Annotated in this window: 42 protein-coding genes and 1 riboswitch (1 of these 43 cut by a window edge); of the genes, 25 read left to right on the forward strand and 17 right to left on the reverse strand. The window is 47.1% G+C overall.

The features are described 5' to 3' along the window. The 3 genes from TBC1_RS00400 to TBC1_RS00410 form a co-directional block, all read right to left on the reverse strand. Nucleotides 1-830, reverse strand: partial view of a M2 family metallopeptidase gene (locus tag TBC1_RS00400; RefSeq protein WP_062036907.1) — the 5' end (the start) only. 859 nt of this gene lie to the left of the window's left edge; only the first 830 of its 1,689 coding nucleotides appear in the window; its start codon is at nt 828-830; its stop codon lies beyond the left edge, outside the window. A 55-nt stretch (nt 831-885) separates the two neighbouring features. Next, entirely contained in the window at nt 886-2,355 is a 1,470-nt protein-coding gene (gene cysS / locus TBC1_RS00405) for a cysteine--tRNA ligase (RefSeq protein ID WP_062036910.1), read from the reverse strand. An 83-nt stretch (nt 2,356-2,438) separates the two neighbouring features. Further along, nucleotides 2,439-3,362, reverse strand: a complete 924-nt coding sequence (locus TBC1_RS00410; RefSeq protein ID WP_172668785.1) for a CPBP family intramembrane glutamic endopeptidase — start codon at nt 3,360-3,362, stop codon at nt 2,439-2,441. 172 nt (nt 3,363-3,534) lie between these two features. Here TBC1_RS00410 and dusB point away from each other — a divergent pair, with 172 nt between their 5' ends. Together dusB and TBC1_RS00420 are read left to right on the forward strand one after the other, a co-directional pair. Beyond that, entirely contained in the window at nt 3,535-4,512 is a 978-nt protein-coding gene (dusB, locus tag TBC1_RS00415) for a tRNA dihydrouridine synthase DusB (RefSeq protein ID WP_062036916.1), read from the forward strand. Between the two features lie 68 nt (nt 4,513-4,580). Next, nucleotides 4,581-5,930, forward strand: a complete 1,350-nt coding sequence (locus TBC1_RS00420) for a sigma-54-dependent transcriptional regulator (RefSeq protein WP_062036920.1) — start codon at nt 4,581-4,583, stop codon at nt 5,928-5,930. Nucleotides 5,931-5,963: 33 nt separating this feature from the next. Here the strand turns inward: TBC1_RS00420 and TBC1_RS00425 are convergent, their stop codons facing one another. The 7 genes from TBC1_RS00425 to TBC1_RS00455 all read right to left on the reverse strand — a co-directional run bounded on the left by TBC1_RS00425 (nt 5,964) and on the right by TBC1_RS00455 (nt 14,529). Then, entirely contained in the window at nt 5,964-6,599 is a 636-nt protein-coding gene (locus tag TBC1_RS00425) for an HAD family hydrolase (protein ID WP_062036923.1), read from the reverse strand. 1,504 nt (nt 6,600-8,103) lie between these two features. Next, nucleotides 8,104-8,826 (reverse strand): LytR/AlgR family response regulator transcription factor, encoded by a 723-nt coding sequence (locus TBC1_RS00430; protein WP_062036926.1) that lies wholly within the window; start codon nt 8,824-8,826, stop codon nt 8,104-8,106. 3 nt (nt 8,827-8,829) lie between these two features. Further along, complete coding sequence (locus TBC1_RS00435; RefSeq protein ID WP_082189418.1) at nt 8,830-9,906, reverse strand: sensor histidine kinase; 1,077 nt, start codon at nt 9,904-9,906, stop codon at nt 8,830-8,832. Between the two features lie 41 nt (nt 9,907-9,947). Further along, on the reverse strand, nt 9,948-11,168 hold the full coding sequence (locus tag TBC1_RS00440; protein WP_062036932.1) for an ABC transporter permease: 1,221 nt from the start codon (nt 11,166-11,168) through the stop codon (nt 9,948-9,950). 104 nt (nt 11,169-11,272) lie between these two features. Next, on the reverse strand, nt 11,273-12,025 hold the full coding sequence (locus TBC1_RS00445) for an ABC transporter ATP-binding protein (RefSeq protein WP_062036935.1): 753 nt from the start codon (nt 12,023-12,025) through the stop codon (nt 11,273-11,275). 9 nt (nt 12,026-12,034) lie between these two features. After that, nucleotides 12,035-13,234 carry an efflux RND transporter periplasmic adaptor subunit gene (locus tag TBC1_RS00450; protein WP_062036938.1) on the reverse strand — a complete coding sequence of 400 codons (1,200 nt, stop codon included), beginning with the start codon at nt 13,232-13,234 and terminating at the stop codon, nt 12,035-12,037. A gap of 53 nt (nt 13,235-13,287) precedes the next feature. After that, nucleotides 13,288-14,529: a TolC family protein gene (locus tag TBC1_RS00455; protein ID WP_172668786.1), complete on the reverse strand. Its 1,242-nt coding sequence runs from the start codon at nt 14,527-14,529 to the stop codon at nt 13,288-13,290. Between the two features lie 787 nt (nt 14,530-15,316). Here TBC1_RS00455 and TBC1_RS00460 point away from each other — a divergent pair. From TBC1_RS00460 to TBC1_RS00485, 5 genes are all read left to right on the forward strand, one after another. Beyond that, complete coding sequence (locus TBC1_RS00460; protein WP_062036944.1) at nt 15,317-15,976, forward strand: porin family protein; 660 nt, start codon at nt 15,317-15,319, stop codon at nt 15,974-15,976. A 171-nt stretch (nt 15,977-16,147) separates the two neighbouring features. After that, nucleotides 16,148-16,549: an iron chaperone gene (locus TBC1_RS00465; RefSeq protein ID WP_062036948.1), complete on the forward strand. Its 402-nt coding sequence runs from the start codon at nt 16,148-16,150 to the stop codon at nt 16,547-16,549. 2,272 nt (nt 16,550-18,821) lie between these two features. Beyond that, the gene (locus TBC1_RS00470; RefSeq protein ID WP_062036951.1) at nt 18,822-19,619 is read left to right on the forward strand and encodes a hypothetical protein; all 798 of its coding nucleotides are present in this window, start codon (nt 18,822-18,824) and stop codon (nt 19,617-19,619) included. A 635-nt stretch (nt 19,620-20,254) separates the two neighbouring features. After that, on the forward strand, nt 20,255-22,147 hold the full coding sequence (locus TBC1_RS00475; RefSeq protein ID WP_172668787.1) for a T9SS type A sorting domain-containing protein: 1,893 nt from the start codon (nt 20,255-20,257) through the stop codon (nt 22,145-22,147). Between the two features lie 783 nt (nt 22,148-22,930). Beyond that, on the forward strand, nt 22,931-23,203 hold the full coding sequence (locus TBC1_RS00485) for a hypothetical protein (RefSeq protein WP_062036959.1): 273 nt from the start codon (nt 22,931-22,933) through the stop codon (nt 23,201-23,203). On the opposite strand, the gene TBC1_RS18115 is transcribed toward TBC1_RS00485, so the two are convergent. Beyond that, nucleotides 23,200-23,352, reverse strand: coding sequence for a hypothetical protein (locus tag TBC1_RS18115; protein ID WP_154669504.1), 153 nt, complete (start codon nt 23,350-23,352; stop codon nt 23,200-23,202). The genes TBC1_RS00485 and TBC1_RS18115 overlap by 4 nt on opposite strands. 1,090 nt (nt 23,353-24,442) lie before the next feature. On the opposite strand from TBC1_RS18115, the gene TBC1_RS00490 reads away from it, so the two are divergent. The 12 genes from TBC1_RS00490 to TBC1_RS17905 all read left to right on the forward strand — a co-directional run bounded on the left by TBC1_RS00490 (nt 24,443) and on the right by TBC1_RS17905 (nt 37,339). Further along, nucleotides 24,443-25,099: a porin family protein gene (locus TBC1_RS00490; RefSeq protein ID WP_062036962.1), complete on the forward strand. Its 657-nt coding sequence runs from the start codon at nt 24,443-24,445 to the stop codon at nt 25,097-25,099. A gap of 824 nt (nt 25,100-25,923) precedes the next feature. Continuing rightward, nucleotides 25,924-27,102, forward strand: a complete 1,179-nt coding sequence (locus TBC1_RS00495; protein ID WP_062036967.1) for an IS4 family transposase — start codon at nt 25,924-25,926, stop codon at nt 27,100-27,102. Nucleotides 27,103-27,274: 172 nt separating this feature from the next. Then, nucleotides 27,275-28,102, forward strand: coding sequence for a hypothetical protein (locus tag TBC1_RS00500; RefSeq protein WP_137305324.1), 828 nt, complete (start codon nt 27,275-27,277; stop codon nt 28,100-28,102). Between the two features lie 607 nt (nt 28,103-28,709). Further along, nucleotides 28,710-29,693, forward strand: a complete 984-nt coding sequence (locus tag TBC1_RS00505) for a virulence RhuM family protein (protein WP_062036973.1) — start codon at nt 28,710-28,712, stop codon at nt 29,691-29,693. 174 nt (nt 29,694-29,867) lie between these two features. Continuing rightward, nucleotides 29,868-30,356 (forward strand): hypothetical protein, encoded by a 489-nt coding sequence (locus TBC1_RS00510; protein ID WP_062036976.1) that lies wholly within the window; start codon nt 29,868-29,870, stop codon nt 30,354-30,356. Nucleotides 30,357-30,516: 160 nt separating this feature from the next. After that, nucleotides 30,517-31,137 (forward strand): NYN domain-containing protein, encoded by a 621-nt coding sequence (locus tag TBC1_RS00515; protein ID WP_062036979.1) that lies wholly within the window; start codon nt 30,517-30,519, stop codon nt 31,135-31,137. Between the two features lie 689 nt (nt 31,138-31,826). After that, complete coding sequence (locus TBC1_RS00520) at nt 31,827-32,375, forward strand: hypothetical protein (RefSeq protein WP_137305326.1); 549 nt, start codon at nt 31,827-31,829, stop codon at nt 32,373-32,375. A gap of 186 nt (nt 32,376-32,561) precedes the next feature. Then, entirely contained in the window at nt 32,562-34,271 is a 1,710-nt protein-coding gene (locus tag TBC1_RS00525) for an SWIM zinc finger family protein (protein WP_062036984.1), read from the forward strand. Between the two features lie 531 nt (nt 34,272-34,802). Further along, on the forward strand, nt 34,803-35,192 hold the full coding sequence (locus TBC1_RS00530; RefSeq protein ID WP_062036987.1) for a hypothetical protein: 390 nt from the start codon (nt 34,803-34,805) through the stop codon (nt 35,190-35,192). Further along, entirely contained in the window at nt 35,192-35,428 is a 237-nt protein-coding gene (locus TBC1_RS00535; RefSeq protein ID WP_236695621.1) for a type II toxin-antitoxin system HicA family toxin, read from the forward strand. Before TBC1_RS00530 ends, TBC1_RS00535 begins: the two co-directional genes overlap by 1 nt. 434 nt (nt 35,429-35,862) lie before the next feature. Continuing rightward, a riboswitch (SAM-I-IV-variant riboswitch) is annotated at nt 35,863-35,957 on the forward strand. 66 nt (nt 35,958-36,023) lie between these two features. After that, complete coding sequence (gene metK / locus TBC1_RS00540; protein ID WP_062036993.1) at nt 36,024-37,163, forward strand: methionine adenosyltransferase; 1,140 nt, start codon at nt 36,024-36,026, stop codon at nt 37,161-37,163. 20 nt (nt 37,164-37,183) lie between these two features. Further along, nucleotides 37,184-37,339, forward strand: coding sequence for a hypothetical protein (locus TBC1_RS17905; protein ID WP_154669505.1), 156 nt, complete (start codon nt 37,184-37,186; stop codon nt 37,337-37,339). A gap of 29 nt (nt 37,340-37,368) precedes the next feature. Here TBC1_RS17905 and TBC1_RS00545 read toward each other — a convergent pair whose 3' ends face one another. The 3 genes from TBC1_RS00545 to TBC1_RS17365 all read right to left on the reverse strand — a co-directional run bounded on the left by TBC1_RS00545 (nt 37,369) and on the right by TBC1_RS17365 (nt 43,050). After that, on the reverse strand, nt 37,369-39,915 hold the full coding sequence (locus TBC1_RS00545) for a phosphoenolpyruvate carboxylase (RefSeq protein WP_062036996.1): 2,547 nt from the start codon (nt 39,913-39,915) through the stop codon (nt 37,369-37,371). Between the two features lie 222 nt (nt 39,916-40,137). Next, the gene (locus tag TBC1_RS00550) at nt 40,138-42,252 is read right to left on the reverse strand and encodes a hypothetical protein (protein ID WP_062036998.1); all 2,115 of its coding nucleotides are present in this window, start codon (nt 42,250-42,252) and stop codon (nt 40,138-40,140) included. A gap of 12 nt (nt 42,253-42,264) precedes the next feature. Beyond that, nucleotides 42,265-43,050: a zinc ribbon domain-containing protein gene (locus TBC1_RS17365; RefSeq protein ID WP_082189421.1), complete on the reverse strand. Its 786-nt coding sequence runs from the start codon at nt 43,048-43,050 to the stop codon at nt 42,265-42,267. 970 nt (nt 43,051-44,020) lie between these two features. Here TBC1_RS17365 and TBC1_RS00570 point away from each other — a divergent pair. The 4 genes from TBC1_RS00570 (at nt 44,021) to TBC1_RS00585 (ending at nt 48,707) form a co-directional block, all read left to right on the forward strand. Next, the gene (locus tag TBC1_RS00570; RefSeq protein ID WP_062037016.1) at nt 44,021-44,413 is read left to right on the forward strand and encodes a hypothetical protein; all 393 of its coding nucleotides are present in this window, start codon (nt 44,021-44,023) and stop codon (nt 44,411-44,413) included. A gap of 395 nt (nt 44,414-44,808) precedes the next feature. Further along, complete coding sequence (locus tag TBC1_RS18060; RefSeq protein WP_062037019.1) at nt 44,809-46,365, forward strand: DUF1186 domain-containing protein; 1,557 nt, start codon at nt 44,809-44,811, stop codon at nt 46,363-46,365. Next, entirely contained in the window at nt 46,310-47,086 is a 777-nt protein-coding gene (locus TBC1_RS00580) for a uracil-DNA glycosylase family protein (RefSeq protein WP_236695622.1), read from the forward strand. The genes TBC1_RS18060 and TBC1_RS00580 overlap by 56 nt, the downstream gene beginning before the upstream one ends. A gap of 589 nt (nt 47,087-47,675) precedes the next feature. Continuing rightward, complete coding sequence (locus TBC1_RS00585) at nt 47,676-48,707, forward strand: cytochrome-c peroxidase (protein WP_062042604.1); 1,032 nt, start codon at nt 47,676-47,678, stop codon at nt 48,705-48,707. Between the two features lie 164 nt (nt 48,708-48,871). Here TBC1_RS00585 and TBC1_RS00590 read toward each other — a convergent pair whose 3' ends face one another. Beyond that, nucleotides 48,872-49,645 carry an acyl-[acyl-carrier-protein] thioesterase gene (locus TBC1_RS00590; RefSeq protein WP_062037022.1) on the reverse strand — a complete coding sequence of 258 codons (774 nt, stop codon included), beginning with the start codon at nt 49,643-49,645 and terminating at the stop codon, nt 48,872-48,874. 95 nt (nt 49,646-49,740) lie between these two features. Continuing rightward, a complete protein-coding gene (locus TBC1_RS00595) occupies nt 49,741-53,094 on the reverse strand; it encodes a VPS10 domain-containing protein (RefSeq protein ID WP_201781614.1) in 3,354 nt (1,117 codons plus the stop codon). 113 nt (nt 53,095-53,207) lie between these two features. On the opposite strand from TBC1_RS00595, the gene TBC1_RS00600 reads away from it, so the two are divergent. Both TBC1_RS00600 and TBC1_RS00610 read left to right on the forward strand, forming a co-directional pair. Then, nucleotides 53,208-54,173 (forward strand): T9SS type A sorting domain-containing protein, encoded by a 966-nt coding sequence (locus tag TBC1_RS00600; RefSeq protein ID WP_062037025.1) that lies wholly within the window; start codon nt 53,208-53,210, stop codon nt 54,171-54,173. Between the two features lie 905 nt (nt 54,174-55,078). Further along, a complete protein-coding gene (locus tag TBC1_RS00610; protein ID WP_062037031.1) occupies nt 55,079-55,513 on the forward strand; it encodes a universal stress protein in 435 nt (144 codons plus the stop codon). Here TBC1_RS00610 and TBC1_RS00615 read toward each other — a convergent pair. Continuing rightward, on the reverse strand, nt 55,504-57,354 hold the full coding sequence (locus TBC1_RS00615; protein WP_062037033.1) for a YgiQ family radical SAM protein: 1,851 nt from the start codon (nt 57,352-57,354) through the stop codon (nt 55,504-55,506). The genes TBC1_RS00610 and TBC1_RS00615 overlap by 10 nt on opposite strands. Between the last annotated feature and the right edge of the window lie 317 nt (nt 57,355-57,671).

Consider the following 57,671-nt stretch of genomic DNA (forward strand, 5'->3'; position numbering starts at 1 on the left):
TCCACGCTGTAGATGGCCGGCGCTTCCTGGAAAAAGCGGTTCTGGTAATGCCAGGGCATCAGCTCTTCTTTGGTAATTTTCAGCCTTGCGGCGAGAAAGGTGTCGATCTCATCCTTCAATCCCGCAAAGGCATCGCGGGTCAGCTCGTCGAGTTCGTCGAACAACTTGCTGATTTCTTCCGGATCCTGTTCGCCCAGTTCCAGGCTCATGGCATGATAGTTCTTAAAGCCCAGGCTTTGCGCGATCTCGTTGCGCAGCTTAACCAGCTCAATCACATCGGCGGCCACAACGTTGCCGATTTTTTTATGGCCTTCCCAGGCGGCCTTCAGCTCATCGCTGTTGAGCGAGGTTTTCAGGATGTCTTCCACATCGTTATCGCTCAACTGTCTGCCATTTACTTCGGCCCTGAAGTTGGAATATTTTTTTTCAATTTCAACCTCCATTTTAATTCTTTTTGCCAGTAGCGCGGTGTCGATCTGATTGCTCAGGTAAGCGGTATACAGCACTTCCAGCTGCCTTTTGAGCAGGGTGTCCTGAACGGCGCCCGATTCTTTGATTTTTTTGAGCAGGGCAAAGTCGTCCTTGCTGGTGTAGATGCTGCTCAGCTGCAGCTGAAGCTGTTCGGAGCGGGCATAGTCTTCGTCGCGGCCCGAAAGGGAGGCATTCCAGTAGGCGGTGTAAGCTTCCTTCTGAAGCGGTTCCACTTGCTGTTCCCAGGTGGTGATAAATGCTTTCAGTTCCTGTTCCATTTTTTCGGTTTTGTTGCTGCAGCCCGCCAGGATCAGGCTAGCTGTGATTGCTGTTAGCAGCAGGTTTGCAATTGATTTCATGCGAGGGTTGATTTATGTAATGGATGTAAGATAAAGGCTTTCTGATGACAGATAATTACTCCCGGCTCCACACCGCCCCGTCTTTGGTGTCTTTCACCACCACCCCGGCACGGGTAAGTTCATCGCGGATTTTATCGGCGGTGGCGAAGTCTTTGGCCGATCTGGCATTTTTCCTGAGTTCCAGGATCAGCTGCATCAGGTTTTCCACCAGTTCATTTTCGCCCGAAACGGTCGCTTCGGTTTTAAGTCCCAGTATATCGCCCGTAAAGGTGTTGAAAGTCTCTTTCAGCAGCGCCAGGTCAGCTTCCGTAAGCTTCTCCCTGCCGTCGTTCACCAGGTTGATGATCCTCGCGGCGTCGAAGAGGGCGGCGATCACCACCGGACTGTTGAAGTCATCGTTCATGGCGTCGTAGCATGACTGTCGGATAGCGGACACATCCACGGTACTTGCATCGGAGGGACGAAGTTTACCGAGGGTCTGCCATGCGCCCATCAGGCGGCCCAGCCCTTTTTCGGCTCCCTGCAGCGCTTCGTTGCTGAAGTCGAGCGTACTGCGGTATTGCGCCTGCAGGATAAAGAAGCGTATGGTCATGGGGCTGTATGCCTGGGTAAGGGCTGCGTGGCTTCCGCTGAAGAACTCGTTGAGGGTGATAAAATTGCCCAGCGATTTCCCCATTTTCTGCCCGTTGATGGTGATCATGTTGTTGTGCATCCAGTATTTAACCGGTTCGGTGCGGTTGGCGGCCACGCTTTGCGCGATTTCCGACTCGTGGTGGGGGAAGAGCAGGTCCATGCCTCCGCCGTGTATGTCGAAGCGTTCGCCCAGGTACCTGGTACTCATGGCCGAGCACTCCAGGTGCCAGCCCGGGAAGCCGTCGCTCCAGCGCGAAGGCCAGCGCATGATGTGCTCGGGCTGGGCTTTTTTCCAGAGGGCAAAGTCGAAAGGGTTGTGTTTTTCGTCCTGTCCGTCCAGCTCGCGGGTGTTCGTCATCAGGTCTTCGATTACCCGGCCCGAAAGCTTGCCATAATGATACTGTTTGTTGTATTTCTCCACGTCGAAATAGACCGAGCCTCCGCTTTCATAGGCCAGTCCGGCGGCCAGGATATCCTCGGCCATCTTCATCTGCTCCATGATGTGGCCCGAAGCCCGCGGCTCAATGCTGGGACTGAGCACGTTCAGCTGTTCCATATTTTTATGGTAGCGGTCGGTGAAATACTGTACCACTTCCATTGGCTCAAGCGCCTCGAGGCGTGCTTTTTTGGCAATCTTATCCTCTCCTTCGTCGGCATCGTTTTCGAGGTGGCCCACATCAGTGATGTTGCGCACATACCTTACCTTGTAGCCCAGGTGCTTCAGGTAGCGGAATACCAGGTCGAAGGTAACTGCCGGGCGTGCATGGCCCAGGTGACCGTCGCCGTATACCGTGGGCCCGCACACATACATCCCCACATTCGGGGGATTGATGGGTTCAAAAACTTCCTTTTTCCGGCTCAGGGTATTGTAAATGAACAGCTTGTTTTCCATGGGGATGCAATTTCCGGCAAAATTATTAAAATATTATAAGTGTCCCCGGAGAAAGTGTTTCTGAATTTCCGCGAAAGATCCGCTCACCCCTGTGCTGATCCCTTGTTTGTGGTTTTTCCTGAGCGTTTAATCAGCAATAAAGCCAGTACCGGCAAAATGACTGAAGCTGTCAACACGAAGGGGGAACTGGTTTGACCAAACGTTTCAACGTCATTGGAGATAAGGTTATGCTGATAAAGGTAAGATATCAGTACTACCATTATATTATTGACGAAATGCGCCAGTACAGGTACCCAAACAGAGCCGGACCACACAAAGAGGTAACCCAGCCCCAGCCCCAGGACAAAGCGGGGGAGAAAGCCGAAGAATTGTAAGTGAAAGGCGCTGAAAATCAAGGCGGAAAGGATTACCGGCCAGTGTACCTGTTTAAAGAATTTCCTGAGTATGCCTATCAGGGCCGAGCGGAAAAGCAGTTCTTCGCCTATGGCCGGCAGCAGTCCGATCATCACCACATTGACAATAAGGTCAAAAGTGCCGGTTACGGCCAGAAAGCGGTTGGTCAGCCGTGCCGCCGATTCCTCGGCATCACGCATCCAGTGTTCCAGCCCTGCCAGAAACTCCGGAAGCCGCATGGCTTCATTCCATGAAATCAGCTGGTTGATAAAAGGGCCGGCGGTAAGGATCATCAGCATGGTCAGGAGCAGGTGCAGGGGCCTGGGACGGGTATTTTTCAGGAATACAGAAGGATGTGCCTCCGTAAGCATGGCCAGCAGAACGGGGGGCAGCAGGAAGATCCCCACCTGGTTGGCCATCTGGAAAAAGCGGACAAAATTCAGGTTGGAGGCTTCATCGGCCGCCGGAATAAGAATGGTGGCGGACCCCCAGATAATCAGCGAGATAAAATAGGCAAGGGAAACGGAAAAGATGCCGCAGACCAATAGCAGCAGCAACAGCAGAAACAACTGTCCGCCCGGGCCAATTTCCCTTAAAACAACCGGCCACCGCATACCTGATTTTAATTTTGTTATTTTGCGTGAAATTATGGAAAAAAGCATTTGCCGCAGGGAATTGCAGTTAATCTCAGCATAATTGCTTTTTAATCACCATTTTCTTTAAAAATATTTGGTGTTATTTTGTGTTTTGGTGGCAAAGGAAAGACACATCTTTTAACGAACACGCATGAAGATCGGATCACTGGAGATAATAGGATTGCCGCTTTTTCTGGCACCCATGGAAGACGTCACCGACCCGCCGTTCCGGAAGATTTGCCGGGAGCTGGGTGCAGATGTGGTGGTAACGGAGTTTATTTCTTCCGAGGGACTGATCCGTGATGTAGCCGGAAGCCTGAAGAAGCTGGAATTTTCGGCTGATGAACGCCCTGTGGGGATTCAGATTTTCGGGAATAACGTGGAGGCTATGATCAACGCTGCCAGGGTGGCCGCATCGGCCGCGCCCGATTTTATCGACCTGAACTTCGGCTGCCCGGTGCGGAAAATTGTGAACAAGGGAGGCGGGGCGGCCCTGCTGCAGGACCTTCCCCTGCTGCTGCAGATCACCGGGGCGGTGGTTAAGTCGGTGGAAGTGCCGGTAACCGTGAAAACCCGCCTGGGCTGGGATGAGCGCTCCAAACCCATCGTTGACCTTGCCCTGAAACTGCAGGATGCCGGCATCGCCGCCCTGACCATTCACGGCCGTACCCGCGCGCAGTTGTACGGGGGCAAAGCCGACTGGACGCTGATAGGGGAGGTAAAGAACCACCCGTCCATCCATATCCCCATCATCGGCAACGGCGATGTGACCGATGGCCCATCGGCCAAAGCCATGCTTGATCAGACCGGGGTCGACGGCATTATGATCGGTCGCGCATCGGTGGGGAACCCATGGATATTCAGGGAGGTGCATCACTACCTTGCCACCGGAAACACGTTACCGTCCCCGGGTATGGACGAGCGCCTGCGGGTGTGCCGTCAGCATCTGGAGACATCTGTGGCCTGGAAAGGCGAAATCACCGCGCTGCTCGAAATGCGCAGGCATTACAGCCACTATTTCAGCGGACTGCCCAACTTCAAACCCTTCAGGATGCGGCTGATGACCACCGTCAGCCTGGGGGAGGTAAACGGCATACTTGATGATATTGCGCGGCAGTATTGTCCCTGATCGTAAAAATGTACGGAATCGGGACATGTTTCCAAAAAAGTTCGTATCTTAGCCTAAATTAAAATCCAATGGCATCAGACCCCTTCAGGATATTTATCGTTGAGGACGATATTATTTTCGCGAAGATTATTTCTCATCATCTTTCGCTGAATCCGGACAATGAGGTAGAGATTTTCCCCGACGGCAAAAGCCTGCTGAAAAACCTCTACAAAAATCCCGCGCTGATTTCGCTTGACTATAACCTGCCCGATATGACCGGGCTGGAGGTACTCAAGCAGATCAAGGAGTTCAATCCCGATACTCCGGTGGTGATCGTTTCGGGGCAGCAGGATGTGGCAACCGCCATCGAGCTACTGAAAAAGGGCGCCTACGATTACATCCTGAAGGACCAGGATACCAAGGAGCGTATGTGGAACATCATCAAGAACATACGCGAGAATGTCGAGCTGCGTCAGAAGATCGCCATCCTGGAAGAGGAGATCGGCCGCAAGTACGAGGTCAACAACCTGATCAAGGGCAACAGTCCGGCCATCAACAAGGTGTTTATCCTGATAGAAAAGGCGGCGCGCACCAACATCACGGTTTCCATATACGGAGAAACCGGTACCGGTAAAGAGTTGGTTGCCAAATCGATACATCATGCGTCGGGACGCCGGAAGAAGCCTTTTGTGGCGGTAAACGTAACGGCCATCCCCAAGGAACTGATCGAAAGCGAGATGTTCGGCCACGAAAAGGGTGCGTTTACCGGTGCCAACAACCGCCGCATCGGCCGCTTCGAAGAGGCCAATCACGGCACCATTTTTCTCGACGAAATCGGCGATATGGACCTGAATATGCAGTCGAAGCTGCTCAGGGTGCTGCAGGAAGAGGAAGTGGTAAGGGTTGGGGGCAACGAGAATGTGAAACTGGATGTCAGGGTCATCGTGGCAACGCACAAAAACCTGCAGGAGCTTGTGCGCAAGGGCGAGTTCCGCGAGGACCTTTATTACCGCCTGCTGGGTCTGCCGATTCACCTTCCGCCCCTGCGCGAGCGGGGCAGCGACATCGCCCTGCTGGCCCGGTTTTTTGTGGATGAGTTCTGCCAGAAAAACAAACTCGGCAAGCTATCCATCTCGTCAAAAGCCATCGAGAAAATTCAGAAATATCCCTTCCCGGGCAATGTAAGGGAGCTGAAAGCAATTATGGAACTGGCATCTGTAATGACCAATACCGATGTGATTGAGGAATCGGACATTTCCTTCAGTACGGCCAGCGCCAGCCAGGACTTCCTTTACGAGGAAACCACCCTGGAAGAGTACAACAAAAAGATCATCAACCACTTCCTTCAGAAATACGACAATAAGGTAAGGCTGGTGGCCCGGAAGCTGGATATCGGCAAAACCACCATTTACCGGCTGATGAACGAAGGGAAATTATAAGTCCCGGGTTTTTAACGACCGGAAACCGGCATTTCAGAACAAATCGCACACATCGGTGCCGGGCAGCAGGTGCCATGCCCGGATGCCTGTTTTGCGGGCAGCTTCCACATGTACCAGGGTGTCGTCGATAAAGAGGGTTTCTTCAGGATGCAGCCAGCCTTCGTTCAGCACATACCTGAAAATTTCCGGATCGGGCTTGGAGAGACCGATCTGTTGCGAAAACCACATTTTGTCGAAGAGTTCAGCCAGCGGGAAGCCATAGTTGCGCAGAAAACCGGCGGTGTACGACACATAGTGGATATGGTTGGAATTGGAAAGCAGATAAAGGCGGTAGTCATTCCGCAGCCGTTTGAGCAGTTCCACGCGGCGGGGAGGAAAGTCAAGCAGCAGGGCATTCCACGCGGTGTCTACCTGTTCGGGGGTAACCCCCGGCTGCAGGCTCCGGAGAACGGTATTTCTGAACTCTTCTGGCGATACCTGTCCGCGTTCGAATTTCACCATCAGCTCAAGGCTGGAACGGCTTCCAAAGAAGTCGGTTTCATCTTTCACGCCCAGCCGACGGAAAGCCTCGCTGCTGCGTTTCGGATCGATATTCAGCAGCACATTCCCGAAATCGAAAATCAGGTTCCGGATGCTGCCCAGGTCTGGTTTATCATTTATCTCTGACATATTAGGCTGTCTGTAATCAGGCTTCAAAGCTAGTGAAATTTCGGATTGCGGCCCTTCGACTGCGCTCAGGGTAAAATTGCGGATTTCGGATTTTGGATTACCTTCGGTGAGCTCACTTCGTTCGGTTGCGGATTGAAGAATTCTTACAGGGCTTCGCTGCGTTCATAACCTGAATACACCGGCTGACGGGCGTCTCCCGACAGGCTCCGGCGCTTGTCAGGAATATCAACAGCATTAAACCTGCATGATGTGCCCCCCGCAAAGACCCCGCCACAGCGGGTTTCGGATTTCGGATTTTAGATTGCGAATTTTAGAATTGCTGTCCCCGAAATTCCTGACTTCTCCACAGGGCCTGGCCGCAACAATCAATAACCTGACCTAACAAGTTTTCTTCCAACTTGTTGGGTCTTCTTTTTCAACTTGATAATCCAATTATTGGGGAGGCATGTCAGTGTAAACAGTTAACATTCAACTTTTTTTCCGCTCAGGCCGCGGGGCCTCGCATTCGCAACACGGCTGCCTAAACTTGACCATTGTTTCATTTTTTAAGCTGGCCATTCATTCCTTTAAGTCTATGCCTTTGAAGGTCAACTTTAGAAGGCCGCTTTTGCGAATGCTGAAAATTTTTGGCACTGCCTTGCGTTGCTGGGATTTCAAAGAAAATAGAAATTGAATTTCATTACGTGTTAAATGCTTTTGTCCGATTTGTGATACAGGTGGGATGAAGTGTTTTACTGAATCATTGAATAATTGTTGTTAAAGGTTCGGCCTTCCAAAAATGGCGTTAAGAAAACAGGCAGCAAATAAACAGAGAAGAAACGCCTGCGATAATGGCTGGGGATACACGGTAGATTTTTGTACATCGGTATTCAGCAGCGGGAGGAAGTAACAACCTTCGTTTCTTCATGCCAAAACGCTCGCCTGTTTTCAGCCATTTTTGGGAAGCCTTGACTTTTTGCTACTTTTTGGTCAAGCAAAAAGTAGAAGAAGTAAAAAATGATAATCCGTTGGGAATAAGTGATTATTCGTGCGGATACGCTTCAACTTGTCAGGTCTTCTTTTTTTAACATGCACGAGTCTACTTGAAGCGTGCCACAGGCCTTGCAATTGTGAATCCATCCCGGTGGCCGAGCGGTTCCGATCGTTATCGGAACGAGACCAGCCGGGAGGTTCTGAAGCACGGACGAAACATCCGCGCCAACGGTATCTTTGAATAGTTGAATCCTTGAATCTTTGAATCCTTAAAGCAAACAGAGTGCGATTGAGCCACAATAGCCACAACTTGTCCCGGCTACTTTACAGGAATAGTTGAACTGCATTTCCACGACTTGTCCCGCAACCGGCGGGATTTTCATATTTGCACATCTTCACAGTACGAAGCAACCTGAGCACCTGAGCACTTGCGCACCAGAACACCTGAACACTTGCGCACCTGAACGGAATCGCAGGGAACAACAGAGGGACACGAACTCAAATTTTATTAATGAATCATTTAAGGCTATTCTCAGATAAAATTCTTATCCACAAAAGACTGGAAGGCTTCTTTGTACTGATCGCTGATGGGAATATAGGTTTTACCGAATACGATGCGGCTTCTTTCTATGACCTCGATACGCTTCAGGTTCACAATAAAGGAACGGTGCACCCGCATAAACCGGCCGGCTGGTAGTTTCAGTTCCAGTTGCTTCATGGTCACCAGTGTGAGCAAGGGGTGATCTTCCCGGTGAAGGTATATCTTGACATAATCTTTCAGCCCTTCAATGTAAAGGATATCATCAAGGTTGACCCGTCTTAATTTATAATCTGATTTGATGAAGAGGAAATCGCTGTCGGTATCAATCTGAGGTTCTTTGTCTGCACCGGCAGGCATTATCCTGCTTCTGGCCCGGTTTGCCGACTCAAGAAATTCCTCATACGAAAAGGGTTTCATCAGGTAATCAAGCGCATCCAGGCGGAAACCCTCCACCGCGTAAGAAGCATAGGCCGTGGTAAATATAAAACGGCAGTTTCCTTTGCTGATGCGGGCAAATTCCGTTCCCAGAAGGTCCGGCATCTGAATATCAAGAAATGCCAGTTCAACAGGGTGCGTTTCAAGATATTCAAGCGCTGTAAGGGGACTTTCAAAGCTTCCTGTAAGCTCAAGGAACGGTGTTTTGCTGATATAGTCCGTGATCAGCTTCAGGGCCAGCGGCTCATCGTCGATGGCAATGGTTTTTAACCTGTTCATGACTTATTTCAGATTGATGATAAGTTGAACATTGTATGATTCATTGTCTTCTGAGATTTTCAGCGTGTGCCGGCCGGGATAGAGCAGGTTCAAACGTTTCCGGATATTTTCCAGTCCGATGCCCGGACCTGAAACGCTGTTGGTGCCTTTTTCGGGTGAGCGGCTGTTGGTGCACGAAAATTCAATCCGGGTTTCCGTCGATTTCAGGCTGATGTCAATAAATGAAGGAGATTTATAACTGATTCCATGTTTGAAGGCATTCTCGATAAAAGCGATAAAGATCATGGGCGGAATGGTGAGCTGTTCCGAATGTGGCCTGAAATCTACCGAAACTTTCACTTTATCGCTCAGCCGCAGGCGCATCAGGTCGATATAGTTGTTCATAAAGGCCAGTTCCTGCTCCAGTGTAATATTGCCGGTTTCCGATTCATACAGCACATACCGCATCATTTTAGAGAGCTTCAGGACGGCGTTGGAAGCGTCCCTGCTGCCCGATTCGGTAAGGGAATAGATGTTGTTCAGGGTATTGAAAAAAAAATGCGGGCTAATCTGGTTTTTCAGCATACTCAGTTCCGAGGAAAGTTTTTCCTTTTCCAGGTCCCGGTGTTCCTTCTCCTTTAAGTTATAGGCTTCCGTAAGTCTCAATCCCATGGCCAGGCCTGTGATAAGCATGGAAATAAATGCTGTGTTCATCATGTGCATAGCCGGCGGTGGCCCGTGGAAGTCAAATCCTTCAATGGCCAGGCGGTCGCGCAGCATATCCATGCGTTGCCGGAGGAGGTCATCGGGGAAGAGCCAGTGCCCAAGGTTGTCGGTAAGCATAACCGAAAGGACAATTGCCAGCGCTGCATAGAGAAAGAATTCAAGTTTTCTCCCTTTCAGATAATAAGAAGGTACCAGCCAGAGATAAGAGATGTAGAACAGCACTCCGCCAATGGCCACACGCACATAATACCTGCCTTCGAAAAATCCGGGTTGCTCCAGATTGCCCGATATCATAAACCAGGGAAGCAGCAATACCACTGCCCAGAAGGCGAGATGAATAAAAAAGGTCAGTTTATCGCCTTTCATAGTTTGCATTTGACTTCAAATTTAAGGTTTTTTACATACTGTCAGTTCGTTTATTCAAACCTGAGCGCATCGATGGGATTCAGGTTTGATGCCTTTCTGGCAGGGTACCAGCCAAAGAATATGCCGATGGCGGTGCATACCAGAAACGACATGATCACGGCAACAGGCATTACCGAAACAGGCCATCCCATGATATTCCCGATCACCGAGGATGCGGTAATACCCAGCACAATACCGAAAATACCTCCGATTACACTCAGGAAGGTGCTTTCGATCAGGAACTGCATCAATATGTCGAGGCCCCTGCCGCCGATACTCATTCTCAGCCCGATTTCACGGGTTCTTTCGGTGACGGAAACGTACATGATATTCATGATGCCGATACCGCCGACAAGCAACGAAATGGCTGCTATGGCCCCGAGCAGGGTAGTAAGGATGTCGCTGATGGAGGTGAAGGTACTTACCAGTTCGGCCTGGGTCCTGATCTGAAAGTCATCGTCATCGCCATCCTGCAGTTTATGTGAATTCCGCAGTGCGGCCGTAATTTCGCTGACGGCCTGCGTGGTAGCTTCCTCACTGATGGCCGAGGTTTGTATGGAATTGATGTGGGTGATGGCCAGGATGCGCTTCTGCACGGTGGTATAGGGTGCGATCAGCAGGTCGTCCTGATCCATTCCGAAAGTGTTTTCGCCTTTCTCCGATAACAGTCCGATGATGGTAAACGGGATTCCCCGGAAACGTATGGATTGTCCGACCGGGTCAACATCTTCTCCAAACAGGTTATCAACCACGGTTTGGCCGATCAGGCAGACTTTTGCCGAGCTATGGACCTCCTGCTCCGTAAAATTCCTCCCGGATGCCAACGAAAGTTTTTTTATGTCTATATAACCAACTCCTCCGCCATAAACGGAAGTGGGCCAGTTTTTCCCCACCGCCACCGCTTGTCCTGAGCCCCTTACCTCAGGAGAGACCACGAGTACCGAAGGACAGTTGGCTTCGATGGCCCGGACATCCTTAATACTAAGGGCTTTGGAAGCTGAATTGCCTTGTTGTACCCCACCCATCGATTGTGTGGCCGGCATGATCATCACCAGGTTTGATCCCATGCTGCTGATCTGCTGCTGAATACTTTGCTTGGAGCCTTCACCGATGGCGAGCATGGCGATTACCGAAGCAACGCCGATGATGATGCCAAGCATGGTGAGAAAGGCCCTGAATTTATTGCGCATCAGGGCGTTGAGGGCTATTTTTGACAGGTTTGTAATGTTCATCGTATTCAATAATAATCAAAAAATAGTGGTTTAATTCCCGAACCGTTAAAGGAACCGGTGGTCTGGTGCGGGTTCAGGATCAAAATCCGGCGGCAGCGATCAGCTCAGTCATTTTCCGGCGGCAATGCTTTCAGCATTTCCATGGCTGAATTGCGTTTGAGTAACGGGTTCTGTTTCACGATGTTTCCATCCCTGAACACCACGTTTCTTCCCATAAATTCCGCAATTTCAGGTTCATGGGTTACGAAAACGATGGTTTTACCTTTTTCATTCAATTCCTGAAAGAGGGCCATGATTTCATAGGAAGTGCGCGTATCAAGGTTTCCGGTGGCTTCATCGGCAAGGATGAGCACCGGGTCGTTCACCAGGGAGCGTGCAATGGCAACCCTTTGCTGCTGACCTCCGCTGAGTTGATTGGGCATATGATGCATCCTGTCAGCCAGCCCGACGGCCCCGAGTGCGGCCTCGGCTCTTTCGCGGCGCTCGCGCGCCCTGATAGCGTGGTTATAGAAAAGTGGCAGTTCCACATTCTCGAGGGCTGAAGTTCTGGGTAACAGGTTATAGGATTGAAATACAAATCCGAGTTTAAGATTGCGCAGCCTGGCAAGTTCATTTTTGCTCAGACCGCTTACATCGGTGCCATCAAGAAGATAAGTCCCTTCCGAGGGCTGGTCGAGGCAGCCAAGAATATTGAGCATGGTTGACTTTCCGCTTCCGCTGGCCCCCATAATGGCGACAAATTCTCCCTCCTCAATGGAGAGATCTATGCCCCGCAGGGCTTGTACAATTACTTCACCAACCCGGAAGTATTTTTTAAGCCCTGTAACGGAAATAATTGTTTTTTTGTGCGCTTTCATGACTCCTGCTTATTGTGGTGGTGGTTGCGGCGGGTTGTTCTTGTTCGCGGATCCAGGTCGTTTGGGAACAAAGGGGCTGGATGCGGTTTTTTCGTTTTTCTGTGACTTCTCCGCGGTTTTGGCGGAAAGAATCACTTCTTCTCCCTCCTTCAGGCCGGAGATGATTTCCGTAATGCTGCCGTCGCTCAGGCCCGTTTTTACACTTCGCGGCAGCATTCTGCCCCCTTCGTAAACCCATACCATTTCACCCCTCTCGGGCCTTCTGGTCATCATGGTTTTGCCGGATGTATTCTCAGATTCCGGTTTAAATTTCAATGCTTTCGAAGGTATTATGAGCACAGTGTCCGCTTCGGAAAGAAAAATATTTACGCTTGCAGTCATGCCCGGCATCAGTTTTTTTTCCGGATTGGGCGCATTGATGATTACGGTGTAGGTAACCACATTGGAGGTAACTACCGGTTTCAGACGGATTTCGGTCACCGTTCCTTCGAATTCCTCACTTGGGAAGGCATCCACCGTAAATTCAACCCTTTGTCCTTCGCGTACCTGGCCAATATCGGCTTCATCAACACTTGCCTGCACTTCCATACGGGTGAGGTCGTTGGCTATCGTAAACAGCGTTGGGGTATTGAAACTTGCTGCCACTGTTTGTCCTTCGTCCACTGCGCGGTTCAGCACTACTCCGTCGATGGGAGAATAGATGGAAGCATAGGCAAGGTTCACCTGGTTGCGTTGCAGCGAGGCTTTGGCACTTGCCACACCGGCCAGAGATCTTTTATAGCTGTATTCCGCCTGGTCAAAATCAGCCTGAGCAATCAGGTTTTTATCGTAAAGACTCTTCATCCGCTGGTAGTTGCCGTTCTGGTAGCTCAGGTCGGCTTCGGCATCCATCAGGGTCGCTTCGCTCTGGTCGAGGGTGGCACGCAGCATGGTTTCATCGAGCTTCGCCAGTAACTGACCTTTCTTTACCACTGAATTGAAATCAGCATAAAGGCGCTCTATCACGCCTGAAACCTGGGTGCCTACTTCAACGGTGGTGATGGCCTCGAGGGTGCCGGTAGCAGTGACGGTAATGCTGACATTGCCTTTTTCTACCCCGGCCGTATCAATAGATAAGGCCGCTTTCCCGCCTTTGCAGGAGTGGACGATGCCTGCACCGGCAGCCAGTGCCAGCAGGGATATCAGGATCAATCTTGTTTTACGTTTCATTGAACTTATTATTAACTTTTTATTATTTCAAATCATTGGATTACGGTTGTTTTTTACAAAGTCAGCGGTTTCCCCTGGTAAAACTCCAGCTCCTTGTAGCTGAAAATCAGGTTATACCTTGACTGCAGCAGTTTGCTTTCTGCATTGATCAGGTTGGTCTTTTCGAAGAGGTAATCCACAGGGCTGATAATCCCCTGATTGAATCTTTCCGTGGCTACTTCATAAGAGGCTGTCATTGCCCTGTGCTGTTCCTCTGAAGCCTGAAATTCCTTTTCGGCGGCAACCACTGTAGCCCAGGCGGTTTCGATGTTCTTGCGCAATTGGTTCAGGGTAGACTGTTCGTTGATCTCCGCAGACCGGGCGCTGATCCGGGCCAGGGAAATCTGCGATTTTACCTGTTTCTGCTGAAAAATGGGCATGGAAAGCGTAAGGCCGGCCACAGGGGAGAAGTTATGGTCAAGCTGTGAGGCGAACTTCAGCCCTTCAGCCAAACTGCTGTAACTGGTACTCAGGCCTGCACTCAGACTGAGGGTGGGCAGCATGGCGCCTCTGGCTAAATCCGTTTCGTAGCCGGCCATCTTTTTCTGCAGGGAAGCGCTTTTAACCTCAGGTCTGATTTCCAGGGCTTTTTCGTAAATCAACCCAGCATCGTCCGTGATCGGTCGCAATCCGGCACCTGACAGATCGGGCGTTGCAATGGCAAATGTATCATGAACAGGGATTTCAAGCAGTTGCATCAGGCTGATCCTGCTCAGCAGCAACTGCTTTTCTGCATTGGCCAGGGTAAGTTTCTCTGCCGATTCCTGTGCCTTTACCTGCAGGTAGTCCGCCATGGATATAATACGCAGGTTAAGCCGTTCACCGGCCAGCTCCAGTTGCCTGCCCGTGGAAGTGAGCTGATTTCTGCTGTTGTTTACCAGTTCTCCGGCATATAACACCTGTAGGTAATTGTCGAGCACCTGAAGCGCAATGTCTTGTCGAATGCTTTCAGCGTCAAGTAAGGCGCGCTGATAGTCAAGAGAAGCCTGTTTGACGGAATTTTGCTTCCTGAAACCGCTAAACAGTGTCAGGCCCGAATTCAGGGAAGCCGTACTTCCGTTACTCCCTTCAAATTCATAGCCGCCCGTTACATTTTGTTTGTCGGACCACGCGAAATTTTGCCTTACGGATGCATCCAGCGTGGGAAAGCGCGAAGCCGCTGCCTGCTCCCGGTTCACCTGACTGATTTCCAAAGAAAGGCCGGCCTGACGCACCTGCAGGTTGTATTCCAGCGCCCTTGAGATGCATTCGTCCAAGGTCCATACTTTATTCTGGGCAGGCAGGTCAGAACCCGTTAATATCAAGAAAAATGCAGGGATTAATAATCTAATTTTCATTGGTTTATTCATTGATGTTGCAAAACTATAGTCACAAGCCGGAGCCGGAAAATCCTTTAGACCAAAGACGGTTTTTTGCCGACCAATCCGGAGGAGAAGCGGTTTTGGAGAGGAAAAGTGTGGTTAAAAAATTTCTAAAATTTAATTTTTAATTTCTAAACAGTTTGATCTTTAGGTATATAAACGATATTTCACATAGGAATCATTTGGTTTTTCATTTACCCATTACCACATTTGCATATCGGCACTTTGCGAAGCACCTGAACATCAGAATACCTGAACACCTGGCCTTCCGGAATTTCTAAAATTTAATTTTTAATTTCTAAACAGTTTGATCTTTAGGAATATAAGTGATAATTCGTATTGAAATTCCCGGATACCATTTCCACGACATGTCCCGCAACAGTCGGGATTCTCACATTTCCACATTGCCAAGCACCTGAGCACCTGTACACTAAACAACATCAGTTATTAATTTTCATTTATTCCTCATATAATTGCAATAAGAATATAATAGTAGTATATTTGCATCAAAGAGCTTTGACAGAGAGTTATTTTCATTTGAAAACAGCCGGGAGAAACCATGCATTCCTCTCAGGGCCCGGCGCTGAATTATCGTGGAGAACCACATATCCTCTAACGCGTTGATCATGGATTCCGGGAAACCGGATCAGATATACCGTTATTCATTTTAAGCACAAACATTATGAAAAAGTGTATCATCATCGTGTTAATTATTATAGCCGGATTTTGCACCATTCAGTCACAGGCGCAGTCTTTTATCCTGAAAGCAGGGATGAGCCTTCCGGATTTCTATGTTAACGAAGGTGAAGATGTGGAGATGACCGCAGATTATATGATGCGGACCGGATTTCATGCCGGCCTGTCCGCGGACTTTACACTGAATAAAGTGCTGTCTTTTGAACCGGGAATTATGTTCAGTTCAAAAGGGGCAAAGTCGTCAGACAACGATGCGGGCTATCGCCGCGATGTTGTCGTTGCGCTCTACTACCTGGACATTCCCCTCTTATTGAGAGCAGGCAAAGCAATAAGCGATGGTATTCATATTTATGCTGCTGCCGGGCCTTATGCCGGTGTGGGGCTTTCCGGCAAATCCAAAATTACCTCTGAGTTCAGCGGCGTTGAGGAGTACAATGAAGTGGATGTTGAATGGGGCGATGCGGAAGAAGAAATTAAAAGGCTTGAATTTGGTGCCACTTTTGGCGCCGGTCTTGAAATCGGATCTTTCTTTATAGGAGCAGGTTATGATCTGGGGATTACAGATATCTCCAATATCCCCGGGGATCATGATGATTTTGATTTTAAAAACAGGGTGCTGCGGATCACGGCTGGTTACCGTTTCTGAAAAAACTGTCTGCTTTCCCTGCTGAAACAGGATTTCCGTTATCCAGAAAATAGTAGTGTCAAATGCCTGATCCGGGTTAACTTTGCTGCGTAACCCGGCGCATGAAGGATTCAGATCAGTATGTTCTTTCACAGGGGTTCCCTGATATTTTGGTTGAAAAGAGAAAAAAAGATGAAGGTTATTTTCAACACGATTGATGATTATATCCTGGGTTTTAAGGGGGATATTCAACTGATCCTGCACAGGGTAAGGGAGACTATCCGTGCGGCGGCGCCTGAGGCTACCGAAAAGATCAGTTATGGGATGCCCGCTTTTTACCTGAAGGGAAATCTGGTACATTTTGCCGCGCACACCCACCATCTGGGATTTTATCCGGCACCATCGGGACTGGAGGCTTTCCGGAAAGAGATATCACGGTACAAAAATTCAAAAGGCGCGGTACAATTCCCCTTTGATCAACCGGTCCCTTATGAGCTGATTGCGGAGATTGTAAGGTTCAGGGTTGCGGAAAATCTGGAACTGGCTGCCATCAAAAAGCAACAGCGGCGCAGGCCGGGGAATGAACCAACCTGACAAGTTTTCTTCCAAGGGATTACAGGCATAACGTATCCCACGCAAAGACCCCGCCACAGCGGATTTCGGATTTCGGATTTTGGATTTTAGATTACCTTCGGTGAGCTCACTTCGTTCGGTTGCGAATTGCGAATTTAGAATTGCTGTCCCCGAAATTCCTGACTTCTCCACAGGACCTAACCACAACAATCAACGACCTGACCTAACAAGTCTTCTTTTCGACTTGTTAAATCTTCTTTCTACTTTGATACAAACATCTGTTGGCCGGGTAGTGGTGGTCTCGGCTTCGCTCGACCACCGGTTGAACCTTTAGTAAGTCGCGCTCCTCCGCAAAGAGGTGGGACTGGCTCCGGCGCGTACCATGGAGTTTACCAGGTGAATCATTGAACCACAATAGGCACATTAGGACACAACTTGTCCCGGCTACTTTGCCGGGAATAGTTGAACTGCATTTCCACGACTTGTCCCGCAACAGGCGGGATTTCCATATTTTCACATTTTTACATCATTATATTCCAAAGCAAACATGAACACATGAGCACCTTAACACCCGAACACATCAAGAGCAAGTCGGCGTTCAAAGATTCCTTTCCTCATTGATCCGCTCAGGCCGCGGGGCCGCGCATATTATTTTGGCCTGGACAAGAATGTCCGCGTAAGCGGGATCAACAATTAAATAGGACCGGCCTTCCAAAAATGGCGTTAAGAAAACAGGCAGCAAATTAAACGGTAGTTATCAATCAGGAGCCAGAGGCGAACTGGTTGGTTACTAACGTTAATCCCGCTACTGCGGGAAAAATAGAGAAGAAACGCCTGCGATGATGGCTGGCGATGCACAGGAGATTTTTGTACATCGGTCTGAAGCAGAGGGAAGATGTAACAACCTTCGTTTCTTCCAGCCAAAACGCTCGCCTGTTTTCAGCCATTTTTGGGAAGCCTTGACTTTTTGCTACTTTTTGGTCAAGCAAAAAGTAGAAGAAGTAAAAAATGATAATCCGTTGGGAATAAGTGATTATCCGTGCGGATACGCTTCAACTTGTTAAGTATTCTTTCTACTGATGTTCCAATCAATGTTTAATGATGTCAGCACAAACTGTAGACTTTCAACTTTTTTATCCGCTCAGGCCGCGGGGCCTCGCTTTCGCAACACGGCTGCCTGTTTTTCTGTAGTACCGAGGTTAGATGTTTTAGTTTCTTTCAGATGCTATAGTGAACGAAAACCAGAAGGCCGCTTATCCTGTAATAAGCATAAAGAATGCTTATTCGTCTAAGAAAATGTAACTCAGTGATAGAAGAATCACTGAAACATTTTCTAAGACGGGATCAGCCCAACTAAATCAGGTAGTACGCACCTGTTCCCAGTTGCTCCTACTGATTAAGTTGGGATGTTGCGAAAGCTGAAAATTTTTTCTCACTGCTTAGCGGTACTGGGATTACAAAGAAAATGAAATTGAGTTTTATTAAGAGTTAATTGCTTCCATTCCGATTTAAGCCTGACCTAACCAACTTGTTAAGTTTTCTTTTTTTTAGTTAGCGCGCGTCTTCCGATGCGTGCCACGGACCTCAACAGAATAAAACCTGCATAATGTGCCCCGCGCAAAGCCGCAACGACGCAATGATTATTTTACGGACCCGCAATTCCTGACTTCTCCACAGGGCCTGGCCGCAACTATCAATAACCTGACCTAACAAGTCTTCTTTTCGACTTGTTAGGTCTTCTTATCACCATACAACTTTCCCCGCGCAATGACGCAACGACGCAATGATTATTTTGCGGACCCGCAATTCCTGACTTCTCCACAGGGCCTGGCCACAACAATCAATTACCTGACCTAACAAGTTTTCTTCCAACTTGTCAGGTCTTCTGATTATGTTTTGATTTTATAAGGTGCGTCACCGGATGCAGGGGCGGGACGTCCGCGCTAACCGGTAATCCTTTCGGTAACGGCACCCTGTTAAGCCATTGACGGGAGCGCCATCGACACCTGACCATGAACCCGGCGAATTGGCCGGACAGGAGGCTTTACTGATAAGTTATGAAGAATCAGGCTTAACATTTTGCAATGACTACAAGAATTCTGTAATAAATTTCATGCAGAGTAAATAAAAATATATATGTTTTGAAGGTGACTTTATAGGGGTTCCGGCTATAAACACTTACCGGTCTGAAAATAATAGACCTGAAATCAGTTATCGGAATAATTTTTTTGTACCGGGAATTTGATGGCCGGCCTTGAAAAAAGATGAACAATCAAATTAAGGAGGAAAGAAAATGAAATCAAAATTATTATTGATTATGATCACCGGCCTGATGTTTCTGGCGGTTTCCTGCGGTAAGGATAACGAGGGAAATGACAATGACAAATCAGGCGTTTTACGTTTCAAAACCTACAATCCCCTTGCCGGCAATCTTAAAATGCATCCTTTAAAGACTGTGGCAACGACAAATCCACCACTCACCGGGCCAACCACCGTTACCGAAACCACCAGCTTTATGCTCTGCGTGGGTGATGTGTGGGTTTCGCAAGGTGAAGTAAAAGCCGGACAGCCCGATAACCTGGTCTGGGAAAGGCTGACCACCGTGACCAACAAAGAACATATGCTCTTTGAGGATTACGCATTTTCGGATATTGAATTGCCGGCCGGCAGTTATAAAAGCATTAAACTGACATTCAGGAATGTTTTTTACCGGTATGCCAGGCTCGTGGCTGATCCTGCTGTGGCCTATGAGCTTCTTGAAACCATGGGCAGCTGGACATCTCCCTGCGACGAGAACGATACAACCTGGGCCATGACGAATTATTTCGGGCCGGACGGGAATCATATCCTGGGCAATGGGGGGACATTTGAACTGGTTTCGGAAGGAGAAAAACTCGGTGGGTTTACTATTGAAGAAGGCCGGGTGGCAAATGTTACCTGGCGGCTGGGCGCCGGAGTTACTGAGCCCTGCACCACCTACCTGATAGATGAAAACAACAACCTTCAGTGGGACTGCGGCGTTGACCGCATGGAATTTGAGTGCCCGCCGGATGCGGAGTATATGTGGGATTTTGTGATAGAATATCAATAAAACCGACACATTCAGTTATTATCAGACTGATACCGTTACAGACTGATAACCGATGATTTCTTACAGGCTTTCCGGTTTTTAAAGTATCCGGAAGGCCTTTTTTATGATTCTGGGGCGATTTGCCGGGAGATGTGTGTTTTTTCACACCAAACCACAAGCTGTTCCGGTTTACCGGGAAATACTCCGGACTTTGCCGGTTACCTTATAATTAAACCGATAGTTAAAGCTCAGATCCCCGCATCTTTAAGGCTTTTTTGTGTTTTTTAACTTCATTGGATTTTTTATCAGCCGAAAGTCAGAAATCAAATCCCGGCATTTCAGATAACGAAACAGGCAGCCCAGGCGTTACATCCGCTATAAAAGACGCGCATATAATTTTGAAATTTCGCTGAAAATGCGTATCTTACGCTTTAATACATCTGCCCGTTCAGTGCGTCAGTTTGCAGGTGATTTATATGTTTCATTCTGCTGTTATTGAGGAATTGCAGACTCCCTGAATCCGTTTACCCGGTTTACTATCCGATCATCATAATTTCCGGCCTTTTCTTAAGGCAAACCCTTCCGTGTTACTCCTCCTTCATGATTCACCTGCGGCAGATGCAGTTGTTTCGTAAATCAGAAAAATGGAGGTAATCATGAAAAAAGCAATTCCGATCCTGCTGTTTGTCATGGGCCTGATCCACCCGGCTTATTCCCAGCAATGGGAGTGCAACGATTGCCCCCGCCGGTCCGTTGCGCTTTTCGACATTGATAACCAGGTTCCCAGACCTGTATGGGGAGAGAACAACAACCTTACCTTCGGGGACTGGATCGAATTCTTTTTTATTGCAGGGGGCATCAACGATGCCCTGATGTATCAGGATCCCAGCCAGGTGTGTATTGCTTTTGATGACGGGCAGATGATCCTTGCCCTGGAAGCGTTGAATCTTCCCGAAGACAGTCTTGTGTATCAAAGTGGTGTTGGTTATGGCGTGATTCCGCCGCCGGGACCTGTTTTGTCGAATTATCTGGTATATTCCCAGATTACAGGAACCGACCCGGGATATCTTGTCACCGTCTGTCTCGAGACCGGTAAGACGCGCGAACCGGTGCAATCGGCTTCGGTCGTTTTTGATCCGGACAAATCAGCCCTTGAAAACGGCATGGCTGCGGCACAGACCCTGATCCCGCTGATGGGAACCATCAGGGATTTTGAACGGATGAAAAGGAATACCACCGACAATATGGCCATGCGTGCTTCGCTCGAAATACATCCGGAGCGCTCTTCCCTGAGCGCGAACAGTTCCACTGCCCTGAATATCAAACTGACCGATTGTGACGGTCAGCCCCTGCCCGGACGGACGGTTAAGCTGGATGTCAACACGGGGAGCCTTTCTCAAAGCAGCGCGGTGACCGATGAAGCGGGAGAGGCAACGGTAATGTATACTGCAGGCGGCACGGCCGGATGGGCCGAAATTGAAGTCAGGCACGAGTACCTGCTGCCTTTCGGGGTGGAAGCCCTGGATGCGGTTTCAAAGACTCTGATTCCCATTGATTATGACTATTCCGGACTGTGGGAGTTCAGTGCCACCTGCCGTTCGTCCCTGACCCGTCAGGCCGACACCCTGTGGTCGTACAGCATCGAAGGGTATCATTTCGACCGGGAGCGGTCATTCTACAGCGCATCCGATGGCTCGGCCGAAATCAGGGCGGTTTTCAGGAGTGAATACAGCAACGGGGAACTTTGCTATTTCTGGGAGGAGCCTCCCGAAGTGCTGTTTTCGTATGGCGATTGCTGGGGAATGGAGAAGTTGCGGAACATCAATTACGTATCCGGTGAAATTCCTATTTTCGGCGGCTACCTTGTGGGGCAGGTGGAAGCAGGCAGCGAAAAGCGGACGGATAATTACAGTTTCCCCGTTGAAGGCGGATACTTTGAATTCCAGTATACCGGCGAACTCAGCGGCTTCATTGTGGGTGCAGGAGGAAACGGGCTGGCAAGGTATAATATCATGCGGTATGTCATTGACCAATGGGTTACATTTTCAGGGGATTATGATACCGATTGCAGCGTGGGCGGAAGCTGGTTTGAGGGGGACGTGGGCGGTATTTTCACTGAAACGGATTCTGTATTTAACTTTTCCTATCTGTATGAGGATTTCTCAGCCAGATCGGAGTACATCCTCGGCACCTGGATGATGATGCATACCATGGAAGTTGCGGGCATTGACGGCATGATACGCCCCTTGTCACGCAGCATTAACGCCGTTGACCCTGAAATCCAGCCGCCGGGATGCAGGATTTCGGCTTATCCCAACCCGGTGAAGCACCACGCGGTAATCGGCTATGAAGTACCTGCACATCAGCTTACGGAGGTGCTTATTACCGACCTTTGCGGCAAGCAGCTTTGTTCATTGGTGCATAGTGTTCATGGACCCGGAAAGTATTCCCTGCCTTTTTCAACGGAAACCCTGGAGGCCGGCGTTTACCTCTGTTTGCTGAAATCCGGAACATCCACAGCGGTGAATAAGCTGGTGGTGATAAAATAGCGCTGACGGTATTCTTCTGGTAAGTTGGCTTTTTAAGCGCGGAAGGTTTTGCCTCAGCGGGAGCGTTTTTGAACCACACCAGGCACGACCAGGCCCGGCCATTTTGTAAGGATTGCGCATGCTTTCCGGACGAATGCCAGAGGCATCCCTCACCTCATCTGTCCTTAGTATATCTACTCCTGACTTCGGCTACGCTCAGCCACCAAAAGGAGAAGAACCAACCCGGTCAGTACGCGTCTTCCGACCGGCTCCGGCGCATCCTACGGACATCAAAAGAATCAAACCTGCATTAAGTAACCCACGCAAAGCCGCAACGACGCAATGATTATTTTGTAAACCCGAAATTCCTGACTTCCCTGCAAGGCCCGGCCACAACAATCAACGAACCGACCTAACAAGTCTTCTTTTCGACTTGTTAGGTCTTCTTTTTCAACCTGATAACCCAATTATTGGGGAGGCATGTCAGCGCAAGCAGTTAACTTTCAACTTTTTATCCGCTCAGGCCGCGGGGCCGCGCATTCGCAACGCGACTGCCTGTTTTTCTGTTGTACCAAGGTTAGGAAATGTAGTTTCTTTTAGATGAATTAGCGTACGAAAACCAGAAGGTCGCTTATGCGAATACTGAAAATTTTTGGCACTGCCTTGCGCTACTGGGATTGCAAGAAAATAAAAATTGAATTTCATTATGGTGGGCTTGTTTCCATTTCTATTGGTGATACTGTCAGGGAGAGGTGTTTAACATTACCATTGAATATATATTGAGATAAGACCGGCCTTCCAAAAATGGCGTTAAGAAAGCAGGCAGCGCGTAATAAAGAAGAAACGCCTGCGATGGTGTTAGGTGATGCACGGGAGATTTTTGTACATCGGAATTCAGCAGCGGGAGGAAGTAACAACCTTCGTTTCTTCCAGCCAAAACGCTCGCCTGTTTTCAGCCATTTTTGGGAAGCCTTGACTTTTTGCTACTTTTTGGTCAAGCAAAAAGTAGAAGAAGTAAAAAATGATAATCCGTTGGGAATAAGTGATTATACGTGCGGACACGCTTCAACTTGTTAAGTCTTTTTTCTACTGATGTTCCATTCAATGGTTAGTGATGTCAGCACAAACTGTTGGCTTTCTTCTTTTTTTCCGCTCAGGCCGCGGGGCCTCGCATTCGCAACACGGCTGCCTAAACTTGACCATTGTTCATTTTTTAAGCTGGCCATTCATTCCTTTAAGTTTAAGTCTTTGAAGGTCAACTATAGAAGGCCGCTTTTCCTGTAATAAGCATAAAGAATGCTTATTCGTCTAAGAAAATTTAATTCAGTGATGGAAGTATCACTGAAACATTTTCTTAGACGGGATCAGCCCAACTAAATCAGGTAGTTCGCACCTGTTCCCAGTTGCTCCTACTGATTAAGTTGGGGTGTTGCGAAAGCTGAAATTTTTTCGCACTGCCTTACACTACTGGGATTACAAAGAAAAAGAAATTGAGTTTCATTATAGTGGGCTTCTTTCCATTTCTATTGTTGAAACTGTAAGGGAGAGGTGTTTAACAATACCACTGAATATAAATTGAGATAAGACCGGCCATCCAAAAATGGCGTAAAGAAAACAGGCAGCCAGGGACCTCTCCGCGACCTTTGCGACTTCTCTGCGCCCTTTCCGTTGAAACTAAAACCGCAGAGTGCGCTGAGGTTATTCGCAGAGGGCCGCAGCGGAAATTCCGGGCCAATATTATCCTTGAATTTTTTATCACGATCCCGAAAGCGATCGCGACACAAAAGACCACAAAAAATTTTTAAATCCTGGCAATAGGCAGACAAAAACAAACAACAATTTAAATAGGGAATTAGAAGTAACCAGTAGTAATATAACCCTTAACTATATAATACTTTCTACCTACTTCTTAATCCTTGAATCTTTGAACCGACCGAAGGGAGTTCAGCGGAGCTAATTTTTGAATTAAACTTAAACACCTGAACACCTGAACACCTGAACACCAGAACACCAGAACACCTGACATTTCCATATTTTCACATCATCACATCGCGATTTAACCGGTAAAAATGAATAATTCTGATATTTTTCCTTGATTGATAAAAATATTTTCTCTTTATATTTGCCGTACAAAATCATTGATAGCTATATGTTTTTGAGATTTTCCTGAATGAATCATAGTAAAATATCTGAATAACAGTCCCGGAACCAGTCACCATTAAATCGGAGAATTCTGAAAATCCATTGAAAAGAGTAAGAGGCGGAATTCGAAAAGCCTTATGAGTAGAATCTTTATTCACTTAATATCAGTATTATATGAAAAAATCAATCAGGATTGTTTTAATCGTTATGGGTAGTTTTTTTTACCTTCAGTCCAATGCGCAGTCGGTAGCCCTTAAAGCCGGCTTTAACCTTTCAAACATGCTTGAAAAAGATGATGAGGATACCTACAGCAATGATTACGAAATGCTTCCCGGTTTCCATGCCGGACTGTCGGTAGATGTGCCTTTCAATGACGCCCTTTCATTTGAACCGGGCATTATGTTCACCACCAAGGGAATGAAGTATTCCGACACCTTTATGGGAGCCAGTTTGGAAGCAAAAGCAACGCTGTACTACATTGACATTCCCCTTACCCTGAAAGCCGCTGCTGAAATTGCCGATGGCGTAAAACTGTATGGTGTTGCCGGTCCTTACCTCGGTTTGGGCATCAGTGGCAAGATGAAAGCAACTGCAGAATTTATGGGCGAGGAAGAAACGGAAGAAGAAGATATTGAATGGGGCAGCGATGAAGATGAGGATGATCTGAAACGGCTGGAGATGGGTGCAACCTTCGGCGCCGGCCTTGAGTTCGGGTCCTTCCTGATCGGTGCCAATTATGACCTGGGGCTTTCCAATATTTCAAGCTACCAGGATGGAGGTGCAACCTCAAAGAACAGGGTACTCAGGTTCTCTGTAGGTTACCGTTTCTGAGGTTAATGCCAGGGACCATCCGCTCCCGAAGGCCGGCCTTTCCCGGGACTGACTAAGGCCAGCCAAAACACCGGCAAAATAAAAATGCTCCGCATAGGCGGGGCTTTTTTTTTGACGGAAGGGTGTTTGCATTGAAATTATTGGTTATCCATTTCCACATTTGCATATTTGTACATTTTCACATCTTTACTTTGCGAAGCAAACGTGAATACTAAAATTCAGATGCTTAACGGATACATTTTCCTCTTCTGTAAATGTGGAAACGCGTTTCATAAAAACATCAGGTCATTTTGGAAAAACATCAAGTCGTTTTCGGAAAAACGTCAAGTCGTTTTTTGAAAAACATCAGGTTGTTTTTATAAAAACGTAAGCAAGTTTCCGGACAAACGTAAGCATGTTTTGAATATGAAATAAATTATCTAATAAAAATGGGTAGGCAATAATTGAAAAACAATGTTTAAAAGAATGCTGCATGAGCTTTAAACAAATCAGAAAAGGGATGGGTTTCCTCTAGCCTCCTTGTTTTCAATAATAATAAATATATTTGTTTGAAATTATGTCCAAAGAGCTTAGATAATTTTATTAAGAGCTCAAAATTTAAGTTTAATAATTAGGAGTGTTCAAAACATCAAACGACATTTCAAAAAGTTCTTTGGCATCATGAAAATCAAAGGTTTTTAACAAAACAAGGTATTGTAATTAACAGTGATGTCTTTGTTTGTCTGAAAATAGCTGGTTATCAACAAAATATGTTTGCCACTGTTGGCAAAAACTCTCTATAATCAAGACAATCAACTTGTTAAGGACTTATATTTGTTCCTGCAATGGGAACAGATTGTAAGCAGGGTATAAAAGTCCAAGACTTACTCAAGCTTATACCTGATGACTTGTTGGCTGATTTGAGTTCAGAAACCAACGTTGATTATCAGGTAAAAAAGCTTTATGGCAGGAATGTCTTTAGCCTTTTACTGTTTGGACTGATAGAAAGCGATCGTCTTGGTCTCAGGTCGCTAGAGGATTTTTATAACTCCACCCATTACAAGGTGCTGTTTAATATTCCAAATAAAAACACAACCAAATATAACTCTCTATCTGCTCGTCTTGCAACTATGAATGTTGACTTTTTTCGAAAGGCCTATGAAGCTATATACGAGCAATGTTCTCAACTCTACGATGAAAACGATCTGGCTTTGAATTACAAATTATCCAGAGTTGATTCAACAATGGTTTGTCAGACAGCTGCTAAACTGGAAAATGGGATCCATGTTGGCTGTAAGAAAGATGGTAAAAAGCAGATTAAATATACTGTTTGTCTGACCGATATGTTTCCTAGTAGTGTTGAGGTTTTTAATCAGCAATGCCATATCAGCGAAAACCTCACCATTCCTAAGGCGATATTCAGGGTGATTGACAAGAACAAAGACAATGTCTTTGTTTTTGATCGGGGAGTATCTGACCGACAAACTTTCTGTAAGTTGGACCAGGAAGAATACACTTTTGTTACAAGACTGAAATCAGATGCAAGATTTATTGCTCTGGAAGATTTTGAGATAAGTCAAGACCAAAAAGTAAGAAATCTTACAATCCTTAAAGATCAACGTGTTTACTTATATAAGAGTGGAACATCAGTAGTTGAGCATTCTTTTAGACTTGTACAGGCAATAAATGATAAGGGATATCCTTACTTCTTTCTTACCAATATGTTCTCTATCCCAGCCAAAGACATAATAACAATTTATAAATCAAGGTGGGATATTGAGGTCTTTTTCAGATTCATTAAGCAGGAATTGAACTTTTCCCACTTCATCAGTGTGAATGAAAACGGAATTAAGATCCTCTTGTACATGACCCTTATTCTCTCCATGCTGATTCTGATCTATAAAAAGATTAATGGATTGGGGTATAAAACAGCTAAAAGAAGGTTCATGATCGAAATGTGGGATATCATCGCCATAATTATGATCAAACATAGTGGAGGTGATCCAAGTCTCGTCTTCAGGTGAAAAGCTATACCTTTGATTTTCAATACGTCAATGAACTCGTGATTCTTTTGTTCTTTTTATTTGTGGTTTTGAACACTCCTATTTAATAATCACAAATACAACACAAATCTTACAAATAGAGCTTTAAATTTTCTCTGGTCCATTAAATGCCATCACATGTAAAACCACTAGTATGCACCCAACTGACAACCCAATGGAAGAATCACAAAAATTATTCTCACAAAGAGCCATTACCATAGCTACCTTTTTTGGCGGGCCTGCAGCGGCGGGTTACCTGGTAAAAAAGAATTATGAAGCATATGATCAGGCAGATAACGGAAAGAAGGCATTGTTCATTGGCATTGTCGCTACCTTTTTGTTGTTTGCGGGGATCTTTTCCCTGCCTGAAAATATTTTGGATAAAATTCCAAATCCCCTGATCCCCGCAGTGTATACCGGTATTATTTATCTGATTGTAGAAAAACTACAGGGGAACCGGCTCAAAGCACATAAAGAATCGGGCGGTGAATTTTTCAGCGCCTGGAAGGCTACGGGAATCGGCGCCGTATTTATGGTCATGTTGCTAGCAGTCATAGCCGGCGCAGCATTTATTTCCGGTGATTTTTCCAAACCCGGTTTTGATGCTACCACTTATGATCAGGGGGTGGCAGCGTTTTCCGAAAACGAACGCAGATCACTGGCCGTATATGAGGTGGCAGATTCGGCTGAACCTCAATACTTAATCAGGAAGTTCAGTGAAGGCATTGTTTTATGGAAACAAAACAAGGAAATCATAAACAAACTGAACGCCATTGAAAACCTGCCGGCGGAATTACAGGTTCAGAACCAAAGGCTGCTGAAGTATTGTGATTTAAGGATGGCACACAATGAGGTAATCGTAAAGGCAATCTCTGAAGATACCGACAGATATGTTTCAGAAATTGACAGGATAGGGATGGAGATCAATAAGGTGCTGGAAGAGCTGGATAATTCCGGAGGAAACCAGGCCGGTTTTAATTGAGAATACAGCCTGAAATATTGTATTGAAGGTTGATTTTATCTGGATAAGATTATACCTCAGATAATGGCTGATTTAATAAAGATTATGATAATGGCTTAATAATCAAATGCTAAGGTTTAATTCAGGAAGTGTCAACAGAAAATTTCTCAGATGATTTTCAAAATAGATTGAGTATCCCGGCGCTGCAACTATTGCATCTATCGGTTAAAAGCAGGGTGCAGGTTATTTTTCGTGCAGATGGTTTCCTGTAAATTTGTTCATAAGCAGTCATTCGCTAAATTTACATCTGTTAACAACCTCGTATGATGTCAGACAAGTTTTAGCTTAATTCCCTCAAAGGCCCGCCTGGCAGGGCGCCTGGTGCAGGGGTTGTCTAAAAACAAAGAACTTAATGTTAAATTAAAACAAGATGGAACCAGGCAGGAAAAGTGTTATAAAAGAGAAACGCTCCTTGCGGAGCGCCGGGCCGGGGATGCTATCACCGGTGATGTTATGCGTGCGGATTTACATAATAATAACCTGATATTTTAATGGTTATTACAGAGGGTCGGGCAAAGCCGATGATTATATCGATATGTACGACTTGAAAAATTTAAGCGGAACAAACATGAAACCAAGAGATTTGTTGCTCTATAACACGGCAGATAAAAAAGTAAACGTATCGGTCTATTTTCAAAATGGCACTTTTTGGCTCACCCAAAAAGCTATGGCAGAATTATTTGGAGTAAATGTACCTGCTGTAAACAAACACCTGAAGAACATATTTGAAACGGGTGAGCTCGAACAGGCTTCAGTTATTTCCAAAATGGAAACAACTGCAGCAGACGGGAAAAGATACACTACAAATTTCTATCGCCTGGAAGTCATATTGGCTGTTGGTTACCGCGTAAATTCAACACAAGCTGCCGATTTTCGCCGATGGGCAACCCAAACCCTGAACGAGTTTATTATTAAAGGTTTTGTAATTGACGATGAACGCCTGAAGCAAGGTAAAAACTTCGGACAGGATTATTTTGATGAACTCCTCGAACGAATCCGCGAAATCAGGGCAAGTGAGCGCAGATTCTACCAGAAAATTACCGATTTGTATGCCCTGAGTACTGATTACGACCGCGAAAGTCAGCAAACAAAAGATTTTTTTTCTGCGGTACAAAACAAACTCCATTGGGCCATCACCGGAAAAACTGCGGCAGAAATCATATATACCGCAGCCGATGCCACTAAACTTTACATGGGTTTAAAAACATGGAAAGCTGCCCCTGATGGAAAAATTCTGAAAAGCGATACTACAGTAGCAAAAAATTATATAGCGCATCAGCATTTAACAGAGTTAAACCGGATTGTCTCTGCCTATTTGGATTTGGCAGAAAACAATGCTCAACGAGGAATTGCTTTTAGTATGCAGGAATGGGCAAAATTCCTCGATAGCTTTTTAGAACTCTCAAACTACCCGATTTTGAAGGATAAAGGAAAAATTTCGATGCTTGAAGCAAAGTTAAAAGCCGTTAGCGAATATGAAAAATTCAGGGTAATTCAGGACCAAACCTATGAGAGCGACTTCGACAGGGAAATAAAAGACCTGAAACCATGATATACTGGCTGGTGTAAGCAACTGAACAGGGTAATAACTCAAAAAAGTATGCAGCTTAAATTCCATTCCGGGGACAGACTTGTTTCATTGGCAACTCTTTTATTCAATTCAGCGCGCATATAAGTCTGAATAAAAACCATTGGCTAAATTTACATTTGTTAACGAATACATATTATGTCAGATAATTTTCAGCTCAATTGCCTCAAAGGCCGCCTGGCGGAACACCTGGTGCAGGATTTGTTTGCGCAGAATGGCTACAATGTTTTCAACTATGGTCTGGAGAGGACCCATCCTTTCCTGAGCAGGGAGCTGCGGAATAACTACCATACCACCAGCAAGGCACTTCGCTTTATGCCCGATTTTGTAGTGCAAAGCTCACTCACCGGCGACTTGTTTTATATGGAAGTGAAATACAGATCAAACGGCTGCTTCGGGTTTGAAGATAAATTCAAGGACTTCCCTTACAAAAACGCCTGGTTTGTGATTGTGTCCCCGGAGAAGATACAGTGCATGCATTACAAGCGGCTGGCGGCAGGGTTCAGCATTACTGCCGATACCAACTACCGTCTCGGCAGGGTGCGTTCATTTCACCTGAGTAAGGAATCCATAGCGGAATACGAGGGTTATGCAAGGCAGGTGTTTGCGGGATTCAGAAGTGAATAAATAAACTTTGTACAAACGCACAGCTGAAATACGAAAAGAATGAGCAGTGCAAAAAGGTAAAAATAAGAAACGCCCCTTGCGGAGCGTCGGACCGGGGATGCTATCCCTGGCGATGTTATAAGTGCAAATATACAAAATACAAACCACATTGCAAGAATAAATGGACAAAAATGAACGCATCATCGTCTATATTGATGGATTTAACCTCTATTTCGGCATGAAGCAAGCGGGCTTTGATAATTTTAAATGGTTAAACATCAGGGATTTGTCCGAAAGTTTGTTAAAGCTAGGGAAGGAAATAGTTGGAATAAAGTACTTTACAAGCCGGGTAAGTAATAATCCTGACAAGCAAAAACGGCAATCGACCTATATTGAAGCATTGGAAACCGTTGGCATTAAAATTTATTACGGGCACTATCAGCGTGATGCAATAGAATGCCGGCGATGCAATAATGTCTGGGCTAATTACAACGAAAAGATGACCGATGTTAATATTGCAACTCAAATGCTGGTGGATGCTTATCAGGATAATTATGATATGGCTATGTTGATATCAGGCGATAGTGATCTGGTTCCGCCGATTAAAGCAATCCATGACCTTTTTAAACAAAAACGGGTGTTTGTAGCTTTCCCGCCAAAGAGATATAATAATTCTGTCGCATTGGTAGCAAAAGGGTCTATGACAATTGGCAGAAAGAAACTAATGGATCATCAGTTCCCTCCGGAGGTGATTAAACCCGATGGATTTGTACTCGTTAAACCTGTTGATTGGAATTATTAAATATTGAAGCCAATGGCCGAACCCAAATTCAAAGATCACAGTTGTCCGGCACAAGTAAAAAAAACGCGTTTTAATTATAGTTATAGGTTCATGATTGTATGAACTTTGATTTCTCCTATTCTCCTGCAGTTTTGTGGTTTTCGGCCAACCAATTCAATATCTCCTGAAACAAGCTGATCGTTGTGGTGTAAAGTATCTCTATCTGCTTCTTAATAACAACCTTAATCCGGTTGTCCGGAATATAAAGGCCATTCTTGAGCACCAATTGAATGTAAATATACCCGAATACTTCTGATTAAGGTAGCAGATTTACATCTGAAAGTATGATTTGCCTGGATCTATGCTCTGGCTGAGAATGCCCCGTCATACCTGATAATCCTGGCATTGCACCGGACACCTCCTGTTATGAGCTTCATCTGGCAAAAACACAAAACAGCAAAATTATCAAGAGATCTTTTGTTTTGTACTTTTTTACAGATCAGTCAGCGCTATAATGATTGGTTACCCTGGGAAAAATTTATCCATTAATTAATGAAATCAGCTGTCCGAAAACCGGGGTACCGGAAGAATGTTTACTTTTATCCGTGTAGTATTAAGTTTGGCGACTCAACACTACTTAAAGGGTTGGTTAGTTTTAATAAAACTTTCTGACTCTTCCTTTTTATCGGACAACAGTGAACCTGAATTATATGTCAAACCGCAGAACTGAATTAAAGGAACAGCTAAGTGCGCTGCCTAAAAACGTATTGGTTGGTATAATAGTTAAATTAGCGGCCAAAAAGGCAAATTACGACTTTCTGCTTGCCAATTATCTTGATAAGGACAGTGGTGAAAAAGACTTGTATGAAGAAGCCAGGCGTGATCTGGATAGCCTGTTCATCAAAAGATACAAGGGTTTCTCCGAAGAACTTCAACTTGCCAATATGCTGAGCGCCTGTGTTAAAAGGATTAATGAATTTACAGCAGTTTCAAAAAATAGGAAGCTTGAGGCCGACTTGTTGCTTTATGTTCTGGAAGTCCCTTTCTCGCTTCCAACCATAATGTTTGGAACCTGTTTTACTCAATACGACTATAGAGTCGGTTTGCTGGTCAGGAGGTTGATCAACCTTGTCGTTAAAAAACTGCACCCGGATTACCTGATTGAATATAAGGACAAACTGAACGGGTATCTTACCATCTTGCACCGCACATCTGAATTTCATGACTTTATTTATAAATTACCCCAAAAGATCGATTGAAACGGACCTCTCAAAGCCTGACAAAAAACAGCGCGCTGCATCCTTCGCACGGATTTCTGAATACATCGCCGTATAACTTTCCAACGCGGCTAATGATAAATTTTCAGATAATTGAGTACAAGATACTCCCTGACATTCATAATTTTAATCCCGAATTCAAATAACCCCCCAAACCTGTAACAAACGATGAATATACCTCTTCAGGAATTCGAACAATACATTGATGAAACCATTTTAAATCGCGGTTATAAGTATTTTAAGAAGGGTCTTGTTGCCGAGCCCGAACTAATGGCACATGGGGAATACGAAGCAATTGTGGAGGGTACTGAAGATTATACGGTTCGCATCAGAATTGAAAATGATACAATCACTGAGCATAGTTGCACCTGTCCTTACGATATGGGACCTGTGTGTAAACATGTGGCAGCGGTTATATTTGAACTTCAGCAAAATGAGTTAAGCCTTGTAAAGAAAGCAAAGAAGAGCAGTACAACGGCTAAAACTGTGGCAAAAAGGAAAACCATTGCCGAACAGGTAGATGAGATCCTCGAACACCTGACGTCTGACGATATGAAAGAAATCCTTCGGGGACAATGTGACCGTGACAGGAAATTCCGTCAGTTGTTTCTGGCTGGTTATGCCCACCTGGTGATGCCGGAGACAAAGGCATTGTATGTAAAACAGGTGAAAGCCATACTTAAATCATCGAGCGACAGGCATGGTTTTATTGATTATTCCGGTGCGCGTGCGGTGGGAATTGCCATTGATGAGTACATTCAAACGGCCGGAAAACATCTTGAAAAAGCCAACTACAAATCTGCCATGCTCATTGCCTTTGCCGTAATGGAAGAGATGACAGGGGCACTTCAGTATGCCGACGATAGCAATGGAGATGTTGGAGGGAGCATTTATTCCGCGATTGAGATCCTGTATTCGGTTGCAAATGCGCAGGTTTCAGAAAAGTTGCGCGTTGAGTTGCTGAACTATTGCTTGACAGCGTACTCAAAAGGCTTGTATAAAGGATGGGACTGGCATTTTACAATGCTTGACCTTGCCTCCAAACTGGTTAACAACACTTCCGAAGCAAAGCAGATTCACCAACTGTTAGACTCTATAAAATCATCAGGCAAAAGCTGGGATTGGGATTATACAAATGCCCAGCAGATCAGGGCTTTACTAATCAGAAGAACCGAAGGGGAAGAGAAAGCAACACAGTATCTCGAGCAAAATTTATCAAATGCAGAGTTCAGGAAGGAAATAATCGAAAAGGCAATTTCAGCAAAAGACTACAGAAAAGCCATGGCCCTGGCTGAAGAAGGGATAAAACTTAACAGTAAAGAAAGTCCGGGCCTGCTCGACTATTGGTGTGATTATTTACTGCAGATTGCACAGCTTCAAAACGACAGGGTGAATATCCTGAAATATGCGCGTATTCAGCTTATTTCTGCTAACCGCGATAAAAAACCCTATTTTGACATTCTTAAAAAACATATTGAACCCCACCAATGGGAGGCAACACTGAAGATGATTATTCAGGATATTCTCTCTAAAAACAGGTGGAATGGCAAACCATTGGTAGCAATGATCTACATCTGGGAGGAAAATTGGAATGAGCTTCTGCAGATTGTTAAAAGTGACATAAGTCTCAATACCCTTGATACTTATGAGAAATATCTTGTCAAGGATTTTTCTGATGAGATTTCGGACATGTATCAGAAGGCTGTTTTAGAATATTTAGAAAAGAATGTTAGCAGGGATCATTATCAGATAGCTTGTCGCTACATTCGTAGAATGATAAAAATGGGTGCACGTGAAAAGGCAGATTATGTGGTTCAGATGCTAAGGAAATTATATCCTCAGCGAAGGGCACTCATGGAAGAGTTGAAAAAGGTTTGAAATCGGAAATGTTAGCGTAACAATGAATAGCGACACAATACAAATGGTTTGGGAAAACTTGCCATTTTCTGAGCAGGGAGCTACGGAACAACTACCATACCACCAGTAAAGCCCTGCGGTTTATGCCTGATTTTGTGGTGCAGAGCGCACAAACCGGAGATCTCTTTTACCTTGAAGTGTAGTTCAGGGTAATAAACAGTCACACAGAACTCACCGGGGTTTCACTGTGAAGATTAGTTAACTCATTGTACCTCTGTGAAACAAATAATTACACAGAGCACACAGAGGTTTCGCGGAGCATCACAGAGAAGATTTAAATCTCTGTGGCCCCTTTAATTAAAAACATTCGTGATTACGCTACGGATTACAAGGTTCATTCTTTAACTCCTGCACATCTAATAATGAATTACCAGGTAGGACTGCAGAAGAGGTAACAATTTATGACAACTATTGTATTAATCAGTTGTTTATATCATTACCTTTGTTGATCAAACGGCCGGTACACCGGCCATTTAGAATTTGTTAATTTTTATGGGTGAAAAGCTGAAGCTTGCCGGGAATTGGTCTTCCGGCAGGAATAAAATAACGGTCAATCTTTCTGTTATTCTTTTTAAGGAAGAGGGAACAGTGATAGTATTTTGTCCCGCACTGGATATATATGGCTACGGAATGAATGAGGAGGAAGCGAAAAACTCATTTGATACCGCTTTAGACGAGTATTTCAGATATACCATCAATAAAAATACCTTACATGACGATTTGACAAGCAGAGGATGGAAGGTGCATGGTTCAAAAACCAAAAAGAGCCGGCTGGATCCACCCACCATGTCAGAATTACTTAATTCAAATGCAGACTTCGGTGATATTTTTAATACACACGAGTTTCAAAAATTAAACCGTATGGTAGAAATACCCTGCTGATGTCCAATCCGCTTAAAAATATACCGCTAAAGACTTTCAGACAATTTTTAACTCATCAGGGATTAAAGTGCATCCGGCATTCCGGCGGCCATGAGATCTGGTCACGTCATGATTTAACAAGACCGGTTCCGCTTCAATCACATATTGATCCGGTGCCTGAGTTTATTGTAAAAACCATTCTGAAAACCATAAAAGCCTCAAAAGAAGACTATATTGATTTCCTAGAGAATGGTTGATTTAAAAGCAGTTTTGATTGCTATCGGGGGTTAGCACGATAACTTATCGCGGATGATCTTTTCCGGCAAACTCTTCGAAATGGTCACTTAATTATCATTCCGAACCATTATTGTAAGGTAAATTTTTAGAAGGAGTTATGAGATTACCTTCGGTGAGCTCTCCTGATAGTATCGGGATCGGTTCTTCACTTCACTACGTTACGTTCAGAATGACAATACATTAACGATAATCAAAGGGGGCTTGGTAGCGGCCATGCCGCCACCAAGCCCCCTCCCCATCAAACCCATGTAAGTCAAAGTCATTCTGAGCGTAAGCGAAGAATCTCATAAATTAACCGGACAGCAATGATTCCGAACAAATAATACCTGAATGTGCCGATTATAAAGAAACATTTTTTTACCCGGTAACTGCAAAACAATTTATATTTTTGCCCTACAATCATCAAGACGCCCTACATGGGCCCCAACCGAGCGGGAACGCCGCGGTGGTAAAGCGATGAGGGCATTCAGGCCAAAACAGTTCCGTTATTCCCCTGAAATTCTCTTCTTCTTGATGGTTTAAGGCGCTGTTTATTAACCTGAAACCATTATTATCATGAACTACCTTTTTACCTCAGAATCGGTTTCCGAAGGTCATCCCGACAAAGTCGCCGACCAGATTTCCGATGCCATACTCGATGCTTATCTTTTGCACGATCCGGATGCAAAAGTCGCTTGTGAATGCCTGATTACCACCAACCACCTGGTGATCGCCGGCGAGGCGAAGGCAAACCATGCGGAACAGGTCAATCCGGTTGAGATCGCGAAGAAGGTGATCCGTGATATCGGATACGATTCTATTCAAACCGGATTTGACTATAAACTTGCTGATTACACCCTGCTGCTTCATGAGCAGAGTCCTGAGATCAACGAGAGCGTGAGCACGGGCGGTGCCGGCGACCAGGGGCTGATGTTCGGTTATGCCTGCAACGAAACCCCTGAACTGATGCCCATGCCGCTGATGCTGGCCCACAAGCTGATGCGCGGTCTGGCGGATTTGCGCAAAAGCGGGAAGATCTCCTGGCTGCTGCCAGACGCGAAGTCGCAGGTTTCGGTCAGGTACGAAAACGGCAGACCGGTGGGTGTGGAAAAAGTGGTGATCTCAACCCAGCACCGGGAAGGCATTGGGCAGAAACAGATCGCAGAAACGCTGATGGAAGCGCTGATTCTGCCGGTAACCAGGGCTTATTTCCCCGGTGCACACCCTGAATGTTTTGTCAATCCGTCGGGCAGCTTTACCATTGGCGGCCCGCATGGCGACACCGGCCTTACCGGGAGAAAGATCATCGTGGATACCTACGGTGGAAGCTGTCCGCACGGTGGCGGCGCTTTCAGCGGAAAAGACCCGAGCAAGGTTGACCGCTCCGCCGCCTATGCGGCCCGCTATGTTGCCAGACACATTGTCGCGGCAGGCATTGCTGACCGCTGCACCCTGCAGGTTTCCTATGCCATCGGCAAAGAGGATCCTACCTCTTTGTATGTGGACCTGCATGATACCGGCAAAGTGGATGAGGCAAAGTTGTTGGCCGCTATCCGCGAATTGTTCGACCTCAGGCCCAACGGCATTATCCGCATGCTTGACCTTAAGCGCCCCATCTACCTGCCCACTGCGGCATACGGTCATTTCGGCAAGACAAACCTGCCCTGGGAAATAAACGATCCCCGGATTATACAGCAGCTTCGGTCGTTGCTGTAGAATGTTAACAGAATGCAGCTATGAAGTTGCACCCAGCCCCGCCCTGCAGCAATCAGGTACATCGCCCCTGGAATGTACCCTTCGACTCCCCTTCGACTCCGCTCAGGGTAAACGTTCAGGGTACACGCTCAGGGTACGTACAGGTCGTTGAGCGGAGCCGAAACGACCTGCTGTAGGAAACAACCTATTGCAATGCCTGCACCTCCTAAGCCGAGTTTCTGCCCGCGTTGATGTTCCCGTAAAGTGAGCGGGTTACCAGTTTTTCATAGGCTTCCCTGTATTCTTCGCTTCCGCTGATTTTTTGCAGGGCATATTGCTGAATCACCAGCAACGGCAAGGCAATCTGCTCGCGCATTTTGATGGATTCCCTTGAAACCGGCTCTTCTTCCATCAGTTCTTTTGAATCGGAGATCAACAGCAGCATTTTTACCGACAATACGTATTCATCATTTAAAATCTGCCAGATGTCTTTAAACTCCGCTTCTTCGCGCATATAGGAAGTCAGGTTGAAGTTGGTTTTCGACAGTGACATCATGCTATTCTGCACCAGGGCCTTAAAGAACGGCACTTCGCGGTACAATCGTTTGAGCGCATCCAGCTTTCCGTCATCCACCAGGCGTTGAATGGCTGTGCCGGTGCCGAAATAACCGGGCACGTTCTGTTTCAGCTGGCTCCATGATCCCACAAATGAAATCGCCCTCAGGTCGGTGAATTCCAGTTTTTTAGTCGCGTTCCGTTTTCCGGGGCGGCTGCCAATATTGGTTTTATCATAAAACCGCAGGGTGCTTTTTTGCTCGAGATAAGGGATAAATTTATCGTGTGCTTTCAGGGCACTGTATTTTTCAAAACTGAGTTGCGCGAGTTCTTCCATCAGTTGCCTGAATTCAGCACTTATCGTGTGTACTTTCCCCGAAATGCTGTTGGCCAGACCGGCAGTCAGCAGCTGTTCACAGTTGTGGATAAATTTTTCATGAGTAGCGTAGGTGCTGGTGATGGTCTGTCCCTGTATGGTCAGCTGAATTTCATGATTTGCGATTTTATCACTTTGTGCCGCGTAAAAACGATGCGTTTTACCGCCGCCGCGGGCCGGAGGACCTCCTCGGCCATCAAAAAAGATGGCTTTAATATTATGCTGATCGCAGACCGAAGTCAGGGTTTCCTTGGTTTTGAAAATGGACCAGTTGGCCATAAGGTAGCCGCCATCTTTCGTTCCATCGGAAAAACCAAGCATAATGGTTTGCTTTTCACCCCTTTGGGCGATGTGATCGCGGTAAGCCGGTATGCTGAATAATTTCTGCATGGTGGCTTCGGCGCTTTTCATGCCTTCCATGGTCTCGAAGAGCGGCACAATATCAAAGGTAAGCCGTTGCCCGCTCCATCCGCACCACCTGAAAAGCCCGTAAACAAACAGAACGCTCAGCTCATCCACGGCATTGCTGATGATGTACCGGTTACACCCTTCTTCGCCATTTTTCTCCTGTATCCTTTTCAGCCGGGAAATATTCCGGATGGTATCCTGAATCAAAGGGTCATCAAAATCAGCTGCATCCGCATGAATATCGCCCGAAAGCAGCAATTCAACCAACTGACCGCGTTGCAGTTCGTCCGGATCGGAAGAAATAATCCCGGCTTTTGCCAGGATGGCTGCCACCGTTTTTCGGTGAATGCTGTTGTCCTGCCGGATATCGAGGGCCGCAAAATGGGTTTTGAAGATCATTACTTTATCAATCAGGTAATCAAGTTCTTTGAGATATAAGGAGTGATACCGGGTAATCAGCTGTTCTTTAACGTCAAGCAAAGGATGAATGATTTCCTCAAGGGTAAGGTTCTCATCCGGGTTAAACATGGCATTGTAAAGTTTATCACGCAATACATTAAGTGGATCTTCTACATCCTTAAAGGTTAACTTCAGCTGAAGGTCTTTCAGATCCTGATAATAGCACTTGAACAGGCTCATGCGCAGTTCGTCGGCAACCTGTTGCGTGATTTCTGCAGTAACAAAGGGATTACCATCCCTGTCGCCCCCGGGCCAGAAACCAAGCTGAACAATGTTGTGGTTCTGAAACTCACGGCTGCCGGCGTGTTCCTTAATATATCCGTAAAGTTCCCCAACGGCGTTGTAATAAACGTTTCGCAAAAAGTAAATGATGTTTTTGGCTTCATCCAGCGGTGTGGGCTTTTTTGAATTGATAAGGGAGGTCAGGCCGAGTTGCTGCAGGGTCATGTCAATTTCATCAATCCGGTTTGCCATAATCAATGACCTCAGCGTACCGATGATGTCGAGTACCGGGGGAGAATAAAACTGCGTGGGATGCGCGGTAAGCACGATGCGCGCGCTGAAGCCGGACAACTTTTCAAGAATCCTGTCCCAGCTTTTGCGGTTATCCACCATGTTGAAGAAATCTTTAATCAGCAGGTAGTTGCCCAGGCTTTTAAGTTCCATAAAAGCAGCATCTTCCACACTGTCGTACAAAACAACCTGACGTTCAACGTATTGTATAATGCGGAACATCAGATCAATTTTTTCGGGCTCGTTTTCGATGCCTGTAAAATTGTTAAAGAAGGATTCAAGAATCTCCCGGGGGTGCTTGCCAGACTCAAGCCCTTCGCGGCATGATTGGTACAAAACCGGTATAAGGATGCCTATATTGCTGTCCTGCCGGTAAGGCAGGTTGAGAAAAATCCCGTTGTAAATATTGAATTTGTTCTTTACCTGCTTTTCAAATACCTGTAAGCGTTTTGACTGGTACATGTTTGGTTGGTGTTAATTCGGTAATTCTGGAAAAGGTTGTTCCCCTCCTGAATATACATAACAAAAATCAAAGCAATAAGTGCGATTGACCGGGATTAATCAATGGGAAATCCCTGTTCTGAAAATACACGTTTTCATAGGCATATTAAGGCCCGATCGGCACCTGTCCATTACCAGGTGCATCGCACCGTGACATTATCAGGTGCAGCGCACCGCAATATTTTATCGGTTATTGTTATAGCTGATGCTCACATCAATAAACGACCTGGGTATCCACATGTTTTTCCAGTCCTTGCAGCCCTGAACCTCCGATTTTCCGTAGTCAATATAATCGAATGACACTTCGCGGCCCGAGGGATAGAATTTTATGCGGTGTTTGATTTTGACAATGCTTTTTTCAAATTCAGGATCGGGGCGCAGGTTGTCGCAATCCCATCCGTCGCGGTGAAACCGGATGCCATAATCGCTTGTGCCGATCTCGTCGACGGGAATATTGCGCAATTCCACGTCAATCCATTGCTCTCTTGATTTACCGCCACCCTGCTTGTACCAGGTCAGGTGCATGTGTGACTTCAGCCAGCTGAGCCGCTGATTGCTGTATGCGCCTTCAACCCAACCGTCCTGATGCCGGCCCTCAAACAGTTTTCCGCTGAAATTGCCGCCTTTCGAAATCTTAAAGCCGGGGAAGCTGCCGCCGGTACCAGGACTTTCAATCGCCCTGAAGTCGCTTTTGCTAAACTGCTGATCATCCATATCGTGGCCATTGGTATAGTGCATGTAGGCATGGATAACGAAGTCAAGCTCATAATCCTGTGCTACCACCGGTTCGCGTTTCGGGGGTGGGGCAAACATTTTCTTTTGTTCTGATTTTACTGTCACGCCCCCGAATTCAATCTCCGCATGAATCCAGGCATTGTCCACCGGGGTGATTTTACCCGAAAACCGGCCATTGCGGGCTTCTAACCTTCCGGCCACATCGAGTGTGGCTGTTTTGATTTCCACAGGTCCGTTGTAACTGATGGCTTTGGTGTATTCCTGATCGGTTTTATGGATAATTTCACCGGTGATGTTTCCGTCATCGGTGAGTGAAGTGATTTTCACACTCAGCCCGGGAATAAAAAGCCGGATGGCATGGAGCCCGGCTTCCCTGATGGCGGGGACCAGCGCGGAAGCCTGCGATTTAACGCAAGCCTCGTCGAGGTATGGATAGGTTTTTGAAACGGGGTATTTGTTGAAAAACCAGGTATCGGTGCATAGCAGCACTTCCCGGTTTCCCACCTGACGCCGGTAGTAATTTCCTGAATAATTGGAAGCGCTCAGCTTTGGAGAGTTGTACACATATTCAGGGTGCGTGATGGGTTTCACCACATTGCCTTTCCAGTCGGTGCCCGAGATGGTTTCGGTGGTAAAAAAGTTTTCGTTGGTAAAGGTTGCCAGTGTGTGCGCCACATCCCTTATGGTGTTTGACTTTTCGAATTTCAGCGCCAGGTCAGGGTCGGCTTTCCCCGCCTGAAATTCATCCAGTCCGCCATCATTGCCGGTCTGGAATTTGGCCATCATTTCTTCGTAGGTATCGGGGTTTCCGAAGTACGACATCATGCGGAACGGGATAGAAGGGTGGGCATCGTTGCGCACATGCGAAGGGCATCCGTTGTCGGCAATCATGTGCAGGGTTTCTCCCAGCGACCGCCATGCTTTGGCCATCAGGGCGTTGCGCTTTTCCTGATTTTTTTCTTCCAGGGCTCCTTTTATAAAAACCTTGCCGTTCTCCCAGGTATAGTTATGCTCCAGCGCTCCGAAATTACCCGCCTTGCCGATTGCCCATGTAACACCATCGGTATTGGGATTGGTGAACTTTTTCTGAATCCAGTTCATCAGTTTGCTGTTTACATCGTCGGTGAGGTGCCGGGCACCATCGGGCCGGGTAGGATCGTAAAAATGGCGGAAACTGGCCGGCACTTCGGGCACATCGGCTGAGTATCCGCCATGCGCAATCCATTCGAGGGGTGTTTTTTCTCCTGTCTCTTCGCTGAAGGTGGTTTCGCCGTACAGCCAGTTGGCCATATCCTCATGGAAACGGTCAACCTCGGAAGGATTGAACAGCCCGGGTTTACTGATATAGTTTCCCTTCAGTTTTACCTTGTCCAGTTTAAATTCATACAGTTTGAATTTCTTTATCGAAAAGCCGCCCTTGTTGTTCTTTTCGAGAAAAGCCTTTACCATAAATTTATTGAGGGTGGGATGGTTTTTCTGATTACCATACCCGACAAACAAGGCCCACAATGCCAGCAGGGTAACGATCAGTGCGGCTGGGGCAAATATCTTGATATTCTTCATAATTACGGGTTTTCAGAATCTTACCAGTTTCCATTGGCCGTCATCGCTCAGGGCGAATTCGGCCGTGTATTTTTGCCCGTCATCACCGGTAAACTCATACAATGAGTAAATGGGTGTGGATATTTTGAGTTTCCTGTTTTTGAACGCTTTGGAATATTCACTCATGTAAGGTTTGATTTCTCTGAAAGCGTCCTTGTAGATTTCCTGACTGTGGGGTGTAAGCATTTGTTTCAGCAGGATGGTATCGCCCCGGGCAAAGGCCTCTTGTACCGTTTCAGCAGCCTGTTGCGGATCGCCCGTTTCTGCCGCGATTTCCGTGATGGCTTCTTCGGGAATTGAATCGTCAACCGAAACAATTCCCGGGATATCGGTACCCGTCAGCCCGCCCTCATCCTGGCCGGGGATGGGGGGATCATCGCCCAGAAAATACAGGGCGGTTAACCCGGCAACGGCCAGCAACACGATCAGCAGCAAGGTTTTCCGGAAACATCCGCCTTTCTTTTTGCGCTTTACCGGAGGAGCAGCCGGCGGGGCATTACAGGCAGGGGGTGCAGGGGGAATGGTGTTTTGTGGGTATCCGGCTGTCGGCGCTGCCGGCGGGGGAGGGGCGGACGCGGGGCCGTTCTCGGTGCTGCCGATGGAAGCGCCGCAATGGACGCAGAACTTTTCGTTTCCGGAAACCGGCTTTTGGCAGACCGGGCAGGCGCCTGAACCAGGTGCACTGAGTTGGGTGCCGCATTTACTGCAGAACTTTGAACCTGTCTTTAACGTGTTGCCGCACTTGCTGCAGAATGGCATATCTGTATGGTGTTGATCTTACTGAACCTGTTGACTTACCGGGAGCAATTTATAAAAAATACTCAGATTTTTCAGAAAATAATATGATAATATCCGGAAAACCGGCAGAGGGGATTTTCATTATTTGATGTACCTGAGTGTATTCAAAATTGTTAATTCCTTGACCTGCTTCCGTTCAACCTTAAACTCAATTTTTTTTTAAATCCTGTAGTTTCTGAAGATGCTCAATTCTGGTTTATTACCCCCGGCTTGAGCCGGGGGTAATAAGTTGCATACAAACACAGGGGCTTCAGCCCAAACGGCGGCGAAAGTTTATTCGTTGCCCGGCAAAAGTAAAAGCCGGCTAGCCCGGAAATTCTCCTGGTCAGGCTTCTCCCGGCTTTTCTGCTAAAGCCTGTTGGTTCGGGGCTCTGCTTTTTCCCCGGGCTTCAGCCCGGAGTAAAGCAAACAAAATTATCTTACTATTTATCTGAATTCTGACGTCTGAATCCGGACTTCGGGTCAATCAACACAAGCATTAGGAGATTCAATTAATCACTAACGGGATTTTGTTTTTTTCTTTTTCAAACACATTAAATAACGAATTCCCCGGCAAAGGAAATCCAGCAAAGAATTTTTCCTTAACCACCATTTTATGCCATCAATGGATCAGATCCAACAGGTACATACAGCCCCTCCGGAGCAAGTGGTGCAACTTTCCGGTATATCAAACGATCAGTTACCCCACGTTCCGAATAATTTCTGTCGTTTTCCGGATTTCGAAGGGAAAAATCAGCAATCGCGTTGCTGCTTTCGGGAAAATCTCTTATTATTGTTATGCGTTTACCTGATAATCTTTGAATGGAAATGCTGTTTAAAACACATTTCAAACTGTTTTTAACCACCCGGAGCTGCCCGGCAACCCCGGCTGTTCCGGCATTCAGGCCCTGTATTGACCTGAAGGTGCTAATAGACAAATAATTATGTGACCATGCCCATAGCACTTGAATTCCTGAATTTTATCATACCTATCGAAAAAATCGGGTCTCATTATCCCGGTGGATTTTCAGCATTTAAAACCCATTACACCCACCTGATCGGTGGGCGGGGGTGGTTCGACAATTACCTTGTCAGGGACGGGGCCGTGAACCCCATGGATATGGAGTTGCTGGTCGGAGAGTGGGAAAGTTATGGTTTGAAGGGCGCCACGGAAGAAAACGGGGAGATGGTGTGGATGGATTTCTGTGTGACTGATACCTTCGGCAGCCCCACGCTGCGCTGTAACTGGCTGATTGTTGAGAACCAATCGGCACGGCACACCGCTGATGCTTCTGAGCTGTTGGTTCACCGTGACAATGTTGCAGATATGTTTCAGCCGGAATAGCAACAGGTCCTTCCTGTAAATTTCCGGAGGGCTAAAACGGATTGGGCTCAACAGAAACGATCAGGCGGAGCCCTCAGCATAATTATCAGGTCAATGGTGACAAATCTTTTCTGCCCGGGTCTTTGCAGGCAGTTAAAATAACCGGCAGCAGTCAGTTATAATGAAAGCCATCGCCGTTCATTATTTTTGTTTTGAATGCGTGGGGTAATTCTTGAGGTTTTCCGGTTGAATTATTATGTTTGTGAAACGAAATGAAATCTTTGCGGAACAGATCTGGTTCAAGGGAAGATATTGATTGTGAGTATTGTAAAAGGTCTGTTTCCGCATGGGTGGCTAACCTACGGGTACGCAGGCATTAAACAATATTATTAATAATCCACATTAGGAAACAGGAGATGGAAGAAGCATATAACTTTCATGGGTACAGAATAACAGAAGATTCACAATTTGTATTCCGGCTTCGCGGGATTGGTGCTGAGTTAGCCGGCGAACTCGAAAAAGCAGCCATGGAGTGTCAGGATGAGAGGAACAGGCTTATTCTATCCCGCCTTAACCGGCTGGTAGAAGAACATCCTGAAATACCGATGTTTAAAAACTACCTTTCGATCGCTTATCATGTCAGGGGAGAACACCGGAAGGCTGCTGAAATCAACAAACAGCTTTTCAGGGAACATCCCGATTATCTCTTTGCACGCATTAACCAGGCAAATTATCTGATCGAAAATGATGAAACGGAAAAGGTACCCGGAGTGCTGGGAGAAACGCTTGAACTCAAATCCCTTTATCCTGAGCGGGAGGTTTTTCACCATGCCGAGTTAAAGAGTTTTTTGAATGTGGTTATCCGGTATCATGCTGCTTTAGGTGACCTTGAGCCTGCTGAAGAAAAGCTTGATTTGCTGAAGGAGCTTGCTCCCGATGATTATGTTACAGAGCAGGCAGAGACTTTCCTTTACGGACTCAGGTTAAATAAGGCATTTCTTCGTATACAGGAGCAGCAAAAGTTAAAAATAGAGCCTGAAATCACGAAGAAAATTCCTCATTTGGAGAATCAGGCCCCGCCTGTTTTTAAGCATGACGAAATAAATAATCTCTACCAGTTTGGAATACGGATACCCGGCGAAAAACTGGATGAAATACTTGCATTGCCGCGCTTGTCGCTTATTTCCGATCTGGAGGCAGTGTTGCAGGATGCGGTTGACCGTTATGGTTTCTTTCATGAACTGGATTATAATGAGGAAACCCAGAGTTTTGCCCTGCACGCGCTTTTTTTGCTTGGTGAATTGAAAGCAACAGAGAGTTTACCCCGGATACTGGATTTTATTGACGCAGACGGGTATTTTCTTGATTTCTGGCTGGACGATCATAAAACCGAAACACTATGGCAAGTGATATATTTACTTGGTTTGAACAATATCAGTGCTTTACAGCAATTTCTGGTCAAGCCGGGCGTGTACACCTACAGCAAAATGATCGTTGCGGATGCGTTGAGTCAGATCACGCTGAGCCATCCGGAAATGCGCGACGAAATGCTCCGTGTTTTTACAGCTGTCTTTGAAACATTTGCGGAGGCTTCCATTGAAGATAACCTTGTGGATACGGAGTTTATGGGTCTGGCCATTTGCAATGTAATTGACTGCTGCTTGATAGAATTGCTTCCCCTTATTGAAACGCTTTTTGAACGGAAATATGTCGCAGAAGGTATTTGTGGAGACTTTCAGGATGTGCAGCAAGCTTTTGATGATCCTAACAGGATTAACGTCAGAAACATTCTGCCTGTCAAGGAATTATATCAGCACATCCTCAGCACCTGGAGTGGTTATACTGACAAAGTAAAGCAATATACAAATGATTTCGCGGAACCCGCTCAGCCTGCCGTTAAGGTGAAAATCGGCCGTAATGACCCCTGCCCCTGCGGAAGCGGAAAGAAGTACAAGAAATGCTGCATGGAGTAGTTACTTTACAGATACTCATAACCTGAAAATGACTTTTGCCGACCGGATCATCGCAATGAACAAGTCTCTGGATTTTAAGGGAAAACTTCCCGAAGGAATCAGCGTGATGAACCCCTTCGGCGGGAACAGTGAATCCCTGGCTGTTTCCTCTTTATTCTACAAAACATTTTACAACGACAACCGGAAACGACGCCTGATCCTTGGGATAAATCCGGGCAGGTTTGGGGCAGGGGTAACGGGTATTCCTTTCACCGATACAAAACGGCTTAAAAATGAGTGCGGCTTATCTTATTCCGGTAATGAAACCCATGAGCCTTCCTCTGTATTTGTTTATGACGTGATTGCCGGTTATGGCGGGGTATATAAATTTTACGCGGATTTTTACATCAATTCGGTTTGTCCGCTCGGATTTACCATCCGTGACTGGAAAGGCAGGGAGAAAAACTATAATTATTACGATAGCAGGGAGTTAACGGAAGCGGTTTACGAATTCATCGTTGATAATATCAGAAAGCAGATCACAACCGGCATAGAAACTGACAGGTGTTTTTGTTTCGGAACAGGTAAAAATGAGCAGTTTCTCCGGGAGCTGAATGAAGAATATGGATTTTTCGGCAACATCATTGCCCTTGAGCACCCCAGGTATATCATGCAATACAAGGCAAAACGGAAACAGTATTACATCGAAAAGTATTTAAACGCATTTGGCCTGACCGGCTAAGCGATGAAAATTCTTTATCATAGGCCAGGGCAAATCCCGGATCATAAAATTGTTAAAACCCGCCTTAAAAACAACCAAGCAATGCAAATGTCGCTTAATAAATTTGAACAGATTTGTGTTTAAATTGGGGTAATAAATGCATGGATTTATGCGTAAGACCTATAAAAAGCCTGCACCGGCCCCCAAATATATCAGTCCGGCTCGGCTGCCCCCCGAAGGATTTGAGACACCATTCGAGCGTTCACTTAACCCGGAAAACCGATGGGTGTTGTTGGCTTGATTGATTCCATGGGATGGGGCATACAATACTTCTCTGGATATTATGTTTGCAGAGAAAGGCTCCATTTGACTCATCAATTTTGACAAGCTTTCACAAGAGGCTGGGCATGGATCAGGTAAATATCATTAGGTGCAACGCACCGCAACATCATCAGGTGCAGCGCACCGCGACATTCTGGCCGTTACAATCGGTTTGCGAAAGAGCCATAAAGCGGTTTGCGGGAAATAAATATCCTGAAAACCGGCCATGCCACCCTGATTTGGCATTCTCCCATTCAGTTTGTATTTTTACGGTAACAAAACCCGGATTATGAAAAGAACTGTGATTTTTGTGTGCGCGGCGATGCTGCTGGCCGTATCCGCCTGTAAACAAAGGCAAAGTAATCAGGCAGCAGATCTTGAAAGGAAGGCAGACAGCCTGATAACCCTGGCAAATAACTTTTTTAAACCTTTACCGGCTGAGGCCCTGAATCCTGAGAATCCGCTTACCCCGGAGAAGGTAGCCCTGGGCAAGGCGCTCTATTACGACAACCGCCTTTCGCTGAACCAGACGCAAAGTTGCAACACCTGTCACGACCTGAAGACCTTTGGGGTGGACAACCTGCCCACCAGTCCCGGCGACAACGGCATGCCGGGCACCCGCAACTCCCCCACGGTGCTGAATGCCGCCCTGCATTTTCTGCAGTTCTGGGATGGCCGTAACAAGGATGTGGAAGAACAGGCCGGAGGTCCCGTGATGAACCCCGCCGAAATGAATATGCCCAGCGAGGCCGTGGTGATGGACCGCCTTGCCGCTGACGGCAGATATGTTGAGATGTTTGCCGCCGCTTTCCCTGAAGAGAAGAATCCCGTCACCTTCACCAATATGCGCAATGCCATCGGTGCCTTCGAAAGGACCCTGCTGACCCCGGCGCGTTTCGACAAGTTTCTGGCGGGCGACCGGCAGGCGCTTACGGAAGCGGAACTGAACGGGCTGGGCGCTTTTATCGGGACAGGATGTACCGCCTGCCACAACGGTGCTTTGCTGGGCGGCAATATGTTCCAGAAGTATCCGCTTTTTGGCACACACAAGGAATACACCGGCAGCGATGTGGACGATACCGGCAGGATGCAGGTAACCAAAAACGAAGCCGACCGCGACCTGTATAAAGTCCCTTCCATGCGCAACATCGCCGAAACCTGGCCTTACCTGCACGACGGCAGTGTGAAGGAGCTGGATAAAACCATTGACATCATGGCCAGGGCCGAACTCAACAAAACCCTCACCCCTCAGCAGATCATCGATATTGAGGCTTTTCTGAAGACCCTTACCGGTAAAGTGCCGGCGGAAGCATTGAATTAGAAAATAATTGACAATTCTGCTGTCGGGTGAAGAATGGATAGTCCGGATTTGTTTCGGGTTAACCCTGTATAGTCAATAGTTCAGCTTAACGGGGTTCTGTAAAGATAAATCCGGTTATACTGTTGCTAATCTGAAGGCGCTGTTTCCACCGGGTCCGTCTTCAATTACTTCGTTTCCGTAAAGGTGATGGCCCCCCTGAAGGCGGTGATTTCGCGGCAAAGGTTAAACCCTTCAAAACAATAACTGTTGGCTCCCGTTTGGTTGCGGACTATCCTGATGGTTTCCCCGGGTTTGATTTCTTTGATAAAATTGGCCGAAACGGCTTGCGGGTATTTGTCCCTGTGAAATTCATGGCCGAAGGTGTCCATCATCCAGTCGAAATAACGGGTGGTGGTGACATGCCGGTTGATGTCAAGGTCGAAATACGAAACCTTTATTTCCGCAACCGTTTCGCCATGCACGGGGCCCAGTTTCTCCGGCCTGTGCATCAGTCCGTGCCGGTCTTTCAGCCTGAAGAACATTGATGGGTCTTCCAGTTCGATCAGTTTGCCGCGTTTCGTTTCCATATCCACCGTCAGCCAGCCCGAGGTAGCCCGTGCAAGAACGTGTTCATGGCTGTCGCGCGCGATAAAGTCACGGATATACAGCAACTTGTCGATGTCCTTTGGCCACGTCTCCATCACCCCGGTCTGCGTCCATCTTAACGGGTGGGCGATCTCAACCGAAATACGGCTGAGCACCCAGAAGAGCTTTTGCGGCATGAAATCACGGTAACCGAATCCAAGCCGGTCGGCCGACTGAATGGATGACTGTATCAGCAGGTTGATAAGTGCGCTCAGTTTTGCCCGGCCATACATATCGGTTTCGGCCGATGTAACGGTAAAAGGCATGGAAAGGATCAGGTCGCCGGCTTCTGAAGGATGGTGTTGGTTCGGCATAATGCAGCGGATTCGGTGGATTCAGGGAGAAACCAAAGCCCGGCCTTTATGGGGACCGGACTTTGATTTTTCAGCGATTTGGGTTTATTCATCAACTATTCCCATTCGGGCAGCCGGCCCGGTGTCCAGGGAACACCGGCTTTTTCCATCTCGGCTTCAAGCGCCGGAATATCAATAGTTCCGATTTGTTTCAACTGTGCATGCAGGGGAGGAAACTCTTCGCGGATGATTTCGTAACTGCGGCGCATGGTGGACGTCGGGGCAGATGTTGTCCCGTAGAAGGCGTAAATAAGGCTGCCCATCCGTTCGTTCAGGGCTACCGGTGCCGGCGGGTTCTCCTCACGGCTGGCTTTGGGTGTTTTTCCGGTAAACGCATACTGAATCTCATCCACTTTAAGTGAAAGCTGGTATATCCTGGCTTTCAGTTCCGGGGAGGCTTCAGGTGTCTGATGTACGGCCTGCATCATGGTGGTGAGTTTGTCGGCCAGTTCGTTCATATAGCGTTGGGTTCCCTGAACCACGCGGGTAAGGCCGGCCACTTCGCGCTGGAAAGCGACCAGTGCCCCGCGGTCGGGAGCCGGAAGGGTGGTGTTGTTGAGCGGAACGGCTTTGAATTCAACCGGTCCGGCCAGCTCACGGGTTTCCCCTCCGGCAACCATGGCCATGGAAACCTTATAATTCCCGGGCATCACAAACAAGCCGGAACCCCCGCTGCTGAACGGATCAAACTTGCCGTCACTCTTTCTTACGGGGGAAGTGCCTGCATACCTGAGGTCCCAGGTGAGGCGGTTCATCCCTTTCGAAGGACGGGAATAGAGCCTCCGGATTACATTGCCTTCATCGTCGGTAATGGTAAACTTCAGGTAAGGCGCGATTTCCAGCTCTTCAGCCCTCAGTTCGGCCTCGGTGGGCTGTGGAATGCGCTCGCCTTTTTTGAACAATTCTTTTTCTTTTTCCCTGCGGATTTCTTTCAGGGTTTTGGGAACCTCCTTCAGCCAGTAGCTGAATGTGGCGCCGAACTCCGGATTTTTTGCCGCGTAATAGGATGAGCCCTGCCCGTATTTTCCGCCGGTTTCAATAAACATCAGCGCGTCTTTAACCGGGAAAATATGGGCTTCGCCTTCCATTACCGTTTTATTCACGGTGCGCAGGGGCGCATAGTTGTCGAGGATGTAGAATCCGCGTCCGAAGGTGGCGAGCACCAGGTCGCATTCTTTCTCCTGAATGGCCATGTCGTAAACTGCTATGGTCGGGATGCCGCTCTTCAGTTGTACCCATTGTTTTCCGCCATCAATGGTGAAGAAGATGCCAAACTCGGTTCCTGCAAAAAGCAGGTCGGGATTTACCGCATCCTGGGCAATGGCATGTACCGGGCCGTTGGCCGGAAGGTTTGAAGCGATGGATGTCCAGGTACGTCCTTTGTCGGCGCTCCGGAGCAGGTAAGGTTTGAAGTCGTCGCGCTTCAGGTTGCTGAATGCGGCAAACACGGTATTTTCATCGAAGCGGGAAGCGAGAATATCTGAAACATAGGTGTATTCCGGCACGCCCGGGAAACTCCCGGCTTTGCGCCAGGTTTGCGCATCCTCGCTGATCTGTATCAGGCCGTCGTCGGTGCCGGCGTACAGCAGGTTTTCCTTTACGGGCGATTCGTCGAAGGATACAATGGTTCCGAACAGGGAAGTGGAAACATCTTTGGCAACGGCGTCAATGCTCCAGAATTTGTCCATCACAGGCCAGGTGTTGCGGTCGGTGCCGGTGGTAAGATCATCCGAGATTACCGTCCAGGTATCGCCCCGGTCGTCGCTTCGGAAAACCTTGTTGGCCGCTGTATAAAGGCGGGTGGGGGAGTGCCGGCTGATCATCAGGGGCGTATTCCAGTTCCATTTATAGGTATCTTCGCCCTTGCGCGGCTCCGGCCGGATGTCGATGGCTTCCCCGCTCTTGCGGTCGTAACGCACCATATTGCCGTACTGGGCTTCGGCATAAACAATATCGGGATTGGTGGGATCGGAAGCCGTCCAGAAGCCATCGCCCCCGTTGGTAACAAACCACTCATCGTTGATTACCCCGTAGCTGCTGATGTTGCGTGAAGGGCCGCCCATGCTGTTGTTATCCTGGGTGCCTCCGTAAACATAATAGAATGGTTCGGTATTGTCGACATTTACCCGGTAGAACTGGGTAACCGGCAGGTTGTTCTTGAAGTGGTATTCTTTACCACCGTCCCAGGTTTCATAGATGCCGCCGTCGCCACCGATCAGGAAGTGACTGGTATTTGCCGGATCGATCCAGAGGGCGTGGTCATCTACATGGCGGAATTTCACGCTCAGGTTATTCCAGTTCCTGCCACCGTCGGTGGTAACTTTTGAATAGGTGTCCATGGAGTAGATTTTATCCACATCTTTCGGATCGCAGTAGATTTCGTTGTAATACTGTCCGCTGGCATGGTAGCCGTTCATTTTATTCCAGGAAGCGCCGCGGTCGGTGGAGCGGAAAAAGCCGCCCGATTCACCGGAAGCTTCAATGATGGCAAAGATATAATCCGGGTTTGCCGGAGAAATGGCGATGCCGATACCGCCCACATCGCCCGAAGGCAGTCCGGAAGTGAGTTTTTCCCAGTTTGCCCCTGCATCCGTTGATTTCCAGATGGCCGATTCGGGCCCTCCGCCGATCTTGGTAAACACATGCCTGCGCCGCTGCTCCGAGGTGGCGTAGAGCACATCTGGATTCCGGGGGTCCATAATTACGTTATTGACACCGGTATGCTCACTGATATTCAGTACTTTATTCCATGTTTTTCCGCCGTCGGTGGTTTTATAGAGTCCGCGCTCACCGCCGGGCCCCCACACCGATCCTTCGGCAGCCACATACACCACTTCGGTGTTGCGGGGATCGATGGCAATCATGCCGATCTGCCGCGATTCCTTTAACCCCATATTTTTCCATGACTTTCCTCCGTCAATGGTTTTATAAACGCCGTCGCCGTAGCCAAGCGCCCGTTGGTGATTGTTTTCACCGGTTCCGGCCCAGATTACGTTCGGATTTCCGGGGTCCATAGCCAGACAGCCGATGGAGTAAGAGCCGTAGTTGTCGAATACAGGCTCCCAGGTAGTGCCGGCATTCACGGTTTTCCAGATATGGCCCGAGGCTACTGCCACATAGTATTCGGCGTTATTGCCGGGGTTAACGGCAAAATCTGCAATCCTTCCGGAGCTGAAGGCCGGACCTATTGATCTGAATTTCAGCCCACTGAAACTCCCTGACTTGAGCGTATCCGGTTCCGGCGTTATGTTTTTTTTCTGTGAGAATCCTTCAGGTAAAGCAAAAATGCTGAAAAAGAGAAAAAACAAAGCAATCAGAGATGCCGAAGGCATGATAATTGCTTTAATTTCGCGCGGTGAACCGGAAACGATGGTTTTAGCCACCGGATGAGGTAATGTACTAATGTTCATAATAAAATCGGGTTTTTAAAAGCCTGGTTTTGCAAAGGTGCAGCCTCAGAAGCCAGCTGTGTTTGACTGCCAAAGCTAAACAGAATAATCGATTTTAATAATTTCAAAACCTAATGAAATCAGTTTATTTACCATTTTTTTTATGCCTGCTCATCAGCGGGTTCTCCGCTGCCCAGGAGAGCAGAAGGGTTGATTTAGTGCGTGCGGGAAATCCTAAAACTACAGAATCCGGTCAATTTCCGGGTCAGATCCTGCGCGGAACGGAGTGCGACACCGTTCGTTTTCCGCTTTCGGGAGAGATCACCTATTATTACCTGATGCAGCCGGAGTCGGGCTATGTAACCGGGAACAACAGTTATAAGGACAAGGTAAAGGCCGAATATTTCGGTACTTTTGAAACAGGCAGTTTTATCACCGGCATTGTGGCTGAATTTGCCGTTGCTAAAAGTCACAGCAATCCTGATGTTGTATTCGGAATATGGGACAATACCGGTACAAACGGCAAGCCCGGCGTAATGGTTGCTTCGGCTTCCAAACCGCTGAATTCAATAGTGTCCGATGTGCAGTATGAAAGGATTACCACGGTTACTTTTCAGGAACCTTATCCGGTAAACGGCCCTTATTATGTGGGCGTTGTTTTGCCTGAAAATCTGGCTGATACGGTTGCTTTGTGGTGCCGTAAACATGTTGAGGGTTACAGCGGTACCGCCTGGGATCAGTGGTCCGACGGCAGGTGGTTTGCATTCAGCGACCCTTCCAACTGGGGCAATACCATGCTTACCACCATGACCCTGCATCCCATTGTTTGTAAAACAACAGGAATCTCTGAACCCTCGGATGCCGGTGTGGCCATCAGCCCCAATCCTTCCACGGGGGTTATCAATATAAAACGGTGGAAAAGCAGCGAAATGGTGAGCATGAATATCTATTCTGCGGAAGGAAAAATGGTCTATTCCAGAGCATTTCCCGGCGCTGTTACGGATTACAATATTGATCTCGGATTTCTGCCCCGCGGCATATATTACATGGCCCTGCGCGACAGCCGGCACAACCATCTGAGTAAGCTGATCCTTCAATAGGAATGATCTTCAGATTTCTGGCAATCACATTATTCGATTTGCGGGAGTTAACTTTTATTTTCATTGTTGTCTGGTTGAATAATAAGATTACCTTCGGTGAGCTATCCGTCCCTGGCGGATAGATTCTTCGCTAACGCTCAGGATGACTTTGACATACATGGGTTTGAAAGAGCGGGGCCTGGTGGCGACATGGCAGAAACAAAACAGCACATCAAATAACAAATTACCCTTCTTCAGGGGTAGTTCATTATAGGATGTGCTTTTTATTTTTTTGCCACAGAATCACGGAAGCACTGATTTATTTCAGGAAAAGAGATCCCGGATTTTTATAAAAAGTTTGATAACTAACTTAAGTATACCTGTGCAAATATTCTTAAAACTAATACCGATCAGATTCAGCCCGCCACAAATTTATGTAAATGACTGTATAACAATATGATAAATCTGATTTTTTACTTGCATTTATCTCACAGATAGCTTCATTCTCAAATAGTACATTCAGTCATTATTCATGCTGATAACAGGATTAATATTTGCTATTGAAATTTTAGCCTGAAAATGTGATTTATATTCTTCCTTTCTCCGATACTACATTTTATGATTGAAGCAAATCATAAAAGCGTTTACTTGCAAGCCGGGTCCGGTTTCTTTAAAACACGGTGCAGTAACTGCAATCAGCTATTCAGTTTTTCAGGTTTTGTATAAACTGTGATAAATTCTTTTGTGTGTTTTTGTGCTTCCGCGCTTTGGTGGCTTCTTTTAATTGCCAAAGCCTCCATAGTATATCCAACACATCAAATAAGGATTTGCCCTTCTTCAGCTGGCTTTTACAGTGGACTGTTCTCCTGAACTGTTGCTTTCGGCAGGGTTCTTTTGTATCTTTGTAATTATCAGACAAAGTATATATGAAAAAGATACTGGTTCCGGTTGATTTTTCCGATTTATCTACGGATGTCATTGATAAAGCCGGCGAAATCGCGAAAGCTTTCGGGAGTGAGGTTTATATACTGCATGTATCCCTGCCCGGTCCTGTTTTTACGGATGATCCCTCACAGATTATGGCGGTAAATAATCCCGGGCTGGAAGAGTTGGTGCGGGAGGACCACGACCTCAAGGCCATGGTTCATTACCTGCACGAGAGGGGGGTGGATGCCCGTTCAGCCTTGGTGCATGGCCCTGTAGTCAACACTATTCTGGATGAGGCTGAGAAATTTGAGGCGGACCTGATTGTCATCGGTACGCAAAGCCACGGGTTTCTGTACCGGACATTTATCGGAAGTGTCAGCGACGGGGTGATGCGCAACAGCCCCTGTCCGGTGATGATTGTGCCTCAGCCCTGAGGCCGTTTGCCAAATTTTGGCAGCAGGTCGGCACGGCCTGCTTTTTTCAATGTTTCAGCAAGCCAGCGTTTATTTTCGGGTTTATACCAGAAAAAGAACCGCTGCTGGTTGAGTTTTTCCTGCTTATCGCGGGCTACATAAACGGTTTTCAGCGTGTACGGATCGAAGCCGGTGTAGTACATGGCCGTGGCCAGGGTCATGGGGGTGGGGGTAAAGTCCTGCACCTGTTCCAGCCTGAAACCCTGCTGCGAGGTTTCACAGGCCAGTTCGGCCATATCTTCGGGGCGGCTGCCCGGATGGCTTGAAATAAAGTAGGGGATCAGCTGCTGCCTCAGACCGTTTCTGCGGTTAATCTCGTTAAATTTCTGTTGAAACTGCACAAAGGTGCAGTAATGCGGCTTGCGCATAATCTGCAGCACATGCGCCGAACTATGCTCGGGAGCCACTTTCAGTCTTCCCGAAACGTGCCGGGTGATCAACTGCTCCAGGTACTCATTCAGCCCGTTGGCCTTTGATTCTGCTTCGCTGCGGCCAATCAGCATGTCGTAACGGATGCCGCTGCCGATGGTGATGCGTTTTACATTAGGTACCCGCAAAGCCTTATTGTACAGAGCAGTCATCGGGCGGTGGTCGGTGTTCAGGTTGCGGCAGATGGTCGGGAAAATGCACGAGGGACGTTTGCATTTTTTGCATTTGTCCGTGTCGATCCCTTTCATCCGGTACATATTGGCCGAAGGGCCGCCCAGATCGGTGATATGCCCTTTAAAATCCGGGGCAGCGGCGATTTGTTCCACCTCTTTCAGGATGGATTTCTCAGAACGGCTCACCACAAACTTTCCCTGATGGGCCGAAATGGCGCAGAAAGCGCATCCGCCGAAGCATCCCCGGTGCATGTTTACCGAATTGCGGATCATCTCAAATGCGGGAATGGCGCCTCTTTTATGGTAGCGCGGGTGTGGCTCGCGCGTGTAGGGCAGGTCGAAGGAGGCATCTATTTCCGCCTCGTTCATGGGCGGATTGGGGGGATTCACTACAATGGTGGAATCTCCGTTTCTTTCCAGCAGCCTTGCTCCCTGCCAGCGGTTCGATTCCTCTTCGAAGATGCGGAAATGCCGGGCAAAGGCCTTTTTATCGGCCAGGCATTCAGTGTGTGAAGGCATTTCACGGGTATCAACACCCGGCAGTTCCGGTAAGGCTTCCCCATAAGGAATCCGGAAGGCAGTCTGCTCCACATCGCGGATTTGCTCAATGTTTTCACCGGTTGCCAGGCGACGGAGCAGCGAAACCAGTCCCATTTCCCCCATCCCGAAGACAAGCATATCGGCGCCGCTCCAGGTAAGGATGTCGGGCTTCAGGCTGTCGCTCCAGTAATCATAGTGGGTGAGGCGGCGCATGGAGGCTTCGATTCCACCCAGGATAACTGGTACATCCGGGTAGAGCTTTTTCAGGATTTGCGTATAAACCACCGAAGCATAATCGGGCCGGAAGCCGGCCACGCCGCCCGGGGTATAGGCGTCGTCGCTGCGCAGGCGCTTATTGGCGGTGTAATGGTTTACCATGCTGTCCATATTGCCGGCAGTTACCCCGAAAAAAAACCTGGGTTTACCCAGTTTCTTAAAGTCGCGCAGGTCGTCGCGCCAGTTGGGCTGCGGCAGTATGGCCACCCGGAACCCCGCATGTTCGGTCAGTCGCCCGATTACAGCGGCGCCGAAAGCGGGATGATCGACATAGGCATCGCCCGAAACTATGATTACGTCCACCTCATCCCAGCCGCGGCGTTCAAGCTCTTCGCGCGAAACGGGCAGCCAGTCGGTAAGGGGGCGTTTATCAGGGATTTGCATGGGGCAAAGGTAGGTGATATTTTGGCTCGGGGCGCATAGCCGGGTAAGGGGAGTTTTTGATTTCTCTCGTTATCCCTTAGCTCTTCCAGGTCAGGGAATTTCCGGTTTCTGATATTGTGTAATGGATTACATAAAAAATATAGAAAGAATGTAATGGGATCATTGTTGTCCGGGAAAAATAATAAAATTTGACCAGAATGCTTAGTAGCTATGGGTTTCAGAAAAATGTAACAAGTTACAGCTTACTTTCACTTTTTCGCCACAAAGGCTCAAAGGCACCAAGTTGCACGAATTTATTTTTCTCATTTAGTGGTACT

Origin of the sequence: Lentimicrobium saccharophilum, from assembly GCF_001192835.1 — a bacterium.
GTDB lineage: Bacteria > Bacteroidota > Bacteroidia > Bacteroidales > Lentimicrobiaceae > Lentimicrobium > Lentimicrobium saccharophilum.

Bases quoted from the DNA above. Each gene is read 5' to 3' on its own strand.
- TBC1_RS00545 (WP_062036996.1), bottom strand. From the start codon at position 39,915: ATGTACCAGTCAAAACGCTTACAGGTATTTGAAAAGCAGGTAAAGAAC.
- TBC1_RS17365 (WP_082189421.1), bottom strand. From the start codon at position 43,050: ATGCCATTCTGCAGCAAGTGCGGCAACACGTTAAAGACAGGTTCAAAG.
- dusB (WP_062036916.1), top strand. From the start codon at position 3,535: ATGAAGATCGGATCACTGGAGATAATAGGATTGCCGCTTTTTCTGGCA.
- TBC1_RS00460 (WP_062036944.1), top strand. From the start codon at position 15,317: ATGAAAAAGTGTATCATCATCGTGTTAATTATTATAGCCGGATTTTGC.
- TBC1_RS00465 (WP_062036948.1), top strand. From the start codon at position 16,148: ATGAAGGTTATTTTCAACACGATTGATGATTATATCCTGGGTTTTAAG.
- TBC1_RS00505 (WP_062036973.1), top strand. From the start codon at position 28,710: ATGAAACCAAGAGATTTGTTGCTCTATAACACGGCAGATAAAAAAGTA.
- TBC1_RS00495 (WP_062036967.1), top strand. From the start codon at position 25,924: ATGGGAACAGATTGTAAGCAGGGTATAAAAGTCCAAGACTTACTCAAG.
- TBC1_RS00430 (WP_062036926.1), bottom strand. From the start codon at position 8,826: ATGAACAGGTTAAAAACCATTGCCATCGACGATGAGCCGCTGGCCCTG.
- TBC1_RS00595 (WP_201781614.1), bottom strand. From the start codon at position 53,094: ATGAACATTAGTACATTACCTCATCCGGTGGCTAAAACCATCGTTTCC.
- TBC1_RS00450 (WP_062036938.1), bottom strand. From the start codon at position 13,234: ATGAAACGTAAAACAAGATTGATCCTGATATCCCTGCTGGCACTGGCT.
- TBC1_RS00445 (WP_062036935.1), bottom strand. From the start codon at position 12,025: ATGAAAGCGCACAAAAAAACAATTATTTCCGTTACAGGGCTTAAAAAA.
- TBC1_RS00570 (WP_062037016.1), top strand. From the start codon at position 44,021: ATGCCCATAGCACTTGAATTCCTGAATTTTATCATACCTATCGAAAAA.
- TBC1_RS00485 (WP_062036959.1), top strand. From the start codon at position 22,931: ATGGCGTTAAGAAAGCAGGCAGCGCGTAATAAAGAAGAAACGCCTGCG.
- TBC1_RS00475 (WP_172668787.1), top strand. From the start codon at position 20,255: ATGAAAAAAGCAATTCCGATCCTGCTGTTTGTCATGGGCCTGATCCAC.
- TBC1_RS00490 (WP_062036962.1), top strand. From the start codon at position 24,443: ATGAAAAAATCAATCAGGATTGTTTTAATCGTTATGGGTAGTTTTTTT.
- TBC1_RS00615 (WP_062037033.1), bottom strand. From the start codon at position 57,354: ATGCAAATCCCTGATAAACGCCCCCTTACCGACTGGCTGCCCGTTTCG.
- TBC1_RS00515 (WP_062036979.1), top strand. From the start codon at position 30,517: ATGGACAAAAATGAACGCATCATCGTCTATATTGATGGATTTAACCTC.
- TBC1_RS00510 (WP_062036976.1), top strand. From the start codon at position 29,868: ATGTCAGATAATTTTCAGCTCAATTGCCTCAAAGGCCGCCTGGCGGAA.
- TBC1_RS00600 (WP_062037025.1), top strand. From the start codon at position 53,208: ATGAAATCAGTTTATTTACCATTTTTTTTATGCCTGCTCATCAGCGGG.
- TBC1_RS00610 (WP_062037031.1), top strand. From the start codon at position 55,079: ATGAAAAAGATACTGGTTCCGGTTGATTTTTCCGATTTATCTACGGAT.
- metK (WP_062036993.1), top strand. From the start codon at position 36,024: ATGAACTACCTTTTTACCTCAGAATCGGTTTCCGAAGGTCATCCCGAC.
- TBC1_RS18115 (WP_154669504.1), bottom strand. From the start codon at position 23,352: ATGGCCAGCTTAAAAAATGAACAATGGTCAAGTTTAGGCAGCCGTGTT.
- TBC1_RS00410 (WP_172668785.1), bottom strand. From the start codon at position 3,362: ATGCGGTGGCCGGTTGTTTTAAGGGAAATTGGCCCGGGCGGACAGTTG.
- TBC1_RS18060 (WP_062037019.1), top strand. From the start codon at position 44,809: ATGGAAGAAGCATATAACTTTCATGGGTACAGAATAACAGAAGATTCA.
- TBC1_RS00440 (WP_062036932.1), bottom strand. From the start codon at position 11,168: ATGAACATTACAAACCTGTCAAAAATAGCCCTCAACGCCCTGATGCGC.
- TBC1_RS00435 (WP_082189418.1), bottom strand. From the start codon at position 9,906: ATGCAAACTATGAAAGGCGATAAACTGACCTTTTTTATTCATCTCGCC.
- TBC1_RS00535 (WP_236695621.1), top strand. From the start codon at position 35,192: ATGTCCAATCCGCTTAAAAATATACCGCTAAAGACTTTCAGACAATTT.
- cysS (WP_062036910.1), bottom strand. From the start codon at position 2,355: ATGGAAAACAAGCTGTTCATTTACAATACCCTGAGCCGGAAAAAGGAA.
- TBC1_RS00550 (WP_062036998.1), bottom strand. From the start codon at position 42,252: ATGAAGAATATCAAGATATTTGCCCCAGCCGCACTGATCGTTACCCTG.
- TBC1_RS00585 (WP_062042604.1), top strand. From the start codon at position 47,676: ATGAAAAGAACTGTGATTTTTGTGTGCGCGGCGATGCTGCTGGCCGTA.
- TBC1_RS00580 (WP_236695622.1), top strand. From the start codon at position 46,310: ATGACCCCTGCCCCTGCGGAAGCGGAAAGAAGTACAAGAAATGCTGCA.
- TBC1_RS17905 (WP_154669505.1), top strand. From the start codon at position 37,184: ATGAAGTTGCACCCAGCCCCGCCCTGCAGCAATCAGGTACATCGCCCC.
- TBC1_RS00420 (WP_062036920.1), top strand. From the start codon at position 4,581: ATGGCATCAGACCCCTTCAGGATATTTATCGTTGAGGACGATATTATT.
- TBC1_RS00520 (WP_137305326.1), top strand. From the start codon at position 31,827: ATGTCAAACCGCAGAACTGAATTAAAGGAACAGCTAAGTGCGCTGCCT.
- TBC1_RS00425 (WP_062036923.1), bottom strand. From the start codon at position 6,599: ATGTCAGAGATAAATGATAAACCAGACCTGGGCAGCATCCGGAACCTG.
- TBC1_RS00525 (WP_062036984.1), top strand. From the start codon at position 32,562: ATGAATATACCTCTTCAGGAATTCGAACAATACATTGATGAAACCATT.
- TBC1_RS00530 (WP_062036987.1), top strand. From the start codon at position 34,803: ATGGGTGAAAAGCTGAAGCTTGCCGGGAATTGGTCTTCCGGCAGGAAT.
- TBC1_RS00470 (WP_062036951.1), top strand. From the start codon at position 18,822: ATGAAATCAAAATTATTATTGATTATGATCACCGGCCTGATGTTTCTG.
- TBC1_RS00590 (WP_062037022.1), bottom strand. From the start codon at position 49,645: ATGCCGAACCAACACCATCCTTCAGAAGCCGGCGACCTGATCCTTTCC.
- TBC1_RS00500 (WP_137305324.1), top strand. From the start codon at position 27,275: ATGCACCCAACTGACAACCCAATGGAAGAATCACAAAAATTATTCTCA.